The sequence below is a fragment of the Streptosporangium sp. NPDC003464 genome (assembly GCF_053588315.1).
The window spans coordinates 1-57,565 of sequence record NZ_JBSFPS010000022.1 but is presented as its reverse complement, the minus strand read 5'-3'; the positions used below and the strand labels follow the sequence as shown (position 1 = coordinate 57,565).

General features: G+C 72.8%; 44 protein-coding genes and 1 riboswitch. Of the genes, 27 read left to right on the top strand and 17 right to left on the bottom strand.

Annotated elements, in window-relative coordinates:
* Positions 1–282 precede the first annotated feature (282 nt).
* Positions 283–423, top strand: a riboswitch (SAM riboswitch).
* A 14-nt stretch (positions 424–437) separates the two neighbouring features.
* The 4 genes from thrC to groL all read left to right on the top strand — a co-directional run bounded on the left by thrC (position 438) and on the right by groL (position 4,494).
* Entirely contained in the window at positions 438–1,700 is a 1,263-nt protein-coding gene (gene thrC / locus ACWDS7_RS07900; RefSeq protein WP_451928624.1) for a threonine synthase, read from the top strand.
* 23 nt (positions 1,701–1,723) lie between these two features.
* On the top strand, positions 1,724–1,999 hold the full coding sequence (locus ACWDS7_RS07895; RefSeq protein WP_306862908.1) for a MoaD/ThiS family protein: 276 nt from the start codon (positions 1,724–1,726) through the stop codon (positions 1,997–1,999).
* A gap of 328 nt (positions 2,000–2,327) precedes the next feature.
* Positions 2,328–2,528 (top strand): cold-shock protein, encoded by a 201-nt coding sequence (locus ACWDS7_RS07890; protein ID WP_012895270.1) that lies wholly within the window; start codon positions 2,328–2,330, stop codon positions 2,526–2,528.
* A gap of 340 nt (positions 2,529–2,868) precedes the next feature.
* Positions 2,869–4,494, top strand: a complete 1,626-nt coding sequence (groL, locus tag ACWDS7_RS07885; RefSeq protein ID WP_306862916.1) for a chaperonin GroEL — start codon at positions 2,869–2,871, stop codon at positions 4,492–4,494.
* 302 nt (positions 4,495–4,796) lie between these two features.
* On the opposite strand, the gene ACWDS7_RS07880 is transcribed toward groL, so the two are convergent.
* From ACWDS7_RS07880 to ACWDS7_RS07855, 6 genes are all read right to left on the bottom strand, one after another.
* Positions 4,797–5,216, bottom strand: coding sequence for a GNAT family N-acetyltransferase (locus tag ACWDS7_RS07880; RefSeq protein WP_451928623.1), 420 nt, complete (start codon positions 5,214–5,216; stop codon positions 4,797–4,799).
* Between the two features lie 10 nt (positions 5,217–5,226).
* Positions 5,227–7,245, bottom strand: coding sequence for a HelD family protein (locus ACWDS7_RS07875; RefSeq protein ID WP_451928622.1), 2,019 nt, complete (start codon positions 7,243–7,245; stop codon positions 5,227–5,229).
* 664 nt (positions 7,246–7,909) lie between these two features.
* Positions 7,910–9,556 (bottom strand): DNA repair helicase XPB, encoded by a 1,647-nt coding sequence (locus tag ACWDS7_RS07870; protein WP_451928621.1) that lies wholly within the window; start codon positions 9,554–9,556, stop codon positions 7,910–7,912.
* A 133-nt stretch (positions 9,557–9,689) separates the two neighbouring features.
* Positions 9,690–10,286, bottom strand: a complete 597-nt coding sequence (locus ACWDS7_RS07865; RefSeq protein ID WP_451928620.1) for an MgtC/SapB family protein — start codon at positions 10,284–10,286, stop codon at positions 9,690–9,692.
* A 183-nt stretch (positions 10,287–10,469) separates the two neighbouring features.
* On the bottom strand, positions 10,470–12,836 hold the full coding sequence (locus ACWDS7_RS07860) for a helicase-associated domain-containing protein (protein ID WP_451928619.1): 2,367 nt from the start codon (positions 12,834–12,836) through the stop codon (positions 10,470–10,472).
* A 310-nt stretch (positions 12,837–13,146) separates the two neighbouring features.
* On the bottom strand, positions 13,147–13,770 hold the full coding sequence (locus ACWDS7_RS07855; RefSeq protein ID WP_306862930.1) for a TetR/AcrR family transcriptional regulator: 624 nt from the start codon (positions 13,768–13,770) through the stop codon (positions 13,147–13,149).
* Between the two features lie 231 nt (positions 13,771–14,001).
* Here ACWDS7_RS07855 and ACWDS7_RS07850 point away from each other — a divergent pair, with 231 nt between their 5' ends.
* Positions 14,002–14,631: an HAD family hydrolase gene (locus tag ACWDS7_RS07850; protein ID WP_306862932.1), complete on the top strand. Its 630-nt coding sequence runs from the start codon at positions 14,002–14,004 to the stop codon at positions 14,629–14,631.
* Between the two features lie 128 nt (positions 14,632–14,759).
* Positions 14,760–15,158: a cold-shock protein gene (locus ACWDS7_RS07845; RefSeq protein WP_031169890.1), complete on the top strand. Its 399-nt coding sequence runs from the start codon at positions 14,760–14,762 to the stop codon at positions 15,156–15,158.
* 42 nt (positions 15,159–15,200) lie between these two features.
* Here the strand turns inward: ACWDS7_RS07845 and ACWDS7_RS07840 are convergent, their stop codons facing one another.
* Positions 15,201–16,772, bottom strand: a complete 1,572-nt coding sequence (locus ACWDS7_RS07840; protein ID WP_451928618.1) for an MFS transporter — start codon at positions 16,770–16,772, stop codon at positions 15,201–15,203.
* 411 nt (positions 16,773–17,183) lie between these two features.
* Here ACWDS7_RS07840 and ACWDS7_RS07835 point away from each other — a divergent pair, with 411 nt between their 5' ends.
* Both ACWDS7_RS07835 and ACWDS7_RS07830 read left to right on the top strand, forming a co-directional pair.
* Positions 17,184–18,002: a DUF3027 domain-containing protein gene (locus ACWDS7_RS07835; RefSeq protein WP_306862938.1), complete on the top strand. Its 819-nt coding sequence runs from the start codon at positions 17,184–17,186 to the stop codon at positions 18,000–18,002.
* Positions 18,003–18,096: 94 nt separating this feature from the next.
* Positions 18,097–21,183: a sacsin N-terminal ATP-binding-like domain-containing protein gene (locus ACWDS7_RS07830; RefSeq protein ID WP_451928617.1), complete on the top strand. Its 3,087-nt coding sequence runs from the start codon at positions 18,097–18,099 to the stop codon at positions 21,181–21,183.
* A gap of 249 nt (positions 21,184–21,432) precedes the next feature.
* Here ACWDS7_RS07830 and ACWDS7_RS07825 read toward each other — a convergent pair whose 3' ends face one another.
* Positions 21,433–21,723 carry a DUF2530 domain-containing protein gene (locus tag ACWDS7_RS07825; RefSeq protein WP_306862944.1) on the bottom strand — a complete coding sequence of 97 codons (291 nt, stop codon included), beginning with the start codon at positions 21,721–21,723 and terminating at the stop codon, positions 21,433–21,435.
* Positions 21,724–21,853: 130 nt separating this feature from the next.
* Here ACWDS7_RS07825 and ACWDS7_RS07820 point away from each other — a divergent pair, with 130 nt between their 5' ends.
* The 5 genes from ACWDS7_RS07820 (at position 21,854) to ACWDS7_RS07800 (ending at position 27,300) form a co-directional block, all read left to right on the top strand.
* Positions 21,854–23,317, top strand: a complete 1,464-nt coding sequence (locus ACWDS7_RS07820; RefSeq protein ID WP_451928616.1) for an NCS2 family permease — start codon at positions 21,854–21,856, stop codon at positions 23,315–23,317.
* Positions 23,318–23,651: 334 nt separating this feature from the next.
* A complete protein-coding gene (locus ACWDS7_RS07815; RefSeq protein ID WP_451928615.1) occupies positions 23,652–24,113 on the top strand; it encodes a MarR family winged helix-turn-helix transcriptional regulator in 462 nt (153 codons plus the stop codon).
* Positions 24,114–24,358: 245 nt separating this feature from the next.
* Positions 24,359–25,600, top strand: coding sequence for an MFS transporter (locus tag ACWDS7_RS07810; RefSeq protein ID WP_370879790.1), 1,242 nt, complete (start codon positions 24,359–24,361; stop codon positions 25,598–25,600).
* Positions 25,557–26,129: an RNA 2',3'-cyclic phosphodiesterase gene (gene thpR, locus ACWDS7_RS07805; RefSeq protein WP_451928614.1), complete on the top strand. Its 573-nt coding sequence runs from the start codon at positions 25,557–25,559 to the stop codon at positions 26,127–26,129. The genes ACWDS7_RS07810 and thpR overlap by 44 nt, the downstream gene beginning before the upstream one ends.
* A gap of 265 nt (positions 26,130–26,394) precedes the next feature.
* Positions 26,395–27,300, top strand: a complete 906-nt coding sequence (locus ACWDS7_RS07800; protein WP_451928613.1) for a LysR family transcriptional regulator — start codon at positions 26,395–26,397, stop codon at positions 27,298–27,300.
* Between the two features lie 194 nt (positions 27,301–27,494).
* Here the strand turns inward: ACWDS7_RS07800 and ACWDS7_RS07795 are convergent, their stop codons facing one another.
* Entirely contained in the window at positions 27,495–28,463 is a 969-nt protein-coding gene (locus tag ACWDS7_RS07795; RefSeq protein WP_306862959.1) for an aldo/keto reductase, read from the bottom strand.
* Positions 28,464–28,753: 290 nt separating this feature from the next.
* Between ACWDS7_RS07795 and ACWDS7_RS07790 the strand changes: the two genes are divergently transcribed.
* Positions 28,754–29,770, top strand: a complete 1,017-nt coding sequence (locus ACWDS7_RS07790; protein WP_451928612.1) for a hypothetical protein — start codon at positions 28,754–28,756, stop codon at positions 29,768–29,770.
* Positions 29,771–29,851: 81 nt separating this feature from the next.
* On the top strand, positions 29,852–33,754 hold the full coding sequence (locus ACWDS7_RS07785) for an SCO7613 C-terminal domain-containing membrane protein (protein WP_451928611.1): 3,903 nt from the start codon (positions 29,852–29,854) through the stop codon (positions 33,752–33,754).
* Here the strand turns inward: ACWDS7_RS07785 and ACWDS7_RS07780 are convergent.
* Positions 33,738–34,799, bottom strand: a complete 1,062-nt coding sequence (locus ACWDS7_RS07780) for a hypothetical protein (protein ID WP_451928610.1) — start codon at positions 34,797–34,799, stop codon at positions 33,738–33,740. The genes ACWDS7_RS07785 and ACWDS7_RS07780 overlap by 17 nt on opposite strands.
* 385 nt (positions 34,800–35,184) lie before the next feature.
* On the opposite strand from ACWDS7_RS07780, the gene lhgO reads away from it, so the two are divergent.
* The 3 genes from lhgO to ACWDS7_RS07765 are packed head-to-tail and all read left to right on the top strand — an operon-like array spanning position 35,185 to position 38,503.
* A complete protein-coding gene (lhgO, locus tag ACWDS7_RS07775) occupies positions 35,185–36,375 on the top strand; it encodes an L-2-hydroxyglutarate oxidase (protein ID WP_451928609.1) in 1,191 nt (396 codons plus the stop codon).
* Positions 36,376–36,410: 35 nt separating this feature from the next.
* Positions 36,411–37,118 (top strand): response regulator transcription factor, encoded by a 708-nt coding sequence (locus ACWDS7_RS07770; protein WP_306862973.1) that lies wholly within the window; start codon positions 36,411–36,413, stop codon positions 37,116–37,118.
* Entirely contained in the window at positions 37,115–38,503 is a 1,389-nt protein-coding gene (locus ACWDS7_RS07765) for a sensor histidine kinase (RefSeq protein WP_451928608.1), read from the top strand. Before ACWDS7_RS07770 ends, ACWDS7_RS07765 begins: the two co-directional genes overlap by 4 nt.
* A gap of 178 nt (positions 38,504–38,681) precedes the next feature.
* Here ACWDS7_RS07765 and ACWDS7_RS07760 read toward each other — a convergent pair whose 3' ends face one another.
* On the bottom strand, positions 38,682–40,607 hold the full coding sequence (locus ACWDS7_RS07760; protein WP_451928607.1) for an efflux RND transporter periplasmic adaptor subunit: 1,926 nt from the start codon (positions 40,605–40,607) through the stop codon (positions 38,682–38,684).
* 149 nt (positions 40,608–40,756) lie between these two features.
* Here ACWDS7_RS07760 and ACWDS7_RS07755 point away from each other — a divergent pair, with 149 nt between their 5' ends.
* From ACWDS7_RS07755 to ACWDS7_RS07725, 7 genes are all read left to right on the top strand, one after another.
* Complete coding sequence (locus ACWDS7_RS07755) at positions 40,757–41,908, top strand: efflux RND transporter periplasmic adaptor subunit (RefSeq protein ID WP_451928606.1); 1,152 nt, start codon at positions 40,757–40,759, stop codon at positions 41,906–41,908.
* Positions 41,905–42,636 carry an ABC transporter ATP-binding protein gene (locus tag ACWDS7_RS07750; RefSeq protein WP_451928605.1) on the top strand — a complete coding sequence of 244 codons (732 nt, stop codon included), beginning with the start codon at positions 41,905–41,907 and terminating at the stop codon, positions 42,634–42,636. The genes ACWDS7_RS07755 and ACWDS7_RS07750 overlap by 4 nt, the downstream gene beginning before the upstream one ends.
* The gene (locus ACWDS7_RS07745) at positions 42,633–43,886 is read left to right on the top strand and encodes an ABC transporter permease (RefSeq protein ID WP_451928604.1); all 1,254 of its coding nucleotides are present in this window, start codon (positions 42,633–42,635) and stop codon (positions 43,884–43,886) included. Before ACWDS7_RS07750 ends, ACWDS7_RS07745 begins: the two co-directional genes overlap by 4 nt.
* Positions 43,887–43,914: 28 nt before the next feature.
* Positions 43,915–44,505 carry a hypothetical protein gene (locus ACWDS7_RS07740; RefSeq protein ID WP_451928603.1) on the top strand — a complete coding sequence of 197 codons (591 nt, stop codon included), beginning with the start codon at positions 43,915–43,917 and terminating at the stop codon, positions 44,503–44,505.
* A gap of 65 nt (positions 44,506–44,570) precedes the next feature.
* Positions 44,571–45,275, top strand: coding sequence for a response regulator transcription factor (locus ACWDS7_RS07735; RefSeq protein WP_451928602.1), 705 nt, complete (start codon positions 44,571–44,573; stop codon positions 45,273–45,275).
* Between the two features lie 260 nt (positions 45,276–45,535).
* Positions 45,536–47,425, top strand: a complete 1,890-nt coding sequence (locus ACWDS7_RS07730) for an ABC transporter (RefSeq protein ID WP_451928601.1) — start codon at positions 45,536–45,538, stop codon at positions 47,423–47,425.
* Positions 47,422–49,071, top strand: a complete 1,650-nt coding sequence (locus ACWDS7_RS07725) for a GTPase (RefSeq protein WP_451928600.1) — start codon at positions 47,422–47,424, stop codon at positions 49,069–49,071. Before ACWDS7_RS07730 ends, ACWDS7_RS07725 begins: the two co-directional genes overlap by 4 nt.
* Here ACWDS7_RS07725 and ACWDS7_RS07720 read toward each other — a convergent pair.
* Positions 48,999–50,075 carry a GlxA family transcriptional regulator gene (locus ACWDS7_RS07720; RefSeq protein WP_451928599.1) on the bottom strand — a complete coding sequence of 359 codons (1,077 nt, stop codon included), beginning with the start codon at positions 50,073–50,075 and terminating at the stop codon, positions 48,999–49,001. The genes ACWDS7_RS07725 and ACWDS7_RS07720 overlap by 73 nt on opposite strands.
* A gap of 306 nt (positions 50,076–50,381) precedes the next feature.
* Here ACWDS7_RS07720 and ACWDS7_RS07715 point away from each other — a divergent pair, with 306 nt between their 5' ends.
* A complete protein-coding gene (locus tag ACWDS7_RS07715; RefSeq protein WP_451928598.1) occupies positions 50,382–51,272 on the top strand; it encodes an NAD(P)-dependent oxidoreductase in 891 nt (296 codons plus the stop codon).
* 69 nt (positions 51,273–51,341) lie between these two features.
* Here the strand turns inward: ACWDS7_RS07715 and ACWDS7_RS07710 are convergent, their stop codons facing one another.
* The 3 genes from ACWDS7_RS07710 to ACWDS7_RS07700 form a co-directional block, all read right to left on the bottom strand.
* A complete protein-coding gene (locus tag ACWDS7_RS07710) occupies positions 51,342–52,028 on the bottom strand; it encodes an HAD family hydrolase (RefSeq protein ID WP_451928597.1) in 687 nt (228 codons plus the stop codon).
* An 81-nt stretch (positions 52,029–52,109) separates the two neighbouring features.
* Complete coding sequence (locus ACWDS7_RS07705) at positions 52,110–52,778, bottom strand: HAD family hydrolase (RefSeq protein ID WP_451928596.1); 669 nt, start codon at positions 52,776–52,778, stop codon at positions 52,110–52,112.
* 254 nt (positions 52,779–53,032) lie between these two features.
* Positions 53,033–54,358 carry an MFS transporter gene (locus ACWDS7_RS07700; protein WP_451928595.1) on the bottom strand — a complete coding sequence of 442 codons (1,326 nt, stop codon included), beginning with the start codon at positions 54,356–54,358 and terminating at the stop codon, positions 53,033–53,035.
* Between the two features lie 51 nt (positions 54,359–54,409).
* On the opposite strand from ACWDS7_RS07700, the gene pip reads away from it, so the two are divergent.
* Positions 54,410–55,369 (top strand): prolyl aminopeptidase, encoded by a 960-nt coding sequence (gene pip, locus ACWDS7_RS07695; protein ID WP_451928594.1) that lies wholly within the window; start codon positions 54,410–54,412, stop codon positions 55,367–55,369.
* A gap of 180 nt (positions 55,370–55,549) precedes the next feature.
* On the opposite strand, the gene ACWDS7_RS07690 is transcribed toward pip, so the two are convergent.
* Entirely contained in the window at positions 55,550–56,125 is a 576-nt protein-coding gene (locus tag ACWDS7_RS07690; protein WP_306863016.1) for a YdeI/OmpD-associated family protein, read from the bottom strand.
* A 186-nt stretch (positions 56,126–56,311) separates the two neighbouring features.
* Positions 56,312–57,412, bottom strand: a complete 1,101-nt coding sequence (locus ACWDS7_RS07685) for a serine hydrolase domain-containing protein (RefSeq protein ID WP_451928593.1) — start codon at positions 57,410–57,412, stop codon at positions 56,312–56,314.
* Positions 57,413–57,565 lie beyond the last annotated feature (153 nt).

Below are 57,565 nucleotides of genomic sequence, written 5' to 3'. Positions count from 1 at the left end.
GGGCCCCGACGAGAAGATCGATTACACCGGCACGCCGGGTTACTACCGCTATCGCGTGTACGCCTCACGCGGCTCCGGCCCCTACGCCCTGGGCTTCAGGGCGCCGTGACGGCCCGGCCGCCGCGTCGGGCGCCCGGCGCGGCGGCCTCCCGGACGTCGTGATCTCGGCAAACTGTCCGCCAGGTAACACATTACATCTCAAACAGTGAGACGGTTGGTCAGGATGGAGGCAAGCCGGGGTAGAGTGCGTAAGACCTGCTCGCCAGGTTCCAACTGAATATTTGCTCATCCAGAGGGGTGGAGGGACCGGCCCTGCGAAGCCCCGGCAACCCTCCCGGTTCAAGACTCGTGATCTGACGAGGTCGGCCGGGACAGGTGCCAATTCCGGTCTGCGGCCAGGGTGGTCGCAGACGAAGATGAGGGAAAGGCCTCGCTTCATGGCGCTCGCAAGCACTGAAACCACCACCTCGCTCGACTTCGGCCCCGCCGCGGCCCTGTCCTGCCGCGAATGCGGCGCCCGCTACGACCTCGGTCCCAGCTTCGCCTGTATCGAGTGTTTCGGGCCCCTTGAGATCGCCTACGACTTCGGGCGCGTGACCCGGGAGCAGATCGCCGAGGGGCCGACGAACATCTGGCGCTACCGCTCGCTGCTGCCCGTCCCCGCGGACGTGGCCGCCAAGCCCAACCTGGCGCCCGGCTGGACCAAGCTCGTCAAGGCCGACAACCTCGCCCGTGAGCTGGGCATCCGCTCGTTGCACGTGAAGGACGACTCCGGCAACCCCACCCACTCCTTCAAGGACCGCGTGGTGGCCATCGCGGTCGAGGCGGCCCGCAACTTCGGCTTCCACACCCTGTCCTGCTCCTCCACCGGCAATCTGGCCGGCGCGGTGACCGCGGCCGCCGCCCGGGCCGGGCTGGACGCCTGCGTGTTCATCCCCGCGGACCTGGAGCAGGCCAAGATCGTCATGGCGTCGGTCTACGGCGGCAAGCTCGTCGGCATCGAGGGCACCTACGACGACGTCAACCGCTTCTGCTCGGAGCTCATCGGTGACGAGCTGGGCGACAAGTGGGGCTTCGTCAACGTCAACCTCCGGCCTTACTACGCCGAGGGCTCCAAGACGCTGGCCTACGAGATCGCCGAGCAGCTCGGCTGGCGGATCCCCGACCAGATCGTCATCCCGGTCGCGTCCGGCTCCCAGCTCACGAAGATCGACAAGGCGTTCAAGGAGCTGATCGCGCTCGGTCTCGTCGAGGACCGGCCATACAAGATCTTCGCCGCCCAGGCCGAGGGCTGCTCCCCGGTCTCCGCCGCCTACAAGGCGGGCCACGACGTGATCCGCCCGGTCAAGCCGGACACCATTGCCAAGTCGCTGGCGATCGGGAACCCCGCCGACGGCCCCTACGTGCTGGACATCGCCCGGCGCACCGGCGGCGCGGTGGAGGACGTCACCGACGCCGAGATCGTCGACGCGATCCGGCTGCTGGCCAGGACCGAGGGGATCTTCGCCGAGACCGCGGGCGGCGTCACCGTCGGCGTGCTGCGCAAGCTGGTCGCCTCCGGGCGGCTCGACCCCGAGGGCGAGACCGTGGTCCTCAACACCGGCGACGGCCTCAAGACCCTCGACGCGGTGGCGGACCAGGCGCGTCCCACCGCGGTCATCCGGCCGTCTCTTGACGCATTCCGTACGGCTATCGCCTAGAAACTTGTGAAAGGGACTGAATAATGAGCGTTTCTGTGCGGATTCCGACGATTCTCCGGACCTACACCGGCGGCTCGGCCGAGGTGACCGCGGAGGGGGAGACCCTCCGGGAGGTTCTGCAGAAGCTCGATGCGGACCACCCCGGAATCGGCGCCCGCATTCTCGATGAAACGGGCAAGATTCGGCGTTTTGTCAACGTCTATGTCGGGGATGAGGACGTCCGTTTCGCCGACAACCTCGACACGGCCACGCCGTCCGGCGTCCAGATCTCCATCATTCCGGCGGTCGCGGGGGGCTGACCCCCGGCGCCTCCGCGCGCCCACCCCGCCTCTCCCTGACACCCGCACGCGGCCCGGCCGCGTGCGGGTGTCGTGTTTCGCGGGGAAGATCGCCTCTGCTGACCTGGGGATATGATGCAATTTTTAACCAATTAATCGTACCGGCAAAACTCTGCTCCGCCCCTGAATGCGTATGTAAAGGGGTAGTTTGCTGATTGACTCTGTTGCCCTATGGTGTCCCACAGGTATGGTCGAGAACGATCGACGTAGGCGATGTCTACGCCTCGGAGATTGAGGACTTCGCGAGAGGAATGGGCGGCGTCCTCAAGTCCAGTAAGAGGAGTCAGAAGTGGCGCAAGGCACCGTCAAATGGTTCAACGCGGACAAGGGCTACGGCTTCATCGCGGTAGACGGTGGTAAGGATGTGTTCGTCCATTACTCCGCGATCATGATGGATGGCTATCGTGCGCTCGAGCAGGGCCAGCGGGTCGAGTTCGAGATCACTCAAGGCCAGAAGGGCCCCCAGGCGGAATCCGTCCGGGCGGTCTGACGCACCCCTTTCCGTCCATTCGTCGGGAAACGTCGGTGGATCCCGCGGCAGCGCAGTCCGCGTGGATCTTCCGGCGGTCGGCCCGGCTCGCCGCGCAGCCGGCGGGCCGGGCCTTCGCCGTGAAGGCGGGACCTCGTTCTAAGCTGGGTGCAGGTCAGGGCCCCACAGCTTGCACTCGGCAGGGTAGAGTGCTAAACAGTTCGTTGGCACTCCCTGTTGGAGAGTGCCAACCCTGGATCGAGACGATGGGACCCGCCGAACGGAGTCGCGGGTCCACATGCCGTCGCGGGCGTCGGCTCGATCTGGTGCAAGCCACCCTGCGTTTGGGAGGTCTAGCCGTATGGCAGCCAAGATGATCGCGTTTGACGAGGACGCCCGGCGCGGTCTCGAGCGCGGTATGAACCAGCTCGCGGACGCCGTCAAGGTGACCCTCGGCCCCAAGGGCCGTAACGTCGTCCTGGAGAAGAAGTGGGGCGCCCCCACCATCACCAACGACGGTGTCTCCATCGCCAAGGAGATCGAGCTCGAGGACCCGTGGGAGAAGATCGGGGCCGAGCTCGTCAAGGAAGTCGCCAAGAAGACCGACGACGTCGCGGGTGACGGCACCACCACCGCCACCGTGCTCGCCCAGGCCCTGGTACGCGAGGGTCTGCGCAACGTCGCCGCCGGCGCCAACCCGATGTCGCTGAAGAAGGGCATCGAGGCCGCCGTCGAGCGCGTCAGCGAGGAGCTCTCCAAGCTGGCCAAGGACGTGGAGACGAAGGCGCAGATCGCCTCCACCGCCTCCATCTCCGCGGGCGACCCGCAGATCGGCGAGATGATCGCCGAGGCGATGGACAAGGTCGGCAAGGAAGGCGTCATCACCGTCGAGGAGAGCAACACCTTCGGCCTGGAGCTTGAGCTCACCGAGGGCATGCGCTTCGACAAGGGCTACATCTCGCCTTACTTCGTGACCGACCCGGAGCGTATGGAGGCCGTCCTCGACGACCCCTACATCCTCGTCGTCAACTCCAAGGTCTCCGCCAACAAGGACCTGCTCCCGGTCCTCGACAAGGTCGTGCAGGCCGGCAAGCCGCTGCTGATCATCGCCGAGGACATCGAGGGCGAGGCCCTGGCCACCCTGGTCGTCAACAAGATCCGTGGCCTGTTCCGCTCGGTCGCGGTCAAGGCTCCCGGCTTCGGTGACCGTCGCAAGGCCATGCTGGGCGACATCGGCATCCTGACCGGCGCGCAGGTCATCAGCGAGGACCTGGGCCTGAAGCTGGAGTCGACCACGCTCGACCAGCTCGGCCGCGCCCGCCAGGTCATCGTCACCAAGGACGAGACCACCATCGTCGACGGTGCCGGCGACGCCGAGCAGATCGCCGGCCGGGTCAACCAGATCCGCGCCGAGATCGACAACACCGACTCCGACTACGACCGCGAGAAGCTCCAGGAGCGCCTCGCCAAGCTGGCCGGCGGCGTGGCCGTCATCAAGGCCGGCGCGGCGACCGAGGTCGAGCTCAAGGAGCGCAAGCACCGCATCGAGGACGCGGTGCGCAACGCCAAGGCGGCCGTCGAGGAGGGCATCGTCCCCGGCGGTGGCGTGGCGCTGCTGCAGGCCGGCGCCAAGGCCTTCGACAAGCTGGAGCTGCTGGGCGACGAGGCCACCGGTGCCGCGATCGTCCGCAAGGCTCTGGAGGAGCCGCTGAAGCAGATCGCCGTCAACGCCGGCCTCGAGGGCGGCGTCGTGGTGGAGAAGGTGCGCAACCTCACCCCGGGTGAGGGCCTGAACGCCGCCTCCGGCGAGTACGTCAACATGTTCGAGTCGGGCATCATCGACCCGGCCAAGGTGACGCGTTCGGCCCTGCAGAACGCGGCGTCCATCGCGGCGCTGTTCCTGACCACCGAGGCCGTCATCGCCGAGAAGCCCGAGAAGGCCGGTGCCGCTCCCGCCATGCCCGGCGGCGGCGACATGGACTTCTAAGTCCGGAGCTTTCCCAGAAAGAGGCGTCCCCGGTGTCCGGGGTCGCCTCTTTCCGCGTTCACCGGCGCCGCCGGTCGAACACCCGCCACCGCGGCGGTGCGCCGTTGTCCGTCCGGGCGCCGCCCTTCATCAAAGAGGCGGGTCTCCCGTCAAAGGGGTTCGTGTCCGCCGGATGAAGCCGTTCAGCCGGGCCCAAAGGACCGAACAACGTTCTTTTCTACGCGGCCGGCAGCCGGTCAAGACGCTGTCCCCACGGGGAAACGCGGTCCGCGCGGGAATCGCGGGCAATCGGGCCGGGTGTCCTAACTCAGGGCCTTGACCCAGCGCGACCACTGCGGCTGGGGAGCATAACCGGCGGCGCCCCAGGCGCGATGGGCCAGGACATTGTCGTGCAGGACCATAGCGTCGGCGCGGAAAGCGCCGAATTGTGCGAAACGCTGCTCCGCGGCCCGGATCAGGGCGGTCCCGATCCCCTGGCGGCGGCGGCCGGGGGCCACCGCCAGCCGGTAGAGGTGGGCGCGCCAGCCGTCCCAGCCCGCGATCAGGGTGCCGGCCATCTCCCCGTCGACCTCCGCGATGAGAACGGCCTCGGGGTCGCGCTCGATGAGCGCGACCACCTTGGCCGGGTCGTCGTGCCGGTCGGTCCCCTCGGCGGCTCCGAGCCAGAAGGACAGCAGCGCGTCGACGTCGTCGAGCTCCCCGTTCCGGACATTGATTCCCATGGGCCGGAAACTAGCAGAGCTGCGCGGGGAGCTCCCTGGTGTGCAGGACGGTCAGGGAGGTGACCGCCCGGGTCAGGACCACGTAGAGGCGGGCCAGGCCGCGCGGCTCGGCGTCCACGATGTCGGCCGGTTCGACCACGATGACGTGGTCGTACTCCAGACCCTTGGCCAGGGTCGCCGGGATGACCAGCAGGCGGTGCTCCTCCACCGAGTCGGGGCTCAGCACGCGGTGGTCCAGCTGGGACAGCGACTCCGACACGGCCGCGACCGAGGCGTCCGGGACGATGACGCCGATCGACCCCTCCCGGGCGAGCGCCTCCCGCACCGCCTGCGCGAGCGCGGCGGCCGGGTCGGGGGCGGGCCGTACCGACAGGGAGCCCAGGCCGGGACGGAGAGACCGGGGGGCGGCCAGGCCCGGGGCGACGGCGGGCAGCAGCCTGGCGGCGTAGTCGAGCACCTCACGGGGGACACGGAAGCCGAGCGTCAGCTCGGTGACCGCGCCGTCCTCGAAGCCCAGGTGGGTGAGGACCTCGCTCCAGGAGCGGGCCGACCAGGGGGTCGTGCCCTGGGCGAGGTCGCCCAGGACGGTGGCCGAGCCGGTACGGCAGCGCCGGCCGAGGGCGCGCAACTGCATCGCCGACAGGTCCTGGGCCTCGTCCACGACCAGGTGCCCCAGCGGCGCGGTCCGTTCGATCAGGTCGCCGAGCTCGTCCATCAGCGCGCCGTCGGCGGCCGACCACTTCGCCGAGCGGTGGGACTTGGCCGGTCTGGCCCACAGGAGCAGGGCCTGCTCGGCGGCGGTGAGGTCGTCCTTGGCGGCGGCGGCGAGGAACTCGGGGTCGCTGAAGAGCCGGTGGAGCACCTGCTGGGGGGTCAGCTTGGGCCACACCTGGTCCACGAGCTGCTTGACCGGCTTGGAGCGCGCCACCGCGTCCTGCACCCGGTCGTCGGGGGACTCGCCGCGCTGCTCCATCCGGACGAGCACCAGGTGGGCCAGCCGCTGGGCGAGGGCCGCCCTGCCGGGGCCGTAACGGGTGGTCCCGCGGAGCGCGGCGACGACCTCGCGGACCTCGTGGTCGGCCACCCGGTAGCGGTTGACGCCCTTGGTGAACAGCACGCCCTCGGTGGGCTTGACGATGTGCATCCACAGGGCGCGCCTGAGCACCGGCGCGATCCTGGCGTCTCCCTTCACCGCACTGACCGCGGGGTCCTCCGGGGCGGAGTGGTCGCCCAGGATCCCGGCGACCGTGGTCTGGTCGACCTTGACCTCGCCCAGCGCGGGGAGCACCGAGGAGATGTAGGACAGGAAGGCCCGGTTCGGGCCGACGATCATCACGCCGGAGCGGGCGAGCTTCTCCCGGTGGGTGAAGAGCAGGTAGGCCGCCCGGTGCAGGCCGACGGCGGTCTTCCCGGTGCCGGGCGCGCCCTGCACGCAGACGGTCTGGCCGAGCTCGGACCGGACGATCTCGTCCTGGTCGGGCTGGATGGTCGCGACGATGTCGCGCATCGGGCCGGAGCGGGGCCGCTCGATCTCCTCGGTGAGGATCCTGCTGTGCTGCGGGGCGCCGCCCTGGTCGAGCGGCTCGTCCTCGTAGGCGGTCAGGTCCCCGCCGTGGTAGCCGAAGCGCCGGCGGAGCGCCACGCCCATCGGGTCGGCCGGGCTGGCCTGGTAGAAGGCCCGGGAGACCGGAGCCCGCCAGTCGATCACCAGGGGGCGGCTGCGGTCGTCGTGGACGTGCCTGCGCCCGACGTAGACGGTGCCGGGGAGGTCGTCGTCCGCGTCCCGGTCGAGGCGGCCGAAGAACAGGGGGGTGCCGGAGTGGTCGGCGAGCGCCGCCACCCGCTGGTCCAGCAGGGCCTGCAGGATCTGCTGCGAGACCCAGTCTCCGGCGGCGTCGGAGGACAGGGACTGGGCGTGTTCGCGCATGGCGCGCAGGGCGGCCCTGGATGCGGCCAGGTGCGCGCGTTCGGCGGCGAGGGTGTCGGCCGGGTCGCCGGTTATGTCGGGGGCCAATTGATGTGCGGGCACGCGGAAGCGCCTCCCATTCGATAAACGGAGGTGGTAGGTCATCAGGCAGCGAATCGGCTAGCTTACCGGCCCGCCTTCACTCGCTCAAAAGGATTAACCGCCTGGCGGGGTGGTTTCCCGGAGAATCGCGCGGACCATCCCGATATACCGAGCGTGTCCAATCTTCTACGTCCCGTGCCCGGAGCCGCCCGGCTCTCCCTCCGCCCGGCCGGGTGATCTCTCCGTCCGGTGGGACGCGGGGCCGACCGGACCTCGGAGGCCGCCCGCCCGGCCGCGTCCGGGCAGGCCGGAGGGGTGCGGGCGTCAGGGGTTCCGCTCCACCGGCGGGGCCCGCCGTCCGTCGCGCGGCGGGCGCCCGGCCGTCTCCGGGATCTCCCGGCGAGGCGGTCCTCCCGGCCTCCGTGGCCCGCGGGTGACCACCCCGGAGCCGGTGAAAGGGGGTTCGGCGGCCCAATCGGTCGGCATTTCGGTAACTACGCTGACACCCTCCGTGATTCTGCCTCAAAATAGCGAAAAACCCGGGCAAATCCGGTGACTCACGCAGATCATGGGGTATGTCGCCAGTGGCCGTCGCGGCCTAGCGAGGGGGTGGTTTCTTTGTCGAAAGCCTGCGGTATTTCGTGGACCTGATTGACACAGATGACGGCGTGTTCGCCTTGTGACGCTAATCGCCGGCGAGCACGTCGTCCGCGTCGATGATCTGATAGGCATAGCCCTGTTCGGCCAGGAACCGCTGCCGGTGCGCGGCGAACTCCTGGTCGACCGTGTCCCGGCTGACCACCGAGTAGAAGCGGGCCCCGCCCCCGCCGGACTTGGGCCGCAGCACGCGGCCGAGCCGCTGCGCCTCCTCCTGACGTGATCCGAAGGTGCCGGAGACCTGGATGGCCACCGCCGCCTCCGGAAGGTCGATGGAGAAGTTGGCGACCTTGGAGACGACCAGGACCTGGATCTCCTTGTCGCGGAACGCCTGGAACAGCCGCTCCCGTTCCTTGACCTTCGTCTCACCCTTGATCACCGGTGCGTTCAGGTGCTCGCCCAGCTCGTCGAGCTGGTCGATGTACTGGCCGATCACCAGCACCTGATCGTCCGGGTGCCGCCGGACCAGCGCCTCGGTCACCCGGCTCTTAGACGGCGTGGTCGCGCAGAACCGGTAGCGCTCCTCGGACTCGGCCATCGCGTAGGCCAGCCGCTCGTCGTCGGTCAGGGTCACCCGGACCTCGACGCAGTCGGCCGGGGCGATCCAGCCCTGGTTCTCCATCTCCTTCCACGGCGCGTCGTAGCGCTTGGGGCCGATCAGGGAGAACACGTCGCCCTCCCGGCCGTCCTCGCGCACGAGCGTCGCGGTCAGCCCCACCCGCCGCCGGGCCTGCAGGTCGGCGGTCATCCGGAAGATCGGCGCGGGCAGCAGGTGCACCTCGTCGTAGACCACCAGACCCCAGTCGCGGGCGTCGAACAGCTCCAGATGGCGGTAGACACCCTGCCTGCGGGTCGTCATCACCTGGTAGGTGGCGATGGTGACCGGCCGGATCTCCTTCTTGGTGCCGGTGTATTCGCCGATCTCGTCCTCGGTCAGCGAGGTCCGCTTGATCAGCTCCTGCTTCCACTGGTGCGCCGAGACCGTGTTGGTCACCAGGATCAGCGTCGTCGCCTTGGCGTGCGACATCGCCGCCGCGCCCACGATCGTCTTGCCCGCCCCGCAGGGGAGCACGACCACGCCCGAGCCGCCGTGCCAGAACGCCTCGGCGGCCTCGCGCTGGTAGGGGCGCAGCTCCCAGCCGTCTTCGGTCAGCGTGATCGGGTGGTGCTCGCCGTCGACGTATCCGGCCAGGTCCTCGGCCGGCCAGCCCAGCTTGAGCAGGTGCTGCTTGATGTTGCCGCGCTCGCTCGGATGCACCGCCACCGCGTCGGCGTCCAGCCGCTCGCCCAGCAGCGGCTGGATCTTCTTGGAGCGCAGCACCTCCTCCAGCACGGCCCGGTCGGTGCTGGTCAGGACGAGCCCGTGGACGGGATGCTTCTCCAGGCGGAGCCTGCCGTAGCGGGCCATGGTCTCGGCTATGTCGACCAGCAGCGCGTGCGGCACCGGGTAGCGGCTGTGGCCGATCAGCGCGTCGACCACCTGCTCGGCGTCGTGCCCGGCGGCCCGCGCGTTCCACAGCGCCAGCGGGGTGATCCGGTAGGTGTGCACGTGCTCGGGAGCGCGCTCCAGCTCGGCGAAGGGCGCGATCGCCTTGCGGCACTCGTCGGCCCTGTCGTGGTCGACTTCGAGCAGCAGGGTCTTGTCGGATTGGACGATCAATGGTCCGTCAGTCAAAGACTTCTCCCTTGTGTACGGCCGGCGAGCCCATGGTGACACTCGCACGGGGATCCGCCGGGCCGTTCCCGGCCCGTCGTCCCCCGCTCCGTATGTCCAACAGAGATGAGCCTCCTGACAGTCCCTGACCGGCTCAGCTGTCGAAGGCGCCGTTGACGCCCGCGACGATGAAGGCGCCGATGCCCAGGACGACCAGCGCGACGTTGATGCCGATGCCGATCCAGGTCCACTTGAGAAGGTTCCGCGCGCTCTGGGGGTCGTTCTCGACCTTGCCCAGCGCGATGCCGGACATGATGGCCCCGGCGATGCCGCCCAGGCTGACGTAGCAGCTCAGGGCCAGCACGATGCTGATGACGAGCGCGACGATCGCGTGGGTCCGGACGCCGTCGTTGTTCTGGCGCGGCGGGGTCGGGTAACCGTAGCCCGGCTGCCCGTAGCCCTGCCCGTAGGGCGACTCGCCGTAGCCCTGTCCGTAGCCCTGCCCGTAGCCCTGGGCCGGCTCGCCGTAGGTCGGCTGCCCGTAGCCCTGCCCGTAGGGCGACTCGCCGTAGGTCGGCTGCCCGTAACCCTGTCCCTGTCCGTAGTCAGGCTGCTGCCCGTAGCCCTGGCCGGACTGCTCGTGGCCGTAGGGCTGCTGGCCGTACCCGGGAGTCTGACCGGGACCCGTGCTGTAGGGGCTCTTCCAGTCGTCCGGGTTCGTGCTGGGACCTTCGGGGTTACCAGTGCTCACTGTGAATCTCTCGCTTCGTGTTGAGCCGGGAACATCAAGAAATATCACGATATGGGGCTTGTGCCGTGTGTCACAGCCGTATCCGGCGGGACCGGACCGCGGGGGAATCCCCGCGTCCCGGCGGGCGGCGGAGCCCTCCGCGTGCGCGGCTGAGGCTGAGGATCCGCGTGTGTGGGGCTCCCCTCAGTTGATGTCGGCGATGCCGGTGATGCGGTGCAGGGCGAAGCGGTGCACCGCCGCCCGGGTCTCGTCGTAGGCGGTGAGATAGCCGCCCTCCATCCGGGCGGGTTCGAGGATCCGGCTGGTGGCGTTGCCCTGGGAGTCGAGGTAGCCGATCCAGACCTGGGAGCCCTGCCGGATGGCCTCGCGCAGCGCGACGATGGTGGCGGTCGCGGGGGAGCGGGGCACCTGGCCGGAGGGGGCGTCCACCGGGGCGCGGCGCGCCTGGTGCGCGGCGTCGCCGGCGCGGACGGCGCGGACGGCCGCCGCCACGACGTCGGCCTCCAGGCCGTTGAACGTGGCCGAGGAGCGGATGATGGGCTGGCCGTCGGTCCGGCGGACGTCGAGCTGGGTGATGATCACGTCGCCGTCCAGCGACTCGGCGGCCGGGGCGTAGCCCATCGCGCGCAGCGAGTCGACCAGCGTCGGCCGGGACGTCTTGGAGGCGATCACGGTGGGGGCGAGCCGGCGCAGCCGCAGCGGGAGGGCCCGTCTGTCGGCCATCACCTCGTCCAGCAGCGAGGGATCGTCGCAGCGCACGTAGGCGCTCGCCGTGCCGACGCGCATCCGGCCGTGCCGGCGGGCCACATCCGTGACCAGGTAGCTGAGCGGCTGCGGGACGGGCGTGGCGGAGTGCCGCTCCAGCATGGCCAGCATCTCGTCGGCGCTCTGCCCCGCGTCGAGCGCCCGCCGGACAGAGCGCTCGTCGAAGCGGTAGACCGTCGCGCCGCCGGTGGACTCCACCTCGGCCGCCAGCCCCAGCCACCGCCGCAGGTCGCTGGTGAGCGGGCCGGGGGCGACGGCGGTCAGGTCGGCCTGGAGGAGCACGTGGTCGAGCGGCTCCGGCAGCAGCGGGGCCAGGATCTGGCCCGCCGACAGCGCGCGGTCGCCGCCGGGCAGCAGGGCGCGGCCGTGGTCGACGATCGCGCCGAGGCCGGTGACCCCGATCTGCTCGGCCTCGCGCAGCGTGAACTCCACGAGCTGGTCGCGGTGGCCGCCGCGGCGGCGGGGCTGCTCCCAGGCCAGCCGCTCACGCACCGACTCCGAGGTGGGCGCCAGGCCGGGACCGGCGACGGCGAGCATGCCCAGGGTGGTGGTGCGGACCTCGGCGGCGGCCGAGCGGCGCAGGTCGGGGTGGAGGGCGTTGAGCAGCCGGTCGCGCTCGTCGCGCTCGCCGATGACCCCCGGCACCCGGTCCATGGTGAGCCAGGTCGTGGCCAGCACCGTCCAGCGGTCCTCGGTGCCCTTGACCCGCCAGCCGTCATAGGCCGGGGTGGGCAGCCAGTCGCCGTCCACCGCGCCGCTGGCGGCCACCAGCCCGGCCGCGTGGGCCACTTCGACGATCAGCCCGGCGACCCACTCGGGGACGTCGAGCAGGACCGCGGCCCGCTTCAGGTCGCGTACGGCCAGGCCGCCGCTGCGGAGCACGCCGGGCGGGTCGACGCTCCACCGCTCGCACAGCTCCTCCACCGCGCGGGTGAAGGTGAACGCCTGTCCCGCGGCCGTGCGGCCGGCGAGCCCCTGGTCGCGGACGGTGCCGTCGAGCGCGGGCGGGACCGGGGAGAGGTCCTGGTGGATCCGGCCGCCGCGCAGGAACAGGCCGACCTCGCGGGGCAGGACGACGGTCTCCTCGCCGGTGGCGCCGAGCAGGGCGCGCGAGAGCAGCTGCTCGATCGGCGACTGGGCGGTGGTGGTCCGGACCTCCCGGCGCGCGTTGGGCACCCGGCCGCTGGCGGGCCCCCAGGCCAGCTCGTTGAGCGCGGACCGGGCCTGCGGCGAGACGTCCTGGATCAGCCGTCCGACGACCTCGGGGTCGCCGAGCAGATCGGCGAGGGCCTCCTTGGTGGCGCCGTCGCCGCCGATGTCGTGGACCAGCTCGGCCAGGCGCTCGGCGGGGTGGTGCCTGAACACCTCCGTCGCCGGCGGGCCGAGCCCCGCGGGCGCCTCCAGGACCTCGCGCACGCCGGGGGCCGGGGCCAGCGCCTTGTCGGGACCGTAGACCAGGGCCAGGGTCCGCAGCCGCTCGACCGTCTCCTTGAGCGCGGCCGGGAGCGCCGGCTCCGCCCCCGCCCGCAGCGCGCGGGCCGTCTGGGAGCGCAGCGTCCGGTAGGCGAGGGGCGACGGGAGCACGGCCAGCGTCTCGATGACCGACAGCGTGAACAGGTCGAGCCTGTCGAGCACGCGGCCGATCGCCGACGGGCTGCTCGCCCGCCCGGCCAGCCCTTCGAGGTGCGCCGGGACCGGGGTGATGAGCTCGGGTCGCACGGCGACGAGAGCCCGTAACTGGTCATCGCTCCGGCCGCGCAGCCACTCGGTGAACTCCGTGCTCATTCCGTCAATGGTAGGAGGCCTTACCGACAGAGCGGGGCCCGGGGAAAACCCGTTCCCGGGCGGTAGGCCGCGCGGGGCCCCAGGTGATCACCACGGGGTCCCCGTGGGCGCTGGTGGGGGACCCTCCCGAGGCCCGGAACGGGGCAGACCGGGGGCGGGCTCCTCCGCGGTCCGGCCGCACGGCTCTCCGCGGTCCGCCGGCTCTCCACGGTCCGGATGCGTAGCTCTCCGTGGTCCGGCCGCACGGCTCTGCATGGTCCGATCTCCATGGTCCGACCGCACGGCTCTCCGCGGTCCGGCCGGACCGGCTTCAGCCGATCGCCTGGACGGCCGGGCGCGGCAGCAGGCCGAGTGCCAGCCGTACCCAGGAGCTGACGAAACGGTCGCGCTCGGCGCGTCCGGGGGGCTCGCCGACGGTCTCCTGGAAGAGCCGGTAGTGGACCACCGCGCCGCCGAGCACCGCGCCGATCCCGGGCCAGTCGAGGTCGGCCCCGGCGTATTCGGGCTGGGCGCGGAACCACGTGGTGATCGCGTCGAACATGGGCTGCAGCAGCCCCTCGCGGACGATCGCCACCAGTTCGGGGAACTGGCTCAGGTCGCGGAAGAAGACGCGCGTCAGCTCGCTCTCCTCGCGGACCTTGGCCAGCCCGGCCTTGCACAGGTGCGCCAGGCGCTCCTCGATGTCGACCGAGGGATCGACGGCGCTCATCTCGGTCAGGGTCTCGGCGATCTGGGCCCGGGTCCGGGCGGCGTGCTCGTTCACCGCCGCCGCCAGCACCTCGTATTTGGACTTGAAGTGCCGGTAGAGCCCGCCGGCGCCGGGGGACAGCCCGGAGGCGGCCTCGATCTCCGCCACCGAGGTCGCCGCATAGCCTCGTTCGGCGAACAGGCGCAGGGCTTCGTCGATGATCCGCTCGCGCGTCGATCTGGTCATTTCTCTGCCGATACCTCCCCCATGACCCTATCCAGTGCCGGACATGTCGGCTCTCGGCACGCCGGGCCGGGCCCGCGCCGCGCCGGGACGGGCCGGGTCCGTGGCAGAGCGGCCCGTGGCGGGCGCCACCCGTACGGCGGCACAGGATTACCTCTGTTCCCCGAGATTTGGCATGCTTCGAGAGGCCGGCGGGGCGGGACTCCGCGGAGGAACGCGGAGGGATGAGGAGCGGTGATCGACCGAATGAGCTCGGTGGGGTTCGACCTGGACTTGACGCTCGCGGACACGCGGGCCGGCATCGCCGCCGTCTTCGACGAGGTGGCGCTCCGTCTCGGCGTGCCCATCGACAGCGCCGCCGTGGTGGCCAGGCTGGGGCCGCCGCTGGAGTGGGAGCTGGCCAACTGGCTGCCCCAGGAGGAGATCCCCGCGGCCGCCGCCCTCTACCGGTCGCTGTATCCCTCGATCGCCGTCCCGGTCACCACCCTCATGCCGGGCGCGCGCCAGGCCGTGGCGGCCGTACGGCGGGCCGGCGGCCGGGTCATCGTGGTGACGGGCAAGAACACCTTCGACGCGACCAGGACGGTCGAGTTCCTCGGCCTGGAGGTGGACGAGATCGCCGGAGCGGTCTTCGGCGCCGCCAAGGGCCCGGCCCTGGCGGAGTTCGGGGCGGTGGCCTATGTCGGCGATCACGTCGGCGACATCGAGGCGGCACGGGCGGCGGGCGCCGTCAGCGTGGCGGTGGCGACCGGTGGCTACCCGGCGGGAGAGCTCCGCGATTACGGGGCCGACGCGGTGCTCGGCGACCTGACCGAGTTCGCCGAGTGGTTCGACGGCTGGCGGACGCCCGCCGCGCTCGTGTAATTCAGTCCCGATTAGCAGTCTGATTAGCACTGGTGTAATTCAAAGCCGTTTAGACGGTCGCCCTCGGCCTCCGCTGGGCATAATCTACATCCATTCCTTTTCACGACAGTCTGAACGAGGTCACCCCTGTGCCGAGTGGCAAGGTCAAGTGGTACGACGCCGACAAGGGTTTCGGCTTCCTCACCCGCGACGACGGCGGTGAGGTCTTCGTGCATTCTTCCGCGCTGCCCGGTGGCGTGGACTCCCTCAAGCCGGGCCAGAAGGTCGAGTTCGGCGTCGCCGAGGGACGCCGCGGCCAGCAGGCGCTCTCGGTCCGCGTGATCGATCAGCCCCCCACGCTCGCCAAGGCCGCCAAGCCGAAGGGCAAGCGCAAGAAGCCCGACGAGATGGTCGTCATCGTGGAGGACCTGATCAAGCTCCTGGACGCGGTCTCCACCTCTTATCAGAAGGGCAAGCACCCCGAGGCCGTGCACGCCAAGAAGATCGCCGCCGTGCTCCGCGCCGTGGCGGACGACCTGGACGACTGACCCTGACGGCAGGCCCGGACAGCAGGTGAGCGACCCCCGCGGCTAGCCGTGGGGGTTGGTCAGCGGCTTGGTCCGCCGTTCCGTCGGGGGGTCCTCGCGCCGCACGACCGCGGTGGTCGTCCCCGCCGGCTCCGGCCGGTGCCGCTCCCGGGGAGCCGGGGAGCGCCCGTCGAGGTCGGCCGGATCCTCGGGGTCGCCGGAGCCGTCGGAGGCGGCGGTCCGGGCGGCCTCGACCCGGGCGTCCCTCGCGCGGACCACCGCGCGCCGCCGTACCAGCAGCCAGCCGAGCGAGCCCCCCAGCGCCGCGGCCATCACCGCGAGTCCGGCCGGCCCGTCGGCGAACAGCGACAGCAGCAGGCCGGCCAGCCCGCCGAGCACCCAGGCGACCTGCAGGAACGCCTCCACCACGCCGAAGGTGGACGAGCGCACCTCCTCGCCGATCTCACGCTGCACGATCGCGTCCAGGGCGAGCTTGCCCAGCCCCTGGGCGAACGCGGAGACCAGCGCGACGGCCACCACGCTCCACAGGTTGAACACGATCGCCGCGACCACCGTGGTCACGGCCGACAGCGCGAGGGTGAACAGCACGATGAGCTGCGGGGAGCGGCTGCGCACCCAGGAGGCCACGGCGGTCCCGGCCAGGCCGCCGGCTCCGGCCGCCACGGCCAGCACGCCGATCGTGACCGTGGGGGCCAGTCCGGGCAGCTTCCCGTCCTGCACGAGGAAGAGCAGGTAGAACAGCAGGAACCCGGAGTAGAGGCGGATGGCCACGTTGGCCTTCATCGCCTCGGCGACCACCGGGCCCACGTTGAGCAGGGTGCGCCAGCGAGGCGGCCGCTCACCCTCCTCCTCCAGCTCCTCCAGATCGGGGGAGTCGACGTGACGCGGCAGCCGTACGGCCAGGACTCCTTGGAGCAGGAAGACCGCCGTCGCGCCGCGCAGCACCCACTCGGCGCCCAGCCAGGCGCTCACGCCCGCCCCGACCGGGAGCGCGACACCGGCCGTGACCAGGGAGAACAGGGCCGTCCTGGCATTGGCGGTGACCAGTGAGATGTCGGCGGGCAGCACGTTCGGCGTGATCGCCGCGCGCGAGACGCTGTAGGCCTTCGACAGCACCAGCACGGCCAGCGCGGCGGGGAAGATGGTGAGCACGTCGTCCGGGACGATCGCCGCCGCCATCGCGAAGCAGAGCAGACCGCGCCCGAACAGGGTGCCCGCCATCACGAAGCGCCGGCCCGAGCGGAACCGGTCGAGGACCGGGCCGACGAACGGCGCGACCACCACGAAGGGGATCATCGTGATCAGCAGGTAGAGGGCGACCTGGCCGCGGGCCTCGTTCACCGGGAGCTTGAACAGCGTCCCGGCCAGGGCCGCGGTGACCAGCGCGTCGCCGGCGCTCTGCGTCGCGGTCAGCTCGATCAACTGGCCCAGCCCCGTGCGGCCCGCCCCCTGGGCGTGGGTCAGCCGCCGCGCGGCCCTGCCGAGCCGCCGCGTCCCGCTCGCCGCGCCGCGGCCGGCCCGCACGGTCGCCCGCCCCGTGCTCCTGCCCGCGCGCGCGGTGGCCCGTCCCGCCCCGGCGGCCGAACGGCCGATCAGACGTGAGGTCTCGCCCACTGTCTTCCGTGCCCGTTCCCACCCATTTGCCACGCATCCAGTCTTACCCGATTGACTCATCCCCATGGCTGGGGCTCGGGGACCTCGCCCTTCACACCGTGGCGCTCCCGTCCCACCGGTATCACCTGTGCGGGCCGGGCCCGCTCCGCTCCCGTCCCGGCTCCGCGGGCGCCTGCCACGTCAGGTGGGCGGGAGGAGGGGCCGAGGAGTTTTTTCCGCCCCGCTAAAATCGGGGTCCGCGCCCCGCGACCCCGGTGACGGGCCGGTTGCCCGGTGCGCCGGGGCGGCGTGGTAGGGCGATACCGGTGCAGTACGCTCCGGGCATAGGTGAGAATGAACTGTGAGTCAGCGCAGCGAGCGAGCCAGAGAGCACAGCGGCCGTCGGGTTGCGAGGCCGACGGAGGAGGACTCGTGAGCCGTACTCGATCCCGCACCGCGCCGCTCGACCCGGCGTGCGTCGCCGCCGTCGACCTGGCCCGCTCCGCCATCGAGGAGAACGTCAGGCCCGACGAGGTGGGCGAACACCTCGGAGTCGAGGGCGAGGGCGAGCGTGTCGTCACCCACTTCTTCGCCTGTCTCGACCGCGCCTACCGGGGGTGGCGCTGGGCCGTCACCGTCGCCCGGGCCTCCCGGGCGCGCAACGTGACGGTCAGCGAGGTCGTGCTCCTGCCCGGCGCCGGGGCGCTGCTGCCCCCGGAGTGGGTGCCGTGGAGCGAGCGGCTGCGCCCCGGCGACCTCGGGGTGGGCGACCTGCTGCCGACCGCCGCCGACGACGACCGGCTGGCGCCCGGCTACACCGAGACCGCCGACGACGCCGACCGTCAAATGATCTTCGAGTACGGCCTCGGCCGGGCCCGGGTGCTCTCCCCGATCGGCCGCGACCGTGTCGTGCGGCGCTGGCACTCCGGTGAGTCCGGCCCGCACACCCCGCTCGCGCACGCCGCCCCCGCCCAGTGCTCGACCTGCGGCTTCTACTGGCCGCTGGCCGGTGTGCTGGGGGCCGGCTTCGGTGTCTGCACGAACGAGTACGCCCCCGACGACGGGCGCGTGGTCGCCGCCGACCACGGCTGCGGCGCGCACTCCGAGGCGGCCGTGCTGCCGCACCAGGTCGAGCCCACCTCGCCGATCCTCGACGATCTCGCCTACGACCATCTCACCGAGGAGTCCGCGGAGCCCGACCTGACCGGTTCCGTGGACGACGCCGACGCCGAACCGCTGGGCCACTCCTGATCTGACGCTGTTCCTCGCACGCCGCCGGGCTCCCCGGCCCGGCGGCTGCCGCGCGACGTGACCTGCGGGCCCTTCGACCTTTGGACTCATCGCTGTGACTGACATCTTCGGCACCGACCGACTGCGTTCCGCCGTGCTGACGGCATGGACGGCCTCACCCGCGCGTTTCCGTGAGGACGCCAACGCCGAGGAGGACTTCGCGCTCGGCGGCTACCGCGACCGGCTGATCGTCGAGCTGGCCCAGAACGCCGCCGACGCCGCGCTCCGGGCGGGGGTGCCCGGCCGGCTCCGGCTGTCGCTGCGCGAGGGCGTGCTGTCGGCCGCCAACACCGGCGCCCCGCTGGACGCGGCCGGGATCGAGAGCCTGTCCACGCTGCGCGTCTCCAACAAGCGGGACGAATCCGGCATGGCCGGCCGGTTCGGCGTCGGTTTCGCGGCCGTGGTGTCGGTCACCGACGAGCCGGTGATCGGCTCGCTCGGCTCCGGGGTCGTCCGCTGGTCGCGTGACCAGACCACGGCCCTGGTGGCCGCCGAGCCCACGCTGGCCAAGGAGCTGTCCGAGCGCGGCCGGCACGTGCCGCTGCTGCGCCTGCCGTTCCCCGCCGGCCCGGTGGAGGTGCCCGGCGGGTTCGACACGCTCGTACGGCTGCCGCTGCGCGACAGGGCGGCCGAGGACGCGGTCCGGCGGATGCTGGCGGAGGCCGGGCCCGCGCTGCTGCTCGGCCTGCCCGCTCTCGAGTCGATCGAGATCGACGTGGACGGCGAGGTCCGCATGGTCCTGCCGGACGGCTGGCGGGTGGTGTCGGCCTCCGGCGGGTTCACCCCGGAGCAGGTGGCCGAGCTGTTCGCCGACCGGCCGACCGAGGAGCGGGCCCGACCCTACTGGCTGGTCCGCTGGGCGGTCCCGGTCGACGGGTCCGCCGGCGGCGCCGGGCAGGCCCTCCACGACGGTGCGCAGGAGGGCGAGCCCCGGCCGCTGCCCGCGCGGGTGCCGCCCGTGGTGCACGCCCCGACGCCGAGCGACGAGCCGCTGGACCTGCCCGCGCTGCTGATCGCCTCCTTCCCGATGGCCACCGACCGGCGGCACGTGGCCATGGGGCCGCTGACCGACTTCCTGGTCGAACGGGCCGCCGACGCCTACCTCGAACTGCTCACGGGGCTGCCCCGCACGCCCAAGCTGCTCGATCTCGTCCCCGGGCTGATGGGCAAGGGCGAGCTCGACGCCCAGATCCGCCGGGCGATCCTGCGCCGGCTCCCCGACGTCCCGCTGCTGCCCGCCCTCTCCCCGCCGGCCGACGGTGAGGGCCTGCCCGCCGACGGCGGGGACCTGGTCGTGGCGGGCCGGCAGGCGTCCGCGGTCGCGGGTCCGGCCGAGATGCTGGAGAAGATCGCCGGCATGGTGCCCGGCCTGCTGCCCGCGGGGTGGCCGTCCCGGCACCCGGCGATCACCACGCTCGGCGTCCGGCGGGTGCAGCTCGCCGACGTCGTGGACATGCTCTCCGGCGACGCCGTCGAGGACAGGGACCCGGCCTGGTGGCGGTCGCTGTATGAGGTGCTGCCTGCGGACGACCCCGAGTCGCTCGGCGCCCTGCCGGTGCCGCTGGCCGACGGCCGCCTGGTCCGGGGGCCGCGCGGCACGCTGCTGCTGAGCGACGGCTCCACGCTGGACCTGGCCGTGCTCGCCCCGCTGGGGCTGCGCGTCGTCCACCGCGACGCTGCCCACCCGCTGCTGCTGCGGCTCGGCGCGGGCGAGGCGACGCCCCGCACGGTCCTGGAGGATCCGCTGACCCGCGCCGCGGTCGCGCAGTCCCTCGACAGCCCCGACGCGGAGCCGGTGGCCCAGGCGGTCCTCGCGCTGGTGGAGGCGGCCGGGCTGGCCGCCGGCGAGGCTCCGTGGCTGGCCGAGCTGGCGCTGCGCGGCGCCGACGGCGAGCTCTACCCGGCCGGTGAGCTGCTCCTGGCCGACGGGGCGCTGGCCGGGCTGCTGGACCAGGAGACGCACTTCGGCACGGCCGCGCCCGAGCTGGTGGAGCAGTACGGCCCGCGGGTGCTGGCCGCGGTCGGGGTGCTCGACGGCTTCGCCGTGGTGAACGACGCCGACGTCATGATCGACCCGGACGAGTGCGACCACGACCTCGACCGGGAGGACGAGTGGCTGGAGGCCGTCCTCGACCTGCTGCCCGAGATGGACGTCCCGCCGATCGCCAGGGAGTTCTCGGCGATCCGCGACCTGGAATACGTCGCCGACTGGCCCGCGGCGCTCGCCCTGCTGTCGCGCCCGCCGCTCCGCTCGGTCCTGCACCCGCTGCGGGTCCTGGTCGCGGGCGAGGTCGTGGAGGTGCCCTCCTACACCGCCTGGTGGCTGTCCACCCATCCGGTGCTGGGCGGCAGGCGCCCCACCGAGCTGCGGCTCCCGGCCGGCGACCCGCTGCTGTTCGGCCTGTACGGCGAGGCCCCCGCGGGCCTCGACGAGGCCGCGCTGGCGATGATCGGCGTCCGGACCACGCTGCCCGACCTCCTCGCCTCGCACGGCGGCCCCGACGAGCTCCTCGAACTGCTCGCCGACCCCTCGATCGAGGTGGACCGCGCCCAGCTCCGGGCCCTGTGGGTGGCGCTGGCCGCCGTCGCCCCCGCCCGCGTCGCGCCGCCCCGCGCGGTCCGCGCCGTCCTCGACGGCGAGATCGTCGTCGCCGACGTCGAGGACGGCCGCCTGCTGTCCGGCGGGACCGGGGGCGAGGCGGGCGAGCCGGTCGTGGTCGAGGCGCCCGACCTGCTCCCGCTGGTCGCGGACCGGCCGCTGGTCCTGGCCCCGTTCGACCTGGCCGAGGCGCTGTCGGAGCTGCTCGACCTGCCGCTGGCCGGGGAGGAGGCCACCGGCGAGGTGACCTCCACGGGCACGGTCCGCGAGGTCCCGCCCGCCGTGCGCTCACTGCTGCCGGGCGCGCCCACCACCTACGTGGAGCACGAGAAGCTGCTCGTGGACGGCGTCCCCGCCGCCTGGCGCTTCTTCGAGGGCGCGGTGCACGCCGCGGGCGTGGAGGGCCTGGCCCGCGGGCTCGCGTGGGCGTCGGGTCAGTGGGGCGACCGGCTGGCGGCCGCGGCGCTGCTGCGCGACCCGGCCGCGGTGCCCCTGCTGCTGGCCGAGGCCGACCTGGACAGCTGGACCGCCTCGACCGGCTGAGCCCCGCCGGGGAGCGGTGTCACCCGGCACCGGCCGCGCTCCTCGCGGCCGGTGCGGGTCACAGGGCGGCCCGGATGCGGGTCACAGGGCGGCGGCCCGGGTGCGGGAGACGGGGCGGGTGTCCCTCTCCAGCCGTGCCCGGGGTGGCTCTCACCCGTGTCCGGTGGGCCGGCTCCGGCGGAGGTCGAAGGGCTTGCCGTGTCCGGTGGGCCGGCTCCCGGGTGGTCAGGGGGCGCGGTTCCCGCCGGGTCAGGGGGTCGGCGGCGTGGGGGAGATGGGCGGGATCGCCGTCGCGGGCTCGACCTGCTCCTCGGCGGCGGGCGGCGGGGCCCTGCGGTCGCGGCGCCGGACGTACCACAGGCCGAACAGGCCGCCGCAGATGCCCGACACGCAGGTCCAGATCCACCAGCGGTGCCCGGGGTCCGGCTGCACGATCAAGAGCACGGCCAGGGCCACCGCCCACAGGCACGTGCCCGCGAGGATCGTGGCCGTGTCGTTGGTCTTCAACGGCCGGAGATCCGGACGGCTAGGCAGGTTCACACGATCCAGCCTAGGCGACGGGCCCTCACTACCCGCAAAACGCCCCTGTGAGGGCGCGGATCGATCTCGAAACCATCACCATCGTGGCCTGGGCCTTCCGATAGCGGATGCTCGCTGCCACCCTGCGTCCGTGAGTGACAGCAAAACCTCCCAAATAAGCGCGCTTGACCGTTTCTTTCACATCTCTGACCGTGGTTCGTCGGTGGGCCGGGAAGTCCGCGGCGGTCTGGCCACCTTCTTCACGATGGCCTACATCGTGGTGCTCAACCCCCTGATCATCGCCACCGTCAAGGACGCGGACGGCCAGTTCATCGGCGACGGGAGCGTGCCCAACGTGCCGCTGGTCGCGGCCGGCACCGCTTTCGTCGCCGGTCTGCTCAGCATCCTGATGGGCGTCATCGGCAAGGTCCCGTTCGCGATGGCCGCCGGTCTGGGCCTCAACGCCTTCGTCACCTACGGCATCGCCTCGCAGATGTCGTGGGAGTCGGCCATGGGCCTGGTCTTCCTGGAGGGCGTGATCATCGCGCTCCTGGTGCTGACCGGATTCCGCACGGCGGTCTTCAACGCCATCCCGCCCCAGCTCAAGACCGCCATCAGTGTCGGCATCGGCCTGTTCATCGCCCTGATCGGCTTCGTGGACGCCGGCTTCGTCCGCAAGGCGCCCGCCGTACCGCTGGAGCTCGGCATCGGTGGCAACCTGACCAGCTGGCCGATCTTCGTGTTCGTGGTCGGAGTGCTGACGATCGCCGTGCTGGTGGCCCGGAAGGTGAAGGGCGCCATCCTGATCGGCATCCTCAGCACCACGGTCCTCGCGGTCGTCGTCGAGGCCATCGGCAAGATCGGCGGCTCGGGGACGCCGGACAGCCCGAACCCCTCGGGCTGGCGGCTCGTCGTGCCGGAGCTGCCCAAGGAGATCTTCGGGTTCAGCAACCCGCTGGTGCTGTTCAAGGAGTTCGACCCGTTCGGCGCCTTCGGCTCCGTCTCGGTCATCCTGGCCCTGCTGCTCGTCTTCACCCTGCTGATCACCGACTTCTTCGACACCATGGGCACGGTCGTGGGCGTCGGCGGCCAGGCCGGGCTGATCAAGGAGGACGGGACCATGCCCAGGACCCGTGAGATCCTCCTCGTCGACTCCATCGGCGCGGCGGTCGGCGGCGCGGCCTCCGTCTCCTCCAACACGACCTACGTCGAGTCGGCGGCGGGCGTCGGGGAGGGCGCGCGCACCGGTCTGGCCAGCGTCGTCACCGGTGTGCTCTTCCTGCTGGCCATCTTCGTCTCGCCGCTGGTCGCCGTCGTTCCCTACGAGGCCGCCACTCCCGCGCTGGTCATCGTCGGCTTCCTGATGATGACCGCGATCCGCGAGATCGACTTCACCGACTACGAGATCGCCATCCCGGCGTTCCTCACGATCGTGCTCATGCCGTTCAGCTACTCCATCGCCAACGGCATCGGCGCCGGCTTCATCAGCTTCGTCCTGATCAAGGTGGCCAAGGGCAAGTCCCGTGAGGTCCACGCCCTGATGTGGGTGGTCGCGGCCCTGTTCGTCCTGTACTTCGCGCTCGGGCCCATCAAGTCCCTGCTCGGCCTGGGCTGAGCGCACAAGGCCGTCATGGCGATCCGCGGGGACCGATCGCCATGACGGCCTTGTGTCCGGCGCCGCCCACGGAACCGGCGGCGCCGGCGGGCCGCCGACGGCGGGGGCCCTCACGGAGGATGATTCTTTACTTGCGCAGGGTGACGGGAGGGGGTGGACGTACACTGTGGGTCGGTCCTCCGCCGTGCCGCCTCCACCGGCTCCTGCCTGCGGGGACGTCACGCCGAGGTTGGGGATCGCCGCCCGGTCTGTCACGCTGTACGGCTCGCGCCAAGAAAACTTTGCCCGGAGGGAATCCCGTGAGACCGTATATAGTTAGCAAAGGTAATGACTTATGCTAACGAACAACCCAAGGAAGGACCCCGCCGCGAACCTGCGAAGCGACGCGGGTCTGGCTTCGGCACTGCGCGTGTCACTGGCACGACTGAACAGGCGCCTGCGCAGGCAGGCCGCGGGACACTCGCTGACCCCCACCCAGCTCGCGACGCTCGCCGCCGTGGAACGGCATTCAGGGATAACCCCCGGCGGATTGGCCGAGCTAGAGAAGGTGCAACCGCCCTCGATGACGCGCGTGATCGCCGCGCTGGAAGAGCGGGGGCTGGTGTCGCGTACGCCGCACCCGACCGACCGGCGTCAGGTGACCGTGGGCGTGACCGAGCAGGGCTCAACGCTGCTGAAGGAGGAGCGCCGCCGCAAGGAGGCGTGGCTGACGCAGCGGCTGAAGGAGTTGACACCCGAGGAGAGGGCGGTGCTCCGGCAGGCGGCTCCGATCCTGGAGAAGCTCAGCCGGATCTAGCCGAGCCTGAGGAACCCGGGGCCTCGGCGGCCCCGCAGGACGCCGAGGCGCACGCCGCACCGGGCACGGGACCGGGGTGGCGGGCAAGAACGCGACGGTTGCACGCCGTGCGCGCCGTACCCGGCAGGAGCCTGGGATGGCGGGCGAGGCTGCGCCGGCGGCGGCTCGCCCGGGCCGCGGCCGCCAGCGAGCTGCAGGCCGTCGAGAGCGGGACGGCCCAGGCCGTGCCCGAGGCGCGGGGCGGGATGTTCCGGTCGCTGCGCAACTACAACTACCGGCTGTTCGCGATCGGTGGAGTGGTCTCCAACGTCGGCGGATGGATGCAGCGCACCGCACAGGACCTGCTGGTACTGGACCTGACGCACGGCAGCGCCGTCGCGCTGGGCGTGACCACCGCGCTGCAGTTCCTGCCGCTGATGCTGTTCGGGCTCTGGGGCGGCATGCTCGCCGACCGCTACCCCAAGCGGCAACTGCTGATGGTCGCCCAGTCGCTCATGGGCCTGCTGGCGCTCACCATGGGCGTGCTCGTGGTGACCGGCGCCGCACAGTTCTGGCACGTCTACGTGATGGCCTTCGCCCTCGGCCTCATCTCCTGCGTCGAGGTGCCGACCCGGCAGTCCTTCGTGGTCGAGATGGTCGGCCGCCAGGACCTGTCCAACGCCATCGCGCTGAACGCCTCCAGCTTCAACCTGGCCCGCGTGGTCGGCCCGGCCGTCGCCGGTGTGCTGATCTCCGTGCTCGGCGGCACGGGCCCGATGTTCCTGATCAACGCGATGTCGTTCGTCGCCGTGCTCGGCGGCCTGGCGCTGATGCGCGCCTCGGAACTGACCGCCCCCGACCCGGTGCCCAGGGCCAAGGGACAGCTCCGCGAGGGGCTGCGCTACGTGCTGGCCCGGCCGGACCTGCTGATGCCGATACTGCTGGTCGCCTTCGTGTCGCTGTTCACGCAGTCGTTCTCGATGTCCATCGCGCTGATGGCCCGCCAGGTCTTCGGCGCGGGCGCGTCGTCCTTCGGCCTGGCCTCCAGCATGTTCGCGGTGGGCGCGCTGGGCGGCGCCCTCATGGCGGCCCGGCGGGTACGGCCCAGCCGGAAGCTGCTGATCGGCGGCGCGGTGTCGTTCGGACTGTTCCAGATCGCCACCGGCCTGGCCCCGTGGTACCCGCTCTACCTGCTCCTGCTCATCCCCGCCGGGGTCGCGTTGATCTCCATCAACACCGCCGCCAACACCAGCGTGCAGCTCGCCTCCTCGCCGGAGATGCGCGGCCGGGTGATGGGTATCTACGTGCTGGTGTTCACCGGCGGCGCTCCGATCGGCGCGCCGCTGCTCGGCTGGATCTCCGAGCTGGGCGGCCCCCGCGTCGGGGTCATGATCGGCGGGGTGCTCACCCTGGCCGGCACCGGTGCGGCGATAATGCTGACCAGGGCGATCGGCAGGAGGTCGCGTGCGACTGTTCGTGGGGTTACCGCTGCCGCAGCGGGTGCGTGACGAGCTCGACCACGCGCTGGGACCCCACCGCGCCGCCTGGCCGGGGATCCGCTGGCCGGATCCGGTGACCTGGCACGTGACGCTGTCGTTCCTGGGGGAGGTGCCGGAGACGGTCCTGCCGGACCTGGAGACACGGCTGGCCCGCGCCGCGTCGCGCTACGCGCCGATGACGCTGTCGCTCATCGGCGCGGGCGCCTTCCCCGCGCCCGGCCGGGCGCGCGTCTTCTGGACCGACGTGCACGGCTCCCGCCCCCAGCTCGTCCGGCTGGCCGACTCCCTGGGGGCCGGGGCACGGCGTGCCGGAGCCGTGAACGCCGACCGGCGGCGGCTCCGGCCGCACCTGACCCTGGCCAGGTCCCGCGCCGACGTCGACCTGCGCCGCCTGGTCGAGGACTTCGGGCCGTTCGCCGGGACCCCTTGGGAGGCGGGCGCCGTCCACCTGGTGAGAAGCCATCTCGGCGCCGTGGTCCGTTACGAGACGGTCGCCGAATACCCCCTCACGGCGCCGACACCCGGTGGGCGGAGCTAAGCTCCAAGGCGTGGATCGTCCCCGTCGCTGGCTGCTGCCCACGGTGCTCGCACTGCTCGTGCTGCTCGTGGTGATCGGCACCCTGCTCTCCTAGGGCCTGTACCGAGGTCGTTCAAGCCATCCGTCGATCGCGGCGACAAGGGTCGTGGCTCTGTGGCGCACGGCGAGCTTGTCGTACCGGGCGGCCACAGCGCGATGGCGTTGGAGCCGGCGATGGCGGAGTTCTCACCCTTCGGTAAGGTGCGCTTACCGCGGGGAGGGGCCGATGAACTGGCAGGAGCTGGAGACGTTCCTGACGCTCGCCGAAGAGCTGCATTTCGGTCGCGCGGCCGAGCGGCTGCGCGTGTCGCGCGCCCGGGTGAGCCAGATGACCAAGGCCCTGGAACGGCGCGTCGGCGCCCCGCTGTTCGAGCGCACCAGCCGCCGGGTGGCGCTGACCCCGCTCGGCCGGCAGTTGCGCGATGACCTCGACCCGCACCATCACGGGATCCTCGAAGCGTTGGCCAAGGCCGCGGACGCGGCGCGCGGCACCGGTGGCGTCCTGCGTGTGGGCTTCTCCAGTCCGCACGCCAGCGAGCTGGTCACGACCGTGATCGAGAGGTTCCGCGGCGAGCATCCCCGGTGCGAGGTGCAGATCCGCGAGGTGCACCTGTCGGACCGCTTCGGCCCCCTGCGCCGGGGCGAACTCGACATCCAGCTCATCGAGCTGCCCGTGGACGAGCCCGACCTGACCGTGGGGCCGGTGCTCCTGCGCGATCCGACCGTGCTCGCGCTCTCCAGCGGGCACCGCCTGGCCGGCCGTACCACGGTCTCGCTGGAAGACCTCGCCGACGAGACCGTGCTGATCATCGACGGTATGTCCGGCTACTTCAGGGAGCGGCACTTCCCCGAGCGCACCCCGGGTGGCCGGCCCATCCGCCATTCGATGAGCACGACGTACTGGCAGGAACTGCTCGCACTCGTCGCCGCGGGCGAGGGCGTCACCATCGCCGCCGCCCAGGGGGCCCGGTACTACCCTCGACCCAACCTGGTCTACATCCCGATCGAGGACGCTCCACCTCTTGAGTACGCGCTGCTCTGGCGTACGGCCGGCGTCTCCGCCAAGGGCCTGGCCTTCACCCGGATGGCGGCGGAGGTGTCCACGGCCGCCCGCGGCTCGGGCTCGGTGTAGGACTCGGGCGATTTCTCACGACTCAGGGGAGGGCCTCGTCACCGTCGAGGGGGCCACGAGGTCTCCGGTAGGCGGTCTGTCTTGGTCGACCGACCGCCTACCGGAGACCTCACTCGTCGTCGCGCTACGGCCTGCCCTGAACCATCAAGCCGGCACACGACGCGGCGACTTCGACACAGGCCCTGGCCGGCCTGCTACCAGGCGTATTCCTCGGGGGCCGTCTTGAACCCGGGGAAGATCTCGTCGAGACGGGCCAGCGCCTTGTCGTCCAGCTCGATCTCCAGCGCCTTGGTGGTGCTGTCGAGCTGGTCGAGCGTGCGCGGGCCGATGATCGGCGCGGTGACGGCCTTCTGGTGGAGCAGCCAGGCCAGGCCGACGTTGGCCGGGTCCTCGCCGAGCTCGTCGCAGAACGCCTCGTACTGCTCGATCTTGTCGCGGTGCTTCTCCAACTGCTGGGTGATCATCTCCGAAGCCGACCGCCCCTTGTCGATCTTCCGGAGGATGCCGCCGAGCAGGCCGCCGGCGAGCGGGCTCCACGGGATCAGGCCCAGGCCGTAGTCCTCGGCCGCCGGGATCACCTCGAGCTCGGCCGCCCGGACGATCAGGTTGTAGTGGGACTGCTCGGAGACCAGGCCGAGGGAGTTGCGGCGGGCGGCGACCTCCTGGGCCTTGGCGATGTGCCAGCCCGCGAAGTTGGACGACCCGACGTACAGGATCTTGCCCTGCTGCTTGAGGATGTCCATGGCCTCCCAGAACTCCTCGAACGGGGTGTTCCGGTCGACGTGGTGGGCCTGGTAGAGGTCGATGTAGTCGGTCTGCATCCGCTTCAGCGACGCGTCGGCGGCCCGGCGGATGTTGAGCGCGGACAGGCGGCCGTCGTTGGGCCAGTCGCCCATGTCGCCGTAGAGCTTCGTGGCGATCACGGTCTTCTCGCGGCGGCCCCCGCCCTTGGCGAACCACCGCCCGATGATGTTCTCGGTGATGCCCTCGCCCTTCTTCCAGCCGTAGACATTGGCTGTGTCGAAGAAGTTGACGCCCAGCTCGTGGGCATGGTCCATGATCGCGAAGGAGTCGTCCTCCGAGGTCACGGGGCCGAAATTCATCGTGCCCAGGCACAGGCGGCTGACCTTCAGGCCGGTACGGCCAAGCTGCGTGTATTCCATGTGCCCACACTAAGGACCTGGAGTGCGCTCCAGGCGAGTACGGCTTCCGGAGTGGCGCCGTACGGGATCCGGCGACCGGGGCGGGCCCGCCGCCCGCCGCCGCGCGGGACCGCCGCTCTCTCCGGCACGGCGCCCAGGTCAGGCCGCCGGCCGTACCGTGACCGCGTGGCCCGCCGCCCCGCTTTCGGCAAAGCAGAGATGACCTTGGCGCGGACAAGAGGCTTCCGCGGCACCACCGGCCCCCGCCGTCAGGGCATGATGACTGAATGGGGAGTAGGCCGGGCAATGTCATGATTCGCGTGCTCGCGGTGGCCGCGCTGGCCGGGACGGCGGTGTTCGCCGGGTCGGGAGCGTGGGCGGACGGTGACTCGCTCCTGTTCACCTTCAAGGACAGGCGGATCAACGAGTCGAGCGGCCTGGCGGTCTCGCCGACGCACAAGAACGTCTACTACACCCACAACGACAGCTCGGCCGGGCCGGTCTTCTTCGCCGTGGGATCCAGCGGGCGGACCCGCGCGACGTTCACCCTGCAGGGGGCCGAGGCCCGCGACTGGGAGGGGATGGCCGCCTCCCGGGACCCGGCGACCGGGGCGGGAGTGCTCTGGTTCGCCGACATCGGCGACAACTTCGACGGGGCCTGGCCCGACATCTCGGTCTACAAGGTGGTGGAGCCCACCACGCTGCGCGACGCCGTCGTCCCCGCCGTGCGCTACCGGTTCCGCTACGAGGACGGCGGGCACAACGCCGAGGGCGTCATGGTGCACCCTCGCACGGGGCGTCTCTACATCGTGAGCAAGCAGTTCGCCGGCTCGGTCTACGCGGCCCCGAAGCGGCTGCGCACCGACAAGGTCAACGTGCTCCGCAAGGTCGGCTCCGCGCCCATCATGGCCACCGACGCCGCCTACGCCCCCGACGGATCGAGTTTCGTGATCCGCACCTACTTCTCCGCCACGGTCTACCGCGCCCCGGGAGACCAGATCGCCCGGGTGACGATGCCGCCCCTGGAGCAGGCCGAGTCGATCGCCTACACGGCCGACGGCAAGGCGCTGCTGACCGGCAGCGAAGGGGCCGGCAGCCCGGTCTACCGGGTGCCGCTGCCGGCCAGGGTCCTGCAGGAGACGGCACCCACGCCCACCCCCACGCCGGTGGCCAGCAGGGGCGCCGGCCGCGGCACCACGCTGGTGGCCGACGCGAAGGCCGACGAGGACGCCGACGCCGGGGTGCCGGGCTCGGCCGTGGCCGTCTGGCTGGCGGTCGCGGCGGCGGCCACCGGCATGATCACCTTCATCGCCCGCCGCACCCGTTAGACGGCTCCGACCGCTGCTCGCCGCCGGCGGCGGGGAGGCGTCGCAACCAAACAGCGACCCGCGCCCGGCATCCTTCATGCCATGCGCGATCAGAGTCCACCGCCCGGCCCGTACCGTCCACCGAGGGTGAACTGCCCGGAGTGCGGCACCGCCATCACCGGCGGCCACGACCGTTGCCCGCGCTGCGCGCTGCCGCTGCGGGGACCCGTGGCGGCCGAGCTGTGGCAGCTCGACAGGGCGCTGGCCGGGCTGCGGGCACAGGAGGCGGGCCTCCTGGCCAAGCGTGAGCGGTTGCTCGGCCTGCTCCGGGCGGAGCGGCCCGACCCGGCCGGGAGCGGTCCGGGCGTACGGCACGCGGAGGCCGGGAGTGGTCCGGACGTACGGCACGCGGAGGCCGGAGCGGGTCCCGAGCGGGCTCCGACGGAACCTCCCCGGGCGGCCTCCCCTGGGCTCCCCGGCATGCCGTCGGAGAACGCGCCCGGCCCCGGGCGGCCCGTCCCCTCGGCAGCGGCCCAGCCCGGCTCCCCGACACCCGGGCGGTCGGTCTCCTCCGTACCGGCCCAGCCCGGCTCCCCGATGTCCGGGCGGCCGGGGGTCCCCGTGCCCGCCCTGCCCCGGGCCGCCGCACCCGCGTCACCTGGACCTTCCGGGGGTGTCGCGCCGCGGCGGGAATTCTCGCCGAAGGCCGTGCAGAACCTGCTGCTCGTCCTCGGGGGCCTGCTGCTGGCCGTGGCGGCCATCGTCTTCACCGTGGTCAGCTGGGGGCAGATCGGCATCGGCGGGCGGGCGGCGATCCTCGCCGGGATCACCGTGCTGACTCTCGCCGCGCCGAAGCTCCTGGTGAAGCGGGAGCTGACCGCCACCGCCGAGACCGTCGCGGTGCTCGGCGTCACGCTGATCCTCCTGGACGGCTACGCCGCCCGGCGGGTCGGCCTGGCCGGGATCGACGGCATCGGCGGGTTCGACTACGCCGCCCTGCTGACCGGCCTGGCCGCGCTCTTCCTGGCGGGATACTCGCGGCTGCTCCCGCTGAGGCTGCCGGCGCCGATGGCGGTCATACTCGCCCAACTGCCCCTCCCGCTGCTCGTCCTGGGCCAGCCGGCCCCCTGGATCACCCCCGCCCTCGCGGTGACGGCCGCCGCCGACGCCGCCCTCCTCGTATTCGGCCGCAGGCCGGGCAGGGCCACGCCGGCGCCGGAAGGCGTCGGCCTGGAAGGGCCGGTGGCGGCGTCGGGGAGCGGCGCGACGGCGGTGCCGGGTGGTGCCGGCGGTGGCGAGCCCGTGGCGGCGCCGGAAGGCGTCAGCCTGGAAGGGCCCGTGGCGGGGCCGGAGCGCGTGGCCGGGGTCCGGGCGACGGCGGGGTTCTGTTTCGGCCTCGTGTGGACGCTGGGCGTGGGCTACGGGATTCTGGACTCCTATCTGAGGCTGACCGTCCCCTTCGGCGCCGATCCCCTGGCCGGCGCGCTGGCCAAGGGGGCGCTGCTGGCCCTGCTCGCCGTGGCCGGCGTGGCCGTCGCACACCGGGTGGGCGTGGGCCGGCTCAGGGGGCTGACGGCCGGGTCGGTGCTCGCGCTGACCGTCGGCCTGGCCACCTCGGTCTGGCCGCTGCTCCCGCCCAACTGGTGGATCGTCCCGCACACCGTCGCCGCGCTGGCCGTCGCGGTGGCCGCGCTCCGTCTGCCGGGTCTGAAAGATCCACGGGTCCGCTCGGCCGGCGCCGTCTCCGCCGGAACCCTGGCCGCGATCACCGCGCTCCCGTACCTGCCCGCGGTGATCGTCACACTGCTCGCGCCGTTCAACCGGCTGGACAGGGTCTGGACGGGTGCCTACGGGCCCGCCGGAGACTGGTGGATCTCGCCGTTCCCCGAGGGCGTGGCCGTGCTCGGGCTGCTGACGGCGGCCCTGGCGGTGACGGCCCGCCGGGGGCCCGCGTCCCTGTGGCCGGCCGCCCTGGCCGTCGGCACAGTCACGGCGGCCGTCGCCCCGGCCGCCTCCGGCTGGAGCTACGCGGTGAATCTCGCGGTCCTGCTGGCGCTGGCCGTCGTGTCCGTGGCCTGCCTGACCGTGGCCCGGCGGCCACGGCGGGCGTGGGCCTTCACGGTGACGGCCGGGGCGGTCGCCACGCTGGCCGTGGCCACCTCGCTCGCCGAGCGGACCACCACGTACGCGGCGCTCGCGGTCCTGCTGGCCGCGTGCGGCCTGGCGACCTTCACCGCACGGGTGCCACGGGCCGCCGCGGCCGCCCTGGCGATGGCGGTGCTGTCGGCGACCGGCCTGATCTGGGCGGTGACCGTCGGGACGGGATGGCTGCCGGTGCTCGAAGGACTGGCGCTGGCGCTGGCCGCAGGCGCGCTGCCGGCCGGGCTCCTCGCCCTCCACCGGTGGCCCGTCCCGGAGACGGCCACGGAGTCCGGACCGGGTGGGATGGCCACCGAGCCTGGGCCCGGTGAGATGGCCACGGAGTCCGGACCGGGTGGGACGGCCGCCGAGCCCAGGCCCGACGGGGCCACCGGTGGACCGGTCGCCGAGCACGGGGCCGCCGAGCATGGGACAGCCGGAACTGGTGCCGCCGGTGGATCGGCGGCCCCAGGTGGGACGGTCGGGGTTGGGGCCGCCGGTGGGTCGGTGGTCGGAGGTGGGACCGTCGGGGGCGGGGGCGTTGACCCGCGGAGGGGGACGGGGCTCGTGCTGGGGGCCGTGCTCGCAGCGCTCGCGCTGCTCCCCATGCATGCCGCCCTCGCCGAGATCCTCAGGTTCTACCGGCCGCTCACCCTGCCGTGGACCGCACTGGACGTCCCCGCCGGCCGCCACCCGCTCCTCGTCGTGGTCGCGCTTCTGGTCGCGGCGGCGGCGGTGCTGCTCTCCTGGCAGGTCGCCGGGGGCGGCGGCGCGTTCCGGGCCGGGCTGGCGGCCTGGCCGGTGGTGGTGGTGACCCTGCCGGTCTCGGTCGGCCTGCCGTACGGGCTGGAGGTGGGGCTGTTCGTCGTGGGTCTCGGCCCGTCGGCGTGGGCGGCCGCGCGGAGCCGTACGGACTGGGCGCTCGGTGGGGCGGCGGCGCTGTGGACGGCCTCGACCGCGCTCTCCTGGGCGCTCATGAGCAGACCCGCGACGCTGATCGTGCTGCCGGTGGTCGCGGTGGTCGCGGCGGCGGTCGCCTTCCGGGGGCGGGCGCGGGCCGCGCGGGTCGCCGGCGCGGGGCTGGCGACGGCCCTCGCCGGCGGCGAGGTGCTCGCCGCCGGGCTGGCGCTGGAGTGGCCGGTACGGCACGCGGCGTTCGGCGTGCTCGCCGTGGCCTGCCTGGCGGCGGCCGTGGCGGGCAGGTTCAGGAGGGCGACGCCCGCGATCGGGGTGGAGGCGGCCGGCTACGCCCTCGCCGCCGTCGGCCTGTGGCTCGGCGCCGCCGATCTGCCGCTGGCCGGGCTGGCCTGCGCGGTCGTTGGCGTGCTGATGGCCGGTACGGCGCTGCGGCCCGACCGGCGATGGGCCGGATACGTGGGGACCGGCTTCCTGCTGGCAGCCTCCTGGCTGCGCCTGCTCGCCTCCGACGTCACCGTCGTCGAGGCGTACACGGTGCCGTTCTCGGTGGTCCTGCTGGCGTTCGGCTGGTGGCGGGCGAGGGGCCGCGAGACGTCCTCGTGGGTCGCCTACGGCTCCGGGCTCGCCTCCAGCCTGGTCCCCAGCGTGATCGCGCTGCTCGCCGGGGCAGGCTGGATCCGGCCGCTGCTGCTCGGCGCGGTCTCGCTGGCCGTGCTGCTCGCCGGGGCGCGTTTCCGGCTCCAGGCGCCCGCGCTGCTCGGCGGTCTCACTCTGGCCGTCGTCGCCCTGCACGAGCTGGCGCCGTGGATCGCGCAGATCGTCGTGATGGTGCCGAGATGGGTGCCGATGGCGGCCGGGGGGCTGCTACTGGTCGTGCTCGGCGCGACCTACGAGGCGCGGCTGGGGGACGTGCGCCGCCTGCGGGCCGCCGTCAGCCGGATGCGCTGACCCGGCCCCTGCCACCTGGTCGCCCCTCAGCCAGACCCTCTCGGCCTGGCCCCTCCGGCCTCACGCCGGGCCGCCGGCTTGAGGCGCGGGCCGCCGGCTTGACGCGTGGACCGGCGGGACGGGCTCCGGCGGACGGCTTGGCGCGGTGGTAGGCCACGATGACGATCCTGCCCCGGCTGCAGGCGCCCTGCCCGTCGCAGGCTCTGACCGGCACCTGGTACAGGATCGGCCGGCCGGCCCTGGCGGTCACCGTCCCGTCGGGGCCGACCGTCACCTCCAGCCGTGGCTCCGGGGTGCCCGCGCTGTAGGTCACCTCGTCGCCCTCCGGGTCCTCCGAGTCGAGGGAGCCGCCGATGCTGTGCCTCACCGGCCCGGACAGCACCAGGTACGGCATGCTGGGCGGCTGGTTCCGCACGGCGAGCGAGGAGGCGCAGGAGATCGAGACCGAGTCGAGGAGGTTGCCGTAGTCGGGCCGACCCGTCCCGGAGGAGACCGAGACGAACTCCATCCGGGTCGTCCACTGTCCCCGGGGGACCGTGTAGCTGCCGCTGTAGTGGCCCCATCCGCCGTTGCCGTCGGCGATGTCGGGTGAGTCCTGCCCGGCCGGGGTCTGCACGACGCCTCCGATCCTGACCCGCATGACGTCTTTGCTGTCCGGGCTCCCGGTACGGCCACGGTGCGCCAGGCTCCAGTCCAGTGTGGAGCCGGGCAAGGTCCTGATGTCCTGGTGGAGCGTGGCCACCGAGGTCCCGTTCAGCTCGGCGAACTGGTCGCCGGTGTCGGGGGCGACCGTGAAGTCCATCGGGGCGGCGCGGTTGTCCCGGCCCCAGATCTCGATGAGGCCGTCACTCGACGAGGTGCGCCACCCGGGGACGTCCTCGCGCAGGTGTTCCTGCCCGCGCAGGCCGTCCGGCTCCTCGAAGCCCCCGCTCACCATCGTGCACTCCCCGCCCGTGCCGCTCCGCGCGGCCGAGACCGGCTGGGGGGTGAGGAGGAGGGCGGGGGCGGCCAACGACACCGCCACACCCGTCAGAAGAACACGCAAGGGGCTCCGTGCCCCGGCATGCGACCTTTTCATATGTTTCCCCCGAAATGAATAGCCGCATCGCGTTCCGCGTGCGGACGTATTCCCGTATTCCCTGCTCAGTGGGGGTAAAGCTTGCCTACATATGGGTGCGATCAATAACGAGACGGGGCATCCCCTTCTTTTCTGGAGAGGATTGCCGTTAACTTTCGGGCATGTGCCTCCCGGTGGCCGGAGCGTCCGGTTCCGTCGGCTCGCCCGTGGCGGTCGCGCTCCTCGCCGCCGGTCCTGAGCCGTTTCTCGCCGTGTGCGATTCAGAAAAAGCGTGGAAAGTCGCGGCCGGTCCCGGAGCGGAGGGGAATCCCACCTCTGGGATGGTCGGCATCCCTGCCGGTAGGGTCGCGCCGTGAACATCGGGATCGTCGGCGCGGGAATCGTCGGTCTGGCGGTGGCCAGGGAGGTGGCGCGGACCCGCGGCGCCACGGTGACCGTCCTTGACAAGGAGGACCGGGTCGGAGCCCACCAGACCGGGCACAACAGCGGGGTCGTCCACGCGGGGATCTACTACCAGCCGGGCTCGCTGAAGGCCCGGCTCTGCCGCGAGGGCGTGGCCCTGCTCCGGCAATACTGCGCCGAGCACGGCATCCCCTACGAGGAGGTCGGCAAGCTGGTCGTCGCCTCCACCGCGGCCGAGCGGCCGGGGCTGCGCGGGATCGCCGAGCGCGCCCGTGCGAACGGGGTCCCCGGCATCGCCGAGCTGGACGCGCTGGCGCTGCGGGAGGTCGAGCCGCACACCGTCGGGGTGGCGGCCGTGCACTCCCCGCACACCGCGATCGCCGACTTCCCCGCCGTCGCCCGCCGCCTGGCCGCGGACGTGGAGGAGACGGGCGGTTCGGTGCTGCTGTCCCACCCGGTCCGCGCGCTGCGGGAGACCGCGGGCGGGGTGGAGGTGCTCGCCGGGCCGCGCAGGCTCCGCTTCGACCGGCTGATCGTCTGCGCCGGGCTGGGCACCGACACCGTCGCCCGGATGGCCGGGGCGGCCGGTGACGTGCGGATCGTCCCTTTCCGCGGGGAATATTACGCGCTGGCCGGCGCCTCGAAGGACCTCGTCCGGGGGCTGATCTACCCGGTGCCCGACCCCCGCTACCCGTTCCTCGGCGTGCACCTGACCCGCAGGATCGACGGCGAGGTCCTGGTCGGACCCAACGCGGTCATGGCCCTGGCGCTGGAGGGCTACTCCTGGGGTGACATCGATCTCACCGACCTGCGCCGGATCCTGGCCTGGCAGGGCACCCGGCGGCTGGCGGCCAGGCACTGGCGGACCGGGGTGAGGGAGGTGCTCGGCTCCATGGCCAAGGGGTCCTTCCTGGCGGCCGCGCGCCGCTACGTGCCCGAGCTCACCAGGGCCGACCTGGTCAGGACCGCCGGCGGGGTCCGGGCCCAGGCGGTCGCCAGGGACGGGAGCATGCTCGACGACTTCGCGATCGATGTGCACGGCCGCGTTACCCTGGTGCGGAACGCCCCCTCACCGGCGGCGACGTCGAGTTTGGCGATCGCCAGGCATATCGTGGGGTTAACCTCTGTGTTGACCCGTTAACTGCTTTTTCATGTGGGCGAGTGAAGATAAAACCCGTGACCGACTCACCCGAAGCCCGCCTGCTGATCGTCGAGGACGAGCCGAACATCCTCGAACTGCTGGCCGCGAGCCTGCGGTTCGCCGGGTTCGGGGTGAACACGGCGGGCAACGGCACGGACGCCGTCGCCGCGGTCCAACGGCACCGCCCCGACCTCATCGTGCTCGACGTGATGCTGCCGGACATGGACGGATTCGACGTCGTGCGGCGCCTGCGCGGCGGCGGCACCGACACGCCGGTGGTCTTCCTCACCGCGCGTGACGCCACCGATGACAAGATCCGGGGGCTCACGGCGGGCGGGGACGACTACGTGACCAAGCCGTTCAGCCTGGAGGAGGTCGTGGCCCGGATCCGGGCGGTGCTCCGCCGTACCGGCGCGGGAGACCTGCCGGCCCGGCCGCCCCGGCTCACCTTCGCCGACGTCGAGCTCGACGAGGAGAGCCACGAGGTGTGGCGCAGGGGCAGGGCCGTGGCGCTGTCGCCGACGGAGTTCAAGCTCCTGCGCTACTTCATGGCGAACGCCGGCCGGGTGCTGTCCAAGGCCCAGATCCTCGACCACGTGTGGGACTACGACTTCCGGGGCGACGTCGGGATCGTGGAGTCCTACGTCTCGGTGCTCCGCCGGAAGATCGACAACACCGATCCCCGGTTGATCCACACCCTGCGCGGGGTCGGCTACGTCCTCCGCCTGCCGCCGTCTTCATGATCGTCAATGGGTTCCCGCTGCGGGTGAAGCTGATCGGGATCATCCTGGTCCTGCTGAGCATCGCGCTCACCCTCATCGGCATCGGCAGCGTCTCGATCATGCGCGGCTACCTGATCGACCGCGTGGACAGCCAGATGGACCTGACCATCGACGCCACGCTGCGCCGCCTGCACCGCGGAGCCGTGACGCTGGTCGGCAAGCCGCTCCCGGCCGACACCAGGCTGGAGCTCCGCAACGCCAGGGGCGGGATCATCCTCCAGCTCAGCGGTGGCGACGTGGAGGGCAAGCCCACCCCGCACGTGTCGCCCGGACAGGTGCACGGGCCGTTCAACAGCGGTGAGTGGCGGGTCCACATCAGTCCCCTGGACAACGGCAGGAGCCTTCTGGTGGCCGTGGACATGGCAGAGGTCCGGCAGATCATCGGCCAGCTCGCGCTGGTGGAGCTGCTCGGCGGCGGCGGGCTGATGCTCGCGCTCGCCGGGGTGGGCGTGGTGGTCATACGGCGGAGCCTGCGCCCGCTGGAGGAGATCGAACGCACCGCCCAGGCGATCGCCGCCGGGGACCTGAGCCGCCGCGTCCCCGACGCCGACCCGCGCACCGAGGTCGGGCGCCTGGGCCAGTCGCTGAACGGCATGCTCGCCCAGATCGAGACCGCCTTCCGCGCCCGGTCGGAGTCCGAGGCCTCGGCCCGCCGCTCCGAGGAGCGCATGCGCAGGTTCGTCGCCGACGCCTCGCACGAGCTCCGCACGCCGCTGACCTCCATCCGCGGCTTCGCCGAGTTCTACCGGCAGGCACCCGACGTCGACCCCGCGCCGCTGCTGCGCCGGGTGGAGTCCGAGGCGGTCCGGATGGGGCTGCTCGTGGACGACCTGCTGATGCTCGCCCGGATGGACCAGCAGCGGCCGGTCGCCATGCGCCCGGTGGACCTGCTCGCCATCGCCGCCGACACCGTCCACGACGCCCGCATTCTCGCCCCCGCCCGCCAGATCACGCTCTCGGTGGACGGCGCCGCGCTCATCGTCTCCGGCGACGAGGTACGGCTCCGCCAGGTCGTGGGCAACCTGATGACGAACGCGCTCACCCACACCCCGGACGGCACCCTCGTCCGGATGACGCTGTCCGCCCGGGACGGCATGGCCGTCATCGAGGTGGCCGACGAAGGCCCGGGGCTCAGCGCCGAGCAGTGCGAGCGGGTCTTCGAGCGGTTCTACCGCGTCGACTCCGCCCGCGGCCGCCGCGCGCCCGAGGACGGCGGCAGCGGTCTCGGCCTGGCCATCGTCGCGGCCATCGTCGACACCCACGGCGGCACGGTCGAGGTGGACTCCGTCCCGGGGGAGGGCTCGACCTTCCGGGTGGCCCTCCCCCTGGCGGCCGAAGACGGCTGATCTCCCGGTCCCCGGCGGCCGAGCCGGGTTGTGATCCTCGGTCCCCCGGCGGCCGAGGACGGCTGCCCCCGGCGGCCGGGCTGGGCTGATCTCCCGGCCCCCGGCGGCCGGGCTGATCCTTCGATCTTCGGCGGCCGGACCCCGGCTGACCCTCCGCTCCCCGGCGCGGGGACGGGCGTCAAGCGCCTGTCGGCCAACTGCTGTCGGGGAAGCCTCCGGTGACCGTGCCACCGGGGAGCACCACCCGCTCGTTCTCGCGCAGGCCCGCGGTGATCTCGATGTACCGGTCGCTGCGGACCCCGGTCCGCACGGCCCGCTCGACGCCGCCCTGAACGGTGACCACCGACCCTCCGCCCGCCTTGGACCGTACGGCCTGCGCCGGGAGGTAGAGCGCCTGCTCCGACTCGGCGACGGTCACCGTGACGGTGGCCGTCTGGCCGACCATGAGGCCCTTCGGAGTCTTGTCGAAGGCGACCGCGACCCCGTATCTCACCAGCCGGTCGGTGGTGGTCGCGGTGGGCGCGATGCGGGTCACCGTACCGGTGTGCTCATCGCCCTCCCGGGTGGCCAGCGTGATCGACGCCCGCTGTCCCAGTTTCAGCTCCCCGATGTCCGACTCGGTGAACAGCGCCTCCACCTGGAGCTCGTCGAGGTCCCCGAGGGTGACGAACGCGCCGGTGTCCACGCTGTCGCCGACGGCTCCGGCCACCGACAGGACGGTCCCGTCGGCGGGGGCGACGATCCGCACGCCCGCCAGCTCCTCCCGGGCGTCCGTCAGGTCGGCCTCCGCCCGCTTCACCTCGGCCTCGGCCTGGTCCACGCTGAGCGCGTGCTGCCCGCCGGTGCCGGTGCCGCCGGTGTCCGTCCGGCCGGTGCCGCCGTCCTCCCCGGAGCGCCGGTCGGCGCCCTGGGTGGGGCTCTGCCGCGGACACGCGGTGTCCCTCGGTCCGGGAGTGCGGCCGACGGTCGGCGTGGGACTCGCGCCGGGCTCCGCGGTCGTGGTGGACGTGGGCCGGGCCGACGGGCCGGGCTCGGGGCGCTCGCTCGGCCGGGCCGTCGGGCCGGACCCGGTCGGGCCCGTGCTCGCGGGCGGGTGATCCACCGTCGGCGTGGCGGTCACGGTGACCGTGGCCGTGGCCGTCGGGGCCGCCGTCACCGTGACGGTCACCGTCGGCGCGGGCTCGGGGGACCCCTCGGTGGGTGTGGGGGTGGGTGTCGGCGTGGCCGTGGGTTCCGGCGTCGGCGTCGGCGCCGGTGTCTCCGCCCGCGCCCGGGACAGCGCCGACACCGGCGCCGGTGTCCGCGCGGGCCCGAGGAAGTAGCCGGCGGGCCGGAGAAAATAGCCGGCGGGCGCGATCCCGCCCGCCGGGGCCACCGCCACCGGCCGCTCGGCCGCGGCCGGCGCGGAGGTGCGGCCCGGACCCGGGGATCCGGTCGGACCGCCCGTGCCGCCGGGCCCCGCGGTGCCGTCCGGGCCGGGCGTTCCTCTCCGGCCGGCCGTGCCGCTCGGGCCCGGTGCGGCGGTGGGCCGGGCCGACGCGCCCGGCGTCGCCGTGGGGACGCAGGCCGCCTGCCGGGCGGGGTCGCCCGACGTGCCCTGCTGCCGGGCCTGCTGGGTCTGCTGCCCCTGGGTCTGCTGCCCCTGGGTCTGCTGTCCCTGAGTCCGGGCCTGGGACTGAACCTGGGACTGAACCTGGGGCTGAGGCTGCGATGTCTGCGACGTCGCCGCGTCCTGGGCCCCGTCCAGTGCCTCGCGGGCCGCCGAGAGCTGCGCCTTGGCCGCGGCGTAGCGCTCGCGTGCGGGCGCGGAGCCGATCCTGGCCAGCACGTCGCCCCTGCCGACCTTGTCGCCGGCTTTGACGTAGACCTTCGTGACCGTTCCCGATCCGCCGAAGGCCAGCTCACGGGTGCTGTCCTCCACCGTGTTGCCCGCGGCGGACACCTCGGCCGTCACCGTTCCCCGCCTGGCGGAGGCCAGCTCCACCCGGGGCGCCGGAGCCGAGCCGTCGTCGAGCGTGTAGATCACGCCCGCGCCCACCAGGACGAGGGCGGCCAGGGCGAGTCCTCCCGTCCGCAGGGGCTTCGGGAGATTGGTCGGTCTCATGACGGACCATATTGGTCTGCTCGATTCACTCTCTCCTCACAAATCCCTGAAGGTTTCCTGCGTATCTCCGGGTGCGGCGCGCGGTCTCCAGCAAACCTTCAGCCGGAGCCAGGGGTGCGTTTAAGGAAAATGCGTCAGGGTACGGCGCTGTGAAGCTGTCGACCAAGCGCAGAGCGCTGATCGTGAACGGGACCCTCGGGGTCCTGTTGCTGGGCGGCGCGGGGATCGCCTACTCCTCTCTCGGCGGGGGAGTCTCCTCCGCCGACACCGCGGTGCGGACCGTGTCGGTGGCCCGGAGCACGGTGGTCGCCTCGGTGTCCGCCTCGGGGGCCGTGGAGAGCGCCCGGGCGCGTTCGCTTGGCTTCGGATCGAGCGGCACGGTGAAGAAAATCTACGTCGAGGTCGGGCAGAAGGTCACCAAGGGGCAGATCCTGGCCCGGCTGGACGACGCCTCCGCGCAGGAGAGCCTGGAGGCGGCCGCCGCCGCTCTCGACTCCGCGGACGACGACACCTCGACGGCCGCCTCCTACGCCCAGTACGTCAACGCCAGGAACACCTACCGGGCGGCCCGGCGGACCGTGGCGGGCACCGTCATCAAGGCCCCGTTCGCCGGCACGGTCACCGCCGTCAACGGCACGGTCGGCGGCTCCTCCAGCGCCTCCGGCTCCTCGTCGAACACCTCCTCGGGCGGCTCCGGGAGGTCGGGCGGTTCGGGAGGTTCGGGAAGCTCCGGTGGTTCGAGTGGTTCGGCGGACGGATCCGGCGGCTTCATCGAACTGGCCGACACCCGGAGGCTCCAGCTCGTCGGCGACTTCACCGAGTCCGACATCACCAAGCTCAAGGTCGGCCAGACGGCCTCCGTCCGGTTCGACGCGCTGACCGGCGTCACCGCGGCCGGCGAGGTCACCCAGATCCAGCCGACCGCCGCCACCAGCAACAACGTGGTCCAGTACCCGGTGACGATCTCCTTCACCGACGTGCCCGACGAGGTCCGGCTCGGCCAGACGGCCACGGTCGAGGTGGTCGTCGAGCAGGCCGAGAACGTGCTCGCGGTCTCCTCCACGGTGATCTCCACGGCGGGCGGCCGGAGCACCGTGACCGTCCTGCGGGACGGACGGCAGGTGCCCACCCAGGTCGAGGTCGGCGTCAAGGGCGACGCGCTCACCGAGATCAAGTCGGGGCTCGGTGAGGGCGACCAGGTCGTCCGCCCGGCGACCACCGGTACCACCCAGCAGCAGGGCGGGTTCCCCGGCCTCGGCGGCGGCGGCCGGGGCGGCGGCCTCGGCGGCGGCGGTCGATGACCGCCCCGGTGCTGTCCGTCCAGGAGCTCTGGAAGGTGTACAGCGAGGGCGACGCCCAGGTCCGCGCCCTGCGCGGGGTGTCCCTCACCGTCGAGCGGGGCGACTACGTGGCCATCATGGGCGCCTCCGGCTCCGGGAAGTCCACGCTCATGAACATCCTGGGCTGCCTGGATGTGCCGTCCTCCGGCCGCTATCTCATCGACGGCACCGACGTCGGGACGCTGGAGGAGCACCAGCTCGCCATCCTGCGCAACCGGAAGATCGGTTTCGTCTTCCAGTCGTTCAACCTGATCCCCAGGATGAGCGCGCTCGCCAACGTCGAGCTGCCCATGGCGTACGGCGGGGTCGGCGCGGCCGAGCGGCGGACCCGCGCCCTGGCGGCCCTGGAGCAGGTCGGCCTGGCCGACCGGGTCCGCCACGAGCCGAACGAGCTCTCCGGCGGCCAGCAGCAGCGGGTGGCCGTGGCCCGGGCACTGGTCACCTCGCCCTCGCTCCTGCTGGCGGACGAGCCGACGGGCAACCTCGACACCAAGTCCACCGGCGACGTGCTGGAGATCCTTGACCGGCTGAGCGCCTCGGGCCGGACGATCGTGATCATCACGCACGAGGACGACGTGGCCGCGCACGCCAAGCGGGTCATGCGCCTGGTGGACGGCGAGTTCGTCGAGGACCGCCGCCAGGCCCCGGTCGACGGCCCACCGCCCCGGATGCCGGAGGTCCCCGCGTGAGCTGGTTCGAGATCCTCCGCTTCGCCCTCCGCGGGCTGGCGGCCAACAAGCTGCGCAGTTTCCTGACCACGCTGGGCATCCTCATCGGGGTGGCCGCGGTGATCCTGCTGGTCGCCTTCGGCGAGGGCGCCTCGCGGAGCATCCAGCAGAACATCCAGCGGCTCGGCTCCAACACCCTCACCATCTCCGCGTCCTTCTCCGGGGGCGGTTTCGGCGGTTTCGGCGGCGGTGGCGGCGGTCAGGGCGGCGGCGGGCCGCGCACGCAGGCCAGGCAGCTCACGCTGGAGGACGCCAGGGCGCTGGCCGACCGCGAGCAGGCCCCGTCGGTCAGGAGCGTCTCCCCGGTGGTGACCGCCACCTCGGCCACCGCCGTCCACGAGGGGACCAGCCACACGATCTCCCAGCTCGTCGGCACCTACCCGAGCTACTTCGAGGCCACGAACAAACCCGTCACGAGCGGCACCTACTTCGTCAACGACGACGTGCTCGCCGCCCGGAAGGTCATGGTGATCGGGCGGACCGTGGCCGAGGAGCTGTTCGGCGCGGCGGACCCGGTCGGCCGGCAGGTCAGCGTCTCCGGGGTGCCGTTCACGGTGGTCGGGGTGCTGAAGGAGCTGGGCTCCGCGGGGATGCAGGACGCCGACGACGTCGCGATCGTGCCGCTGCCCGCCGTACAGCAGAGCCTGACCGGCTTCGGCGCGCTCGGCTCGATCGTCGTGCAGGCGACCGGCGCCGACACGACGGAGTCGGCGCAGGCCGAGGTGACGGCCATCCTCAACCAGCGGCACGACATCACCCCCACGGGCACCGCCGACTACCGCATCCTGAACCAGGCGACCCTGCAGGAGACCATCAGCTCGACCATCGGCGTCTTCACCGCCCTGCTCGGCGCGGTCGCCGCCATCTCCCTGCTGGTCGGCGGCATCGGCATCACCAACATCATGCTGGTCACCGTCACCGAGCGGACCAGGGAGATCGGCATCAGGAAGGCCATCGGGGCGCCCAGGAGCGCGATCCTCGGCCAGTTCCTGCTGGAGGCGACGGTGCTGAGCCTGGTGGGCGGCCTGTCGGGCGTGGCGATCGCGTTCGTCGGCAGCCGGTTCACGATCGCGGGCATCGAGCCCGCGATCGTGCCGTCGTCGATCGCGCTGGCGCTCGGCGTCTCCGTGGGCATCGGCCTGTTCTTCGGCGGCTACCCGGCCAACCGGGCGGCCAAGCTCCGGCCCATCCAGGCCCTGCGCCACGAGTGACCTGTACGGCTTACCCAAGGAGACAGACATGGGCGGCAACGCGGATGAGACGGTCCCGGCCGGGAAGGTGCTGGAGACCTCCCCTTTCGCGGGTGACCTGGAGAGCGAGCTGGCGGTCCGGCCGCGGCGCGGCCTCTCCACGCTCACGCTGGTGCTCGGTGCCGGGGTGATGCTCGTCGCCGGAGTGATCGTGGGCATCCAGGCACAGAAGGCGATCGGCGGCCAGGCCGGCGCCTCCGGCGCCCCGGGCGCCGCCGTGCGGCAGGGCGTGGGCCCCGGCGGGTCCGGCGGCCCGGGCGGCTACGGCGGCCCGGGCGGCTTCGGGGGCAGGCAGCAGGGCGGCCAGGGAGGTCCGGGCGGTCAAGGGGGCGGTCAGGGCGGTCCTGGGGGCATGGCCGTCGGCACGGTGCAGCGGGTCGACGGCGAGAAGGTCTACGTCAAGACCATGGACGGGTCCGTCATCACCGTGAACACCAGCGGCGAGACGGCCGTCCGGGTGGCCCGGGAGGGCAAGGTCGCCGACCTCAAGCCCGGCGGCACGGTGGTCGTCCAGGGGAGCAGGGCCGAGGACGGCTCGATCACCGCGACCGCGATCAACGAGGGAGGCGGACGCCGGTGACGGCCCGGTTCTCAGGAAACGTTCAGCCTGAGCTGAGCTGCGTTCCAGCAGGGTGAGCAAGCCTCATGGTTGTGCTGGAGAGAGTCGAGGCCAGGTTGCTGGTCGTGGATGACGAGCCGAACATCCGCGAGTTGCTCTCGGCCAGCCTGCGCAGGTCCGGGTTCGAGGTGGTGACCGCGGCGGACGGCCGGGAGGCCGTGCACTTCGCGGAGCGGATCCGCCCGGATCTCGTCGTGCTGGACGTGATGCTGCCCGACATGGACGGCTTCGCGGTCGCGGGGCGGCTGCGGGAGATGGGCGGGCAGGTGCCGGTGGTCTTCCTGACCGCGCGGGACGCCACCGACGACAAGGTCGCGGGCCTGCGCGTGGCCGACGACTACGTGACCAAGCCGTTCAGCCTGGAGGAGGTGCTCGCCCGGATCCGGGCCGTGCTCCGCCGTACGAGGGGGGATCTCGACCTCCCCTCCCGCCTCCAGGTCGGCGACCTGGAGCTGGACGAGGAGGCGCACCAGGTGTGGCGGGCGGGCACTCCGGTACGGCTGTCGCCCACCGAGTTCAAGCTGCTGCACTATTTCATGGTCAACACCGGCCGGGTCCTGTCCAAGGCGCAGATCCTGGACCACGTCTGGAACTACGACTTCGGGGGCGACGCCGGAGTGGTGGAGTCCTACGTCTCCTACCTCCGCCGGAAGGTCGACGTGACCGAGCCGCGGCTCATCCACACCCTGCGCGGCGTGGGATACGTGCTGCGGTTACCACGTGGTGATTGAACTTTCAGCGAACACTCAGCTCCGGCTGACCTGGCCCTGAGCTTCGCTTGCTCCAATGGTCAGCGCATGACCCCCGATCACCCGCGGCCGCGCGGCAGGTCAGGGCTCGCCTCCAGCTGCGGGGGAGACGAGTCCGGTACGGCCTCCCCGTGGAGCCTCGGGATAGGCCCCATCGCTCTACCGAGTTCGCCCCCGTGACCCGGTCGAGCGGTGGGGCAAAATCACGTCTAGGGGCCTTCCCTGCGGGAAGGATCGCTCCTATGAGTGGGAGTAACGGTCTGCTTGAGGCGCTGCGGGAGCTGCGGCGTCACCTCGCCCTCGACCTGTTCCCCCTCGCGGCCGGCGACGTGGGGAGTGCCCGGCGCGCCCTGCGCGAGCTGACCGGCCAGCTCGACGACTACCTCATCCCGCGCCTGAGCGCGATCGACGCCCCGCTGCTGGCCGTCGTCGGCGGCTCCACCGGGGCGGGCAAGTCGACCCTGGTCAACTCCCTGGTCGGCGCCGACGTCTCCGAGCCGGGCGTCCTGCGGCCCACCACGCTGGCCCCCACCCTGGTCACCGGCCCCGCCGACAGCGCCTGGTTCACCGCCCAGCACGTCCTGCCCGGCCTGCCCCGGGTCACGGGGGGCGGCGCCGCCGAACCGGGCACGCTCCGGGTGGTCACCGTCCCCGGTCTCCCGCCCGGCCTGGCCCTGCTCGACGCGCCGGACATCGACTCGGTCGTCACCGCCAACCGCGAGCTGGCCGCCCAGCTCCTCGCCGCCGCCGACCTCTGGCTGTTCACCACCACCGCGGCCCGCTACGCGGACGAGGTGCCGTGGGGTTTCCTGCGCGCCGCCCGGGAGCGGAGCACGGCCCTGGCCGTCATCCTGTCGCGGGTCCCGCCGGAGGCGCTGGGCGTGGTGAGACGGGACCTGGCCCGGCTGCTGGAGGCCAACGGGCTGGGCGGGACGCTCCTGTTCGAGGTGCCGGAGCTGGTGCTGCCCGAGGAGAACGCCCGGCTGCCGCGCCAGGCGGTCGAGGCCGTCGCCGACTGGCTGACCGGCATCGCGGCCGACTCCCAGGCCCGCGCCGACGTGGTCCGCCAGACCCTGTCCGGCGCCCTGGAGAGCCTCGCCACCCGGGTCCCCGCCCTCGCCGACGCCGTGGACCGCCAGCACGCCGTGGCCGCCGAGCTGCGCTCGATGACCGAGGCCGCCTACGCCGGAGGGCTGGCCTCCTTCGACGAGGGCATGCTGGACGGGTCGCTGCTCCGGGGCGAGGTGCTGGCCCGCTGGCAGGACTTCATCGGGACCGGCGACCTGATGCGCTCCCTGGAGAACCGGGTCGGCCGGTTCAGGGACCGCGTGGTGGCGCTGTTCACCGGGCGGCCCGCGCCCGAGAGCGAGCTGCGCGTCGCGCTGGAGAGCGGGGTGGAGTCGCTGATCAGGGCCTCGGCCGACGGCGCCGCCGAGCGCGTGCTGGAGTCGTGGTCGTCGCATCCCTCGGGGCTCGCCCTGCTTGAGGAGACCGGGGTCGCCGGGGCCGGGCGGCTCGGCAGGGCCTCGGCCGACCTGCCCGTGAAGGCGGAGGCGGCGGTCCGGGGCTGGCAGGAATACGTGCTCGGCCTGGTCCGCGAGGAGGGAGCCGACCGGCGGACCACCGCCCGGCTCACCTCCTACGGGGTGAACGGCGCGGGGCTGCTGCTGATGCTCGCGGTGTTCGCCTCCACCGGCGGCCTGACCGGCATCGAGCTCGGCATCGCCGGAGGCACCAGCGTGCTGAGCCAGAAACTCCTGGAGGCCGTCTTCGGCGACCAGGCCGTCCGGACCCTCACCGTCAAGGCCCGCACCGACCTGCGGGCCCGTGTCGCCGCCCTCCTCGGCGCCGAGGCGGCCCGCTTCACCGCCCTTCTCGACGCGGTCCAGCCTCCCGAGGACGCCGCCCCCGCCCTCCGGGCCGCCGCGCACGCCGTACGGGACCACCAGCGGGAGATCCCGGCCCCGGGCCGCCGGGTCGGGCTGCCGGCCGGGGAGCGGCAGGAACGGCTGCCCGCCACGCCCGTCAGGCTCACGCTCCCGTCCGGCGGCCCGGACCCCGCCCCGGACCCGCTGGAGCGGCCCCCGGGCGCCGTCCCCCGGACGGCCGACCGGGAGGGAGGCGACAGGTGAAGCTGCTGCGGCGCGCGGGCGCCCTCTCCCTGGACGACCGGTTGACGGGGCTGGCGGAGGCCGCCGACCTGGCCGAGGGACGGCTGGACGCCGGCGCGGTGGCCGGGGCGCGCTCGGTGGTCTCCCGCGCCGGGGTACGGCGGAGCCTGTCGGTCGACCACACCGCGGTCGCGCTGGCCGGGGCCACCGGCAGCGGCAAGTCCTCGCTGTTCAACCTGCTGTCCGGCACCGGCCTCGCCACGGTGGGGGTCACCCGCCCGACCACCTCGACCGCCCAGGCCGCCCTCTGGGAGGGCGCCGGGGCCGGGCCGCTGCTCGACTGGCTGGAGATCCCCCGCCGCCACGAGGTGCCGGCCGACGGGGAGGCGGCCGGGCTGATCCTGCTCGACCTGCCCGACCACGACTCGATCGAGCTGGCGCACCGGCTGGAGGTGGACCGGCTGGTCGAGCTGGTCGACCTGCTGGTGTGGGTGCTCGACCCGCAGAAGTACGCCGACGCGGCCGTGCACGAGCGGTACCTCCGGCCGCTGGCCCGGCACCGGGGCGTCATGGTCGTCGTCCTCAACCAGATCGACCGGCTGACCCCGGCCGCCGCCGAGCGGTGCCTGAAGGACCTGCGGCGGCTGCTCGACGAGGACGGGCTGGCCGGGGTGCCGCTGGTCGGCGTCTCGGCGCGCACCGGCGCCGGCCTGCCCGAGCTGCGCTCCCTGCTCGCCTCCCGGGTCGCCGACCGGCGCTCCTGGGCCACCCGCCTGGCCGCCGACGTCGGCACGGCCGCCGACACCCTCCTGCGGGCCTCCGGCGGTGCGGGCGGGCAGGCGCCGGAGGCGTCCGCGGACGGCCCCGCCAGAGCCCTGACCGCCGCGCTGGCCGAGGCGGCGGGGGTGCCGGTCGTCGTCGAGGCCGTGGCCAAGGCCCACCGGCACCGGTCGGTCGCCGCCACCGGCTGGCCGCCGACCCGCTGGATCCGCAGGCTCCGGCCCGACCCGCTCCGCCGCCTCCGCCTGGGCTCCGCCGAGACTCAAGGCCCCGGCGGGCTGGTGGGGCGGACCTCGATCCCCGTCGCGACCGCCGTGCAGCGCTCCCGGATGGACACCGCGATCCGCGAGGCCGCCGGGGCCGCCTCGGTGGGGCTGCCCGCACCGTGGGCGGCGGCCGTACGGCAGGCGGCCCGCTCGCACGGGGACGAGCTGGAGGACGGCCTCGACCGGGCCGTGGCCACCGCCTCGCTCGGCGCGGCCCGGCGGCCCGCGTGGTGGCGGGTGGCCGGACTGGCGCAGTGGGCGGTGACCGCGGCCATGCTGGCGGGCGGGCTGTGGCTGCTCGGCCTGCTCGGGATGGACTACCTCCGGCTGCCGCAGCCGTACCTGCCGACCGCGGGCGAACTGCCCTGGCCCACCGCGCTGCTGGTCGGCGGGGCCGTCCTCGGGCTGGTGATCGCGCTGCTGTGCCGCGGGATCGCCTGGCTGGGCGGCCGGCGGCGGGCGCGCAGGGCGGGCAGGGCGCTGCGCGCGAACGTGGACCGGGTCGCCCGCGAGCTCGTGCTGGCGCCCGTGAGCGAGGAGCTGTCCCGCTACCGCCGCTTCACCGAGGCGGTCACGGCGGCCCGGGACGGCGACGGCGACCGGAGTCCCGCCGGAGCCTGATCACGGGCCGGGGCGGCCGCGCCCCCGTCGAAGGCGCGCCGGTAGTGGGTGGGCGTGATACCGACGTGGAGGGTGAAGTGGCGGCGCAGATTGGCCGCCGTGCCCAGGCCGCTGAGCTCGCTGACCTTCTCGATCGGCAGGTCCGTCTCCTCCAGGAGGGACTGCGCGCGGGCCAGGCGCTGGTTGAGGAGCCACTTCAGCGGGGTGGTCCCGGTGACGGCTTGGAGGTGCCGGAAGAAGGTCCGCGGGCTCACCCCGGCCCGCTGGGCCAGGTCGTCGACCGTGAGCGGCTGGTCGAGGTGCTCGGCCGCCCACTGGAGCACCGGGCTGAGACCGTCGTCGTCGGTGACGGGGACCGACAGGTCGATGAACTGCGACTGGCCGCCGGACCGGTGGGCCGGGATCACCATGCGGCGGGCCAGCTGGTTGGCCACGTGCGCCCCGAGGTCGCGGCGGACCAGATGGAGGCAGAGGTCCAGCCCGGCGGTCATGCCGGCGCTGGTGAGCACGTCGCCGTCGTCGACGTAGAGCACCGAGTCGTCGACCGTCACCTTCGGATAGCGCCTGGCCAGGTCGTCGGTGTGCATCCAGTGGGCGGTGGCCCGGCGCCCGTCGAGGATCCCCGCCTCGGCGAGCGCGAAGGCGCCGGTGCACAGGGAGACCATGCGCGCCCCCGCGTCGGCGGCCCGGCGCAGCGCCTCGACCAGGTCCGGCGGGACGGCCGCGCCCTCCTCGACGACGGCCTCCGGCACCGAGGGGACGATCACGGTGTCCGCCCCGGCCAGTCCGTCCAGCCCGTGGCGGGTCCGCAGGGAGAACCCCGGCCCGGCGGGCCCGGCGGGGCCGGCCGGCCGCCCCGAGCACAGCCGCAGGTCGTACCACGGGTCGGCCAGGTCGGGCTGCGGCTTGCCGAACACCGAGCAGGCGATGCTCAGCTCGTACAGGTCCCACAGATGCATGTCGGTGTCGTCGACCACGGCTATCGCGACGGTTCCAGCACTCATGATCCGTAAGAGTACGGCAGGAATTTTGCGGAAACGGTCAGTCCTGCCACTGTCGCCGCGCTGGGCGGGGTGCGAGCGTATTCACCGAGCGGATCGACCGCTACGACGGACTCGGACCGGCTGCCACGGCCATGGCGGACTCGGACCGGCCGCCACGGCCATGGCGGTCACGGACCGGCCGGCCGACCGGCCACCGTGATGGTCGCGGGCCGGACCGCCGCGACGGGCATGGGCCCGGCGGCTACAGCGATCTTGGAATGCTCCGGCGGTGACGGACCGCGGAGCGAAACCGAACAGGAGCACACGATGCACAACCCCCATGCCGGCCAGTCCCCGGTGACGGTCATCGGCCTTGGCCTGATGGGTCAGGCGCTGGCCGGGACGTTCCTCGGGAACGGCCACCCCACGACCGTGTGGAACCGCTCGGCCGAGAAGGCCGACGAGCTCGTCGCCCGGGGCGCGACCCTCGCGGCCTCGGTCCGGGACGCGGTCGAGGCGAGCCCGCTGGTGATCGTCTGCGTGTCGGACTACGCGGCCGCGCACGGGCTCCTCGCCCCCTTGGGCGACGCTCTCGCGGGCCGGGTCCTGATCAACCTGACCTCGGGCACCTCGGAGCAGGCCCGCGAGAGCGCCGAGTGGGCGGCCGGCGAGGGCGTCACCTACCTCGACGGCGCGATCATGGCCATCCCGCCGGTCATCGGCACCGCCGACGCCTTCCTGCTCTACAGCGGGCCGCAGGACGCCTACGACGCGCACGAGCCGACCCTGAAGGCCCTGGGCGCGGGCACCACCTACCTCGGCGCCGACCACGGCCTGGCGTCGCTCTACGACGTGGCGCTGCTGGGCATCATGTGGGGCACGCTGAACAGCTTCCTGCACGGCGCCGCCCTGGTCGGGACGGCGAAGGTGGACGCCACGGTGTTCGCCCCCTTCGCGAACAGGTGGATCGAGGCGGTGACCGGCTTCGTGTCCGCCTACGCGGGCCAGATCGACGAGGGCGCCTACCCGGCGCTCGACGCCACCATCGACACCCACGTGGCGACGATGGACCACCTCATCCACGAGAGTGAGTCCGGTGGCGTCAACACCGAGCTGCCCAGGCTCGTCAAGGCCCTCGCCGACCGGGCGGTGGCCGAGGGCCGCGGCGGCGACGGCTACGCGGCGATGATCGAGCAGTTCCGCAGGCCCTCCGCCTGACCGCCCCGCATGCGCGCCGGGCCGCCGTGGCCGGGCGGCGCATGCGGCCGCGGCGCGTGAGGCGGCGGTTCAGTCGGAGCGGACACCCAGCTCGTCGAGCCGGTTGCGCATGTCCTCCGGGTCGGCGTAGACGCGGAACGCGCCGGAGCGCTCAAGCTCGTCCCTGCCGTAACCGCCGGACAGCAGGCCGATGCCCAGCGCTCCGGCCCGGCGGGCGGCCAGCAGGTCCCAGACGCTGTCGCCGACGACCATGGCGTACTTGGGATCGACGCCGAGCAGCGCCGCCCCGGCGAGGAAGAGGTCGGGGTCGGGTTTGGCCCGCCGTACCAGGTCGCGGGTGACCATCGGGGTGTCCTCGGGCAGCCCCAGCATGCCGAGCGCCAGCCTGGCGGTCCTGGCGTAGCCGCTCGTGGCGATCGCCCACGGCACGCCGCGGGCGCTCAGCTCGGCCAGCAGGTCGGACGCGCCCGGCAGCGGACGCACCGAGTCGACCTGCTCGGTGTAGGCGTCCGCGTGCGCCTGCTGCAACTCGTCGATCTGCTGCCTGGTCAGCGACAGGCCGGTCTCGCGCAGCAGCGCGGTGACGAACAGGCCGCCGCTCATTCCGATGCGCCGGTGAATGCGCCACACCGACAGGTCGATGCCGAGGCCCGACAGGGCGCTGCGCCAGGCGATGACGTGCTGGTAGACGCTGTCGATCAGCGTGCCGTCCAGATCGAACAGGAACGCGGGTCCGGGTAGCTCTGGGTAGTCCACCACTCCATTGTCGGCACGCCCCCCGGCGAGATCGGCGGAGGGGGACGGATCCCGGCGGGCGACCACCGGGACGGGCGGGGTTCAGGTCCCTGACGACGGAGATCTCAGCGGGGTGTGGTCGAGGTCGTCGGTCAGCTCGGCGAGGGAGTCGAAGACGTGGGAGGCGCCGGCCTCGCGCAGCTCGTCGGGTGAGAAGCCGCCGGTGCGGACCGCGACACCGGGCAGGCCGAGCTTGCCGGCGGCGACGAAGTCCCAGGTGGAGTCGCCGATCGCGACACCGGAGGTGCCCTGGACCTTCTCCAGCGCCACCCGCATCAGGTCCGGGGCGGGCTTGGTCGCCTCGACGTCCTCGGAGGTGGTCCACGCCTGGCAGTGCGCGCGGCCGTCGATGAGGTCGAGGAAGCGCTCGACATGCTGCGGCCTGCCCGATGAGGCCAGGACCACGGCGAATCCGCGCCGGCCGATCTCGGCCAGGAGTTCGGTGGCACCCTCGAAGGGCCGCACCTCGTCGATGAACCTGTCGAACTCCTCCACCCACGCCTCGCGCAGCGCGTCGCCGTGCCGCCGCTCGACGGCGTCACCGGCGAGGGCCGCCACCAGTTGGTCGCCGCCCATGCCGATGTGCCGGTGGATGCGCCACAGCGGCAGCCACACGTCGTAGCGGCCGAACGCCCGGTACCACGCGAGCGAGTGCTGATAGTTGGTGTCGACCAGAGTGCCGTCGATGTCGATGATGGCGGTGTCGGCCATGTCGCCCTCCTGTTGTCGGCCGGCGGGGACGCGCCGCCCGGCGGCCGGCCGTCCCGGACGCGCCCGGTACGGCGGGCGGCTCCCGGCGCCGGGCACGCGCCGCCGGACATGACGGTTATCCCCAGTGGTCCGGATCCATGCCTGGGGGAACGGACCTGTCCCGGCGGTCCGGATCCATGCCTGGGGACCGGACCGGATGCGGACGGCGCCATGCGGACGGCGCCGTCAGCCGTTCACCGCGCGCAGCGCGCCGTTCAGCGGTGCGGCCGGGGACGGGCGAGGACGAGCGCGATCGGCACCAGGGCGGCGGTGAGCGCGAAGGCGAGCGGGTAGCCGGTCCGTACGGCGAGCACGCCGGCGGCGACGGCGCCCAGGCCCAGCCCCGCGTCGTAGGCGAGGTTCCACACGGCGCTGACCGTGCCGTACGCGGAGGCGGGGGCCCGCTCGAACATCATGGTCAGACTGGCGTTCTGGGCGATCCCGAAACCGGCTCCGAACAGTGCCATGCCCGCCACCACCGCGGCCGGGGCGGCGGTGAAAACCAGCCCCGTCATGCCGGCCGCGGCCATGAGCACGCCGGGTGCCAGCAGCCGGCCCGTGCCGTGCCTGTCCGCGTGCCACCCGGCCCACCAGCGGGTGAGGGTCGACGCCGCGGCCTGGGTGAGCAGGGCCACCGCGGCGAGGTCGCCGGATCCCGGCGGCACGGCGACCGGCAGGAAGGTGACGACGGTCCCCGAGGCCATCGCGGTGGCCGCGAAGACGATCGAAGGTCGGACCAGCGCGGGGGTGCGCAACCCGGCCAGGACCCCGAGCGCCCGCTGCGCCGGTGCCTGCCCGTACGTGTGCTGCGCCGGTGTCTGCCCGTGCTCGGGGGCCGGCGGTCGCCCGGGGGCGGCTGCCGGTGCGGCCGCCTGATCGCGTGCCGGTGCCGGGGGCCGTCCCGGGACGGGCGCCCGCGGTCCGGGCCGCGGGGCGCGGCCCGGAAGGGCCGGCACCGCCGCCAGCCCGGCCAGCGCGGCCAGTGCCCCGGCGACGAACACCGGCGGGTATCCGATCTCCCCAGCGAGCCACACGCCCAGCGGCAGCGCGACGACCGCCGGTACTCCGACGACGACGCCGTACAGGCCCAGCCCCTCACCGCGGCGCTCGGGCGGGACCAGCGCGGCCACCAGCGCGCCGCTGAGGACGACGCTGACCGCGAAGCCCGCGCCGCGTACGGCGCACACGGCCATGACCGTCGCCGTGCTCGTCGAGCCGGGCAGCGCCAGCGCCGGGACCCCGAGCAGCACCAGGCCGGCCGCCATCACCGCCCGGTGGCCGAACCTGGCGGCCAGGCGGGGGGTGCACAGTTCGGCGACCACGGTGGAGGCCATCAGGACGCCGGTGGTCAGGCCCGCGCCCAACCCGCCCGCGCCGATCGAGGAGGCGTACAGCGGGACGACCGACAGCAGCAGGCAGAAACTCATTCCCGCACCGAAGGTGGACAGGAACACCATGGTCAGGGGCCAGGTGAGGATCCGTGGCCGGGGCACGGCCGGTGTGCGCCCGGTCGCTGGGGTGGCGAGATCAGGGGAATCCACCCCCATAATGTAACAGCGCTGTTGTATTTCCGCCGAAGAAGGGATCACGACGTGACCACGGACTATCCGCCGATCGAGCCGTACGACCACGGGATGCTCGACACCGGCGACGGCAACCTCGTCTACTGGGAGGTCTGCGGCAATCCGGACGGCAAGCCCGCCCTCGTCGTCCACGGCGGCCCCGGGGCCGGATGCTCGGCCGGCCACCGCCGCACCTTCGACCCGGAGCGCTACCGGATCATCCTGTTCGACCAGCGCAACTGCGGCCGGAGCACGCCGCACGCGAGCGACCCCGCCGCCGACATGAGCCTCAACACCACCGAGCACCTGCTCACCGACATGGAGCGGCTCCGCGAGCACCTCGGCGTCGACCGCTGGCTGCTCTACGGCGGCTCCTGGGGGTCCACGCTGATCCTCGCCTACGCCGAGCGCCATCCGGAGCGGGTGACGGAGATCGTGATCCCCGCGGTCACCATGACCCGGCAATCGGAGATCGACTGGCTCTACCGGGGTGTCGGGCGGTTCTTCCCCGAAGAGTGGGAGCGGTTCCGGGACGGTGTCCCCGAGGCCGACCGTGACGGCGACATCGTCGCGGCCTACGCGCGCCTCATGGAGCACCCCGACGAGAAGGTGCGGGAGAAGGCCGCGATCGACTGGATGACCTGGGAAGACGTGGTGGTCTCCATGGAGCCGAACGGCAAGCGGAACCCCTACAGCGACCGCCCCCCGGCCGACCTGCTGGCGTTCGTCCGGATCTGCGCGCACTACTTCGCGCACGGCGCGTGGCTGGAGGAGGGCGTCCTGCTGCGCGAGGCGGGCCGCCTGGCCGGGATCCCCGGCGTCCTGATCCACGGCCGCCTCGATCTGAGCGGCCCGGCCGACACCGCCTGGGAGCTCGCCCGCGCCTGGCCCGACGCCGAGCTGATCATCGTCGACGACTCGGGGCACACCGGCAGCCCCACGATGCGCGCGGAAGTGCTCGGAGCGATCGACCGGTTCGCCCCCCGATGAGCTGACATCGGGGCCCCTCGGTGGACCGGCGTCGAGGGCCCCTCGGCGAGCTGACATCGGGGAGGGCCGCCACGTCCCGCCATATCCCGCCGCGTGAGCGCCCGGCGGGCTGGACGGCCCGGGGACCCGGGCGGTCCGGGCGGCCGGTGGGCGGCACGCCGGCCCGCGGTGCCGGGCGCGTCAGGGATGGATCTTCTTGTGCTCGGCCAGCATCGTGACGTACTGCTCGATACGGCGTGCCCGGGTCTCGGCCTTCTTGGCGTCCTGCACGCGGTACAGCACCGCGTAGCGGTTACGGCTGTCGAGGGTCGCGAAGAACTCCTGCGCGGCGGGGTTGCCGGCCAGGGCCCGCGCCAGGTCTTCGGGCACGGTGGCGGTCCGCGATCCGTCGTAGGCCGCCTCCCAGCGGCCGTCCGCCTTGGCGCGCTCGATCTCCAGCAGGCCCGCGGGCCGCATCCGGCCCTGCTCGACCAGCGCGACGGCCTTGTCACGGTTGACCTTCGACCATCGGCTCCTCGCCTTGCGGGGAGTGAAGCGCTGCAGCCAGTGTCCGGCGTCCGACGTGCCCTTCTGCCCGTCGATCCAGCCGTGGCACAGGGCCACGTCGAGTGCCTGGGCGTAGTCCAGCGACTCGACGCCCGCCACCTTCTTGCTGATCCTGAGCCAGATTCCGGGTGAGGAGCCGTGGTGCAGGGCGAGCCATTCCTCGAACGCCGCGGCCGACGGGAACGAGAGGGTCTCCAGATCGTGGCTCATCGCAGCAGTCAACCACTCCGGCGCCGCGGGAGTGAAGGACGGGGCCCGCCCGGTCCACGCGGTCCGCCTCCGGAACCGATCCCGCGCCAGGGGGGCCGGCGACACCCGCGCTACCGTCCGGTCCGGCCTCACGACCCGGGGCGCGGGCTCACTCATCGGCCCGTCTGCCGAGCCGGCCCGGCTCCGTCAGCCTGCGGCCTGTCCGCCGGAGAACACCTCGTCGACGAGGCTCTGCAGCACTGTCTGGAACGTCTGCGCCAGGGTCAGCGCGGCGTCGTCCACATAGGTCAGCGAGGCGGTCAGGGTCCTGCTGCCGTCGGGAGTGCTGTACATCAGCGCCGCGGAGCCCGCGATGCCGCCGTTGTGGTGGAAGACGGTGCCGCCGTCCGGGCCCAGGTCCTGCGCGAACACCCCCAGGCCGTAGCCGATCTTCGGGTGCGGCTCGCGCATCTCGGCCAGCAGCGGGGCCGGCAGGAGCCTGCCGCCGTTCAGTGCGGAGAAGAACGTGTGGAGGTCCTGGGTGGTCGAGATCATGTCACCGCCGGCGGAGATCCAGGAGGGGTTCTGCCGGGTGACGTCGACCGTCTTGTCCTGGCCGTCCTCCTCGTACCGGTAGTAGCTGTGGGCGTGCGGCCCGGCGATCTCCGTCGAGGTGCCCGGCGCCACGGTGTCCGACATCCCGAGCGGCCCCAGGATCAGCCGCTGCAGCTCCTCGGCGAACGAGCGGCCGGTGACCTTCTCGACCAGCAGTCTGGCCAGCACGTAGTTGGTGTTGGAGTAGCTCCAGTCCGTCCCCGGCTCGAACCGCGCCGGCTTGGACAGCGCCAGCCGTACCAGCTCCTCGTCCTGGTAGGTGCGGAACCGGTTGTCCACCCACTCCCGGCCCTGCGAGGCGATCCCCGGCGCGACCGTCCCGTCGTCGTAGTACTCGCCGGTGAAGTTGAACACCCCGCTGGTGTGCTGCAGCAGCATCCGCACGGTGATCCGCCGGTCCAGTTCGAACTCGGGCAGGTGGTCGGCCACCGGGCCGTCCAGCTCGATCCTGCCCTCGGCCACCAGCTGCAGCACCAGGGTCGCGACGAAGGGCTTGGTGGAGCTGCCGATCCGGAACCGCCCGTCCGTCGGCGGCTCCGCGGTCTCGCCCAGCTCGCGCACCCCGGCGCTGCCGACCCACTCGCCCCGCTCGTCGTGCACGCGCAGCTGCACCCCGGCGAAACCGGAATCGACGATCTCCTGGATGGCCTTCCGCAGCTCCGGGCGGTCCTGGTCGGTAAGGGTGACGGACATGGTGGTGTGCTCCTTCGAAACTGTTACGGAATCAACTGAACGGATGGATGCAGGCCGCGGGTCAGAGGCTGCGGGCGGTGATGTCGCCGTAGGCGGTGGTCGCGTGGATGGTGAGCTGGGCGGCGGTGCCTTCGGTGTTGTTGAGGGCGTTGT

What these genes read in the sequence shown, in the direction of transcription:
- thrC (WP_451928624.1), top strand. Translation starts at nt 438, where the DNA reads ATGGCGCTCGCAAGCACTGAAACCACCACCTCGCTCGACTTCGGCCCC.
- ACWDS7_RS07895 (WP_306862908.1), top strand. Translation starts at nt 1,724, where the DNA reads ATGAGCGTTTCTGTGCGGATTCCGACGATTCTCCGGACCTACACCGGC.
- groL (WP_306862916.1), top strand. Translation starts at nt 2,869, where the DNA reads ATGGCAGCCAAGATGATCGCGTTTGACGAGGACGCCCGGCGCGGTCTC.
- ACWDS7_RS07880 (WP_451928623.1), bottom strand. Translation starts at nt 5,216, where the DNA reads ATGGGAATCAATGTCCGGAACGGGGAGCTCGACGACGTCGACGCGCTG.
- ACWDS7_RS07860 (WP_451928619.1), bottom strand. Translation starts at nt 12,836, where the DNA reads ATGAGCACGGAGTTCACCGAGTGGCTGCGCGGCCGGAGCGATGACCAG.
- ACWDS7_RS07855 (WP_306862930.1), bottom strand. Translation starts at nt 13,770, where the DNA reads ATGACCAGATCGACGCGCGAGCGGATCATCGACGAAGCCCTGCGCCTG.
- ACWDS7_RS07815 (WP_451928615.1), top strand. Translation starts at nt 23,652, where the DNA reads ATGCTAACGAACAACCCAAGGAAGGACCCCGCCGCGAACCTGCGAAGC.
- ACWDS7_RS07810 (WP_370879790.1), top strand. Translation starts at nt 24,359, where the DNA reads ATGTTCCGGTCGCTGCGCAACTACAACTACCGGCTGTTCGCGATCGGT.
- ACWDS7_RS07800 (WP_451928613.1), top strand. Translation starts at nt 26,395, where the DNA reads ATGAACTGGCAGGAGCTGGAGACGTTCCTGACGCTCGCCGAAGAGCTG.
- ACWDS7_RS07795 (WP_306862959.1), bottom strand. Translation starts at nt 28,463, where the DNA reads ATGGAATACACGCAGCTTGGCCGTACCGGCCTGAAGGTCAGCCGCCTG.
- ACWDS7_RS07790 (WP_451928612.1), top strand. Translation starts at nt 28,754, where the DNA reads ATGATTCGCGTGCTCGCGGTGGCCGCGCTGGCCGGGACGGCGGTGTTC.
- ACWDS7_RS07785 (WP_451928611.1), top strand. Translation starts at nt 29,852, where the DNA reads ATGCGCGATCAGAGTCCACCGCCCGGCCCGTACCGTCCACCGAGGGTG.
- ACWDS7_RS07765 (WP_451928608.1), top strand. Translation starts at nt 37,115, where the DNA reads ATGATCGTCAATGGGTTCCCGCTGCGGGTGAAGCTGATCGGGATCATC.
- ACWDS7_RS07760 (WP_451928607.1), bottom strand. Translation starts at nt 40,607, where the DNA reads ATGAGACCGACCAATCTCCCGAAGCCCCTGCGGACGGGAGGACTCGCC.
- ACWDS7_RS07750 (WP_451928605.1), top strand. Translation starts at nt 41,905, where the DNA reads ATGACCGCCCCGGTGCTGTCCGTCCAGGAGCTCTGGAAGGTGTACAGC.
- ACWDS7_RS07740 (WP_451928603.1), top strand. Translation starts at nt 43,915, where the DNA reads ATGGGCGGCAACGCGGATGAGACGGTCCCGGCCGGGAAGGTGCTGGAG.
- ACWDS7_RS07735 (WP_451928602.1), top strand. Translation starts at nt 44,571, where the DNA reads ATGGTTGTGCTGGAGAGAGTCGAGGCCAGGTTGCTGGTCGTGGATGAC.
- ACWDS7_RS07730 (WP_451928601.1), top strand. Translation starts at nt 45,536, where the DNA reads ATGAGTGGGAGTAACGGTCTGCTTGAGGCGCTGCGGGAGCTGCGGCGT.
- ACWDS7_RS07720 (WP_451928599.1), bottom strand. Translation starts at nt 50,075, where the DNA reads ATGAGTGCTGGAACCGTCGCGATAGCCGTGGTCGACGACACCGACATG.
- ACWDS7_RS07715 (WP_451928598.1), top strand. Translation starts at nt 50,382, where the DNA reads ATGCACAACCCCCATGCCGGCCAGTCCCCGGTGACGGTCATCGGCCTT.
- ACWDS7_RS07705 (WP_451928596.1), bottom strand. Translation starts at nt 52,778, where the DNA reads ATGGCCGACACCGCCATCATCGACATCGACGGCACTCTGGTCGACACC.
- ACWDS7_RS07690 (WP_306863016.1), bottom strand. Translation starts at nt 56,125, where the DNA reads ATGAGCCACGATCTGGAGACCCTCTCGTTCCCGTCGGCCGCGGCGTTC.
- ACWDS7_RS07685 (WP_451928593.1), bottom strand. Translation starts at nt 57,412, where the DNA reads ATGTCCGTCACCCTTACCGACCAGGACCGCCCGGAGCTGCGGAAGGCC.